55 protein-coding genes (1 of these 55 only partly in view) are annotated in these 56,817 nt (G+C 69.5%); 23 read left to right on the top strand and 32 right to left on the bottom strand.

Annotated features, from left to right (window positions below):
* On the top strand, window positions 1-394 hold the end of the coding sequence (locus tag N801_RS03770; protein ID WP_035933170.1) for a bifunctional methylenetetrahydrofolate dehydrogenase/methenyltetrahydrofolate cyclohydrolase. 476 nt of this gene lie to the left of the window's left edge; only the last 394 of its 870 coding nucleotides appear in the window; its start codon lies beyond the left edge, outside the window; its stop codon occupies window positions 392-394.
* 150 nt (window positions 395-544) lie between these two features.
* Here the strand turns inward: N801_RS03770 and N801_RS03765 are convergent, their stop codons facing one another.
* The 4 genes from N801_RS03765 to N801_RS03750 form a co-directional block, all read right to left on the bottom strand.
* Window positions 545-2,014: a S8 family peptidase gene (locus N801_RS03765; protein WP_211254662.1), complete on the bottom strand. Its 1,470-nt coding sequence runs from the start codon at window positions 2,012-2,014 to the stop codon at window positions 545-547.
* Window positions 2,015-2,258: 244 nt separating this feature from the next.
* Window positions 2,259-3,305, bottom strand: a complete 1,047-nt coding sequence (locus tag N801_RS03760) for a glutathione synthetase (RefSeq protein ID WP_035933024.1) — start codon at window positions 3,303-3,305, stop codon at window positions 2,259-2,261.
* Window positions 3,302-4,471, bottom strand: a complete 1,170-nt coding sequence (locus N801_RS03755; RefSeq protein ID WP_035933021.1) for a peptidase MATCAP family protein — start codon at window positions 4,469-4,471, stop codon at window positions 3,302-3,304. Before N801_RS03755 ends, N801_RS03760 begins: the two co-directional genes overlap by 4 nt.
* On the bottom strand, window positions 4,468-5,277 hold the full coding sequence (locus N801_RS03750; protein ID WP_035933019.1) for an N-formylglutamate amidohydrolase: 810 nt from the start codon (window positions 5,275-5,277) through the stop codon (window positions 4,468-4,470). Before N801_RS03750 ends, N801_RS03755 begins: the two co-directional genes overlap by 4 nt.
* A gap of 93 nt (window positions 5,278-5,370) precedes the next feature.
* On the opposite strand from N801_RS03750, the gene N801_RS03745 reads away from it, so the two are divergent.
* Window positions 5,371-6,162, top strand: coding sequence for a ceramidase domain-containing protein (locus N801_RS03745; RefSeq protein WP_035933018.1), 792 nt, complete (start codon window positions 5,371-5,373; stop codon window positions 6,160-6,162).
* A 63-nt stretch (window positions 6,163-6,225) separates the two neighbouring features.
* Here N801_RS03745 and N801_RS03740 read toward each other — a convergent pair whose 3' ends face one another.
* Window positions 6,226-7,215 carry a malate dehydrogenase gene (locus N801_RS03740; RefSeq protein WP_035933015.1) on the bottom strand — a complete coding sequence of 330 codons (990 nt, stop codon included), beginning with the start codon at window positions 7,213-7,215 and terminating at the stop codon, window positions 6,226-6,228.
* Window positions 7,216-7,299: 84 nt separating this feature from the next.
* On the opposite strand from N801_RS03740, the gene galE reads away from it, so the two are divergent.
* A complete protein-coding gene (gene galE / locus N801_RS03735; protein WP_035933012.1) occupies window positions 7,300-8,313 on the top strand; it encodes a UDP-glucose 4-epimerase GalE in 1,014 nt (337 codons plus the stop codon).
* 61 nt (window positions 8,314-8,374) lie between these two features.
* Here galE and N801_RS20545 read toward each other — a convergent pair whose 3' ends face one another.
* The 7 genes from N801_RS20545 to aqpZ form a co-directional block, all read right to left on the bottom strand.
* Entirely contained in the window at window positions 8,375-9,136 is a 762-nt protein-coding gene (locus N801_RS20545; protein WP_169744202.1) for an LCP family protein, read from the bottom strand.
* Entirely contained in the window at window positions 9,100-9,450 is a 351-nt protein-coding gene (locus N801_RS20540) for a hypothetical protein (RefSeq protein WP_156996448.1), read from the bottom strand. The genes N801_RS20545 and N801_RS20540 overlap by 37 nt, the downstream gene beginning before the upstream one ends.
* Before the next feature lie 63 nt (window positions 9,451-9,513).
* On the bottom strand, window positions 9,514-9,672 hold the full coding sequence (locus N801_RS21705; RefSeq protein ID WP_281175658.1) for a nitroreductase/quinone reductase family protein: 159 nt from the start codon (window positions 9,670-9,672) through the stop codon (window positions 9,514-9,516).
* A 19-nt stretch (window positions 9,673-9,691) separates the two neighbouring features.
* Window positions 9,692-9,925 carry a nitroreductase/quinone reductase family protein gene (locus N801_RS21700; RefSeq protein WP_281175657.1) on the bottom strand — a complete coding sequence of 78 codons (234 nt, stop codon included), beginning with the start codon at window positions 9,923-9,925 and terminating at the stop codon, window positions 9,692-9,694.
* A gap of 35 nt (window positions 9,926-9,960) precedes the next feature.
* Window positions 9,961-11,694, bottom strand: a complete 1,734-nt coding sequence (locus N801_RS03720; protein ID WP_156996446.1) for a hypothetical protein — start codon at window positions 11,692-11,694, stop codon at window positions 9,961-9,963.
* 48 nt (window positions 11,695-11,742) lie between these two features.
* A complete protein-coding gene (locus N801_RS03715; RefSeq protein ID WP_035933006.1) occupies window positions 11,743-13,953 on the bottom strand; it encodes an NADP-dependent isocitrate dehydrogenase in 2,211 nt (736 codons plus the stop codon).
* Window positions 13,954-14,032: 79 nt separating this feature from the next.
* Entirely contained in the window at window positions 14,033-14,869 is an 837-nt protein-coding gene (gene aqpZ, locus N801_RS03710; RefSeq protein ID WP_035933002.1) for an aquaporin Z, read from the bottom strand.
* A gap of 87 nt (window positions 14,870-14,956) precedes the next feature.
* On the opposite strand from aqpZ, the gene N801_RS03705 reads away from it, so the two are divergent.
* From N801_RS03705 to N801_RS03685, 5 genes are all read left to right on the top strand, one after another.
* The gene (locus N801_RS03705) at window positions 14,957-16,123 is read left to right on the top strand and encodes a nucleotide sugar dehydrogenase (protein WP_035932997.1); all 1,167 of its coding nucleotides are present in this window, start codon (window positions 14,957-14,959) and stop codon (window positions 16,121-16,123) included.
* 631 nt (window positions 16,124-16,754) lie between these two features.
* Window positions 16,755-17,768, top strand: a complete 1,014-nt coding sequence (locus tag N801_RS03700; RefSeq protein ID WP_169744201.1) for an O-antigen ligase family protein — start codon at window positions 16,755-16,757, stop codon at window positions 17,766-17,768.
* A 46-nt stretch (window positions 17,769-17,814) separates the two neighbouring features.
* Entirely contained in the window at window positions 17,815-18,603 is a 789-nt protein-coding gene (locus N801_RS03695; protein ID WP_052112561.1) for a glycosyltransferase family protein, read from the top strand.
* Window positions 18,600-19,502 carry a glycosyltransferase family 2 protein gene (locus tag N801_RS03690; protein ID WP_084108112.1) on the top strand — a complete coding sequence of 301 codons (903 nt, stop codon included), beginning with the start codon at window positions 18,600-18,602 and terminating at the stop codon, window positions 19,500-19,502. Before N801_RS03695 ends, N801_RS03690 begins: the two co-directional genes overlap by 4 nt.
* Window positions 19,502-20,926 (top strand): MATE family efflux transporter, encoded by a 1,425-nt coding sequence (locus N801_RS03685; protein ID WP_035932985.1) that lies wholly within the window; start codon window positions 19,502-19,504, stop codon window positions 20,924-20,926. Before N801_RS03690 ends, N801_RS03685 begins: the two co-directional genes overlap by 1 nt.
* On the opposite strand, the gene N801_RS03680 is transcribed toward N801_RS03685, so the two are convergent.
* From N801_RS03680 to N801_RS03660, 5 genes are all read right to left on the bottom strand, one after another.
* Window positions 20,921-22,150 carry a glycosyltransferase family 4 protein gene (locus tag N801_RS03680; RefSeq protein WP_052112560.1) on the bottom strand — a complete coding sequence of 410 codons (1,230 nt, stop codon included), beginning with the start codon at window positions 22,148-22,150 and terminating at the stop codon, window positions 20,921-20,923. The two genes, N801_RS03685 and N801_RS03680, sit on opposite strands and share 6 nt — an antisense overlap.
* A 111-nt stretch (window positions 22,151-22,261) precedes the next feature.
* Window positions 22,262-22,900, bottom strand: a complete 639-nt coding sequence (locus N801_RS21850; protein WP_084108111.1) for an acetyltransferase — start codon at window positions 22,898-22,900, stop codon at window positions 22,262-22,264.
* Window positions 22,900-23,511, bottom strand: a complete 612-nt coding sequence (locus N801_RS03670) for a sugar transferase (RefSeq protein ID WP_035932981.1) — start codon at window positions 23,509-23,511, stop codon at window positions 22,900-22,902. The genes N801_RS21850 and N801_RS03670 overlap by 1 nt, the downstream gene beginning before the upstream one ends.
* The gene (locus tag N801_RS03665; RefSeq protein ID WP_156996444.1) at window positions 23,508-24,647 is read right to left on the bottom strand and encodes a DegT/DnrJ/EryC1/StrS family aminotransferase; all 1,140 of its coding nucleotides are present in this window, start codon (window positions 24,645-24,647) and stop codon (window positions 23,508-23,510) included. The genes N801_RS03670 and N801_RS03665 overlap by 4 nt, the downstream gene beginning before the upstream one ends.
* Window positions 24,644-26,455, bottom strand: coding sequence for a nucleoside-diphosphate sugar epimerase/dehydratase (locus N801_RS03660; protein ID WP_035932974.1), 1,812 nt, complete (start codon window positions 26,453-26,455; stop codon window positions 24,644-24,646). Before N801_RS03660 ends, N801_RS03665 begins: the two co-directional genes overlap by 4 nt.
* Window positions 26,456-26,627: 172 nt before the next feature.
* Between N801_RS03660 and N801_RS03655 the strand changes: the two genes are divergently transcribed.
* Window positions 26,628-28,064, top strand: coding sequence for a tyrosine-protein kinase domain-containing protein (locus N801_RS03655; protein WP_052112573.1), 1,437 nt, complete (start codon window positions 26,628-26,630; stop codon window positions 28,062-28,064).
* Window positions 28,065-28,454: 390 nt separating this feature from the next.
* Here N801_RS03655 and N801_RS19525 read toward each other — a convergent pair whose 3' ends face one another.
* Complete coding sequence (locus N801_RS19525; protein ID WP_084108110.1) at window positions 28,455-29,069, bottom strand: arsenate reductase/protein-tyrosine-phosphatase family protein; 615 nt, start codon at window positions 29,067-29,069, stop codon at window positions 28,455-28,457.
* A 102-nt stretch (window positions 29,070-29,171) separates the two neighbouring features.
* On the opposite strand from N801_RS19525, the gene N801_RS19520 reads away from it, so the two are divergent.
* The 3 genes from N801_RS19520 to N801_RS03640 are packed head-to-tail and all read left to right on the top strand — an operon-like array spanning window position 29,172 to window position 30,731.
* Window positions 29,172-29,534 (top strand): PglD-related sugar-binding protein, encoded by a 363-nt coding sequence (locus N801_RS19520; RefSeq protein ID WP_052112558.1) that lies wholly within the window; start codon window positions 29,172-29,174, stop codon window positions 29,532-29,534.
* A gap of 42 nt (window positions 29,535-29,576) precedes the next feature.
* The gene (locus N801_RS20025; RefSeq protein ID WP_169744200.1) at window positions 29,577-29,906 is read left to right on the top strand and encodes an LbetaH domain-containing protein; all 330 of its coding nucleotides are present in this window, start codon (window positions 29,577-29,579) and stop codon (window positions 29,904-29,906) included.
* A 9-nt stretch (window positions 29,907-29,915) separates the two neighbouring features.
* Window positions 29,916-30,731: an exodeoxyribonuclease III gene (locus N801_RS03640; RefSeq protein WP_035932972.1), complete on the top strand. Its 816-nt coding sequence runs from the start codon at window positions 29,916-29,918 to the stop codon at window positions 30,729-30,731.
* A 136-nt stretch (window positions 30,732-30,867) separates the two neighbouring features.
* Here the strand turns inward: N801_RS03640 and galK are convergent, their stop codons facing one another.
* Window positions 30,868-32,022, bottom strand: coding sequence for a galactokinase (gene galK, locus N801_RS03635; protein ID WP_035932968.1), 1,155 nt, complete (start codon window positions 32,020-32,022; stop codon window positions 30,868-30,870).
* Window positions 32,023-32,054: 32 nt separating this feature from the next.
* Here galK and trpS point away from each other — a divergent pair, with 32 nt between their 5' ends.
* The 3 genes from trpS to N801_RS03620 are packed head-to-tail and all read left to right on the top strand — an operon-like array spanning window position 32,055 to window position 34,769.
* Window positions 32,055-33,086, top strand: coding sequence for a tryptophan--tRNA ligase (trpS, locus tag N801_RS03630; RefSeq protein WP_035932965.1), 1,032 nt, complete (start codon window positions 32,055-32,057; stop codon window positions 33,084-33,086).
* A gap of 10 nt (window positions 33,087-33,096) precedes the next feature.
* Entirely contained in the window at window positions 33,097-33,609 is a 513-nt protein-coding gene (locus tag N801_RS03625) for a 2'-5' RNA ligase family protein (protein ID WP_035932962.1), read from the top strand.
* 2 nt (window positions 33,610-33,611) lie between these two features.
* Window positions 33,612-34,769 carry a YihY/virulence factor BrkB family protein gene (locus N801_RS03620; protein WP_035932959.1) on the top strand — a complete coding sequence of 386 codons (1,158 nt, stop codon included), beginning with the start codon at window positions 33,612-33,614 and terminating at the stop codon, window positions 34,767-34,769.
* 7 nt (window positions 34,770-34,776) lie between these two features.
* On the opposite strand, the gene rfbD is transcribed toward N801_RS03620, so the two are convergent.
* Both rfbD and rfbB read right to left on the bottom strand, forming a co-directional pair.
* The gene (gene rfbD, locus N801_RS03615) at window positions 34,777-35,631 is read right to left on the bottom strand and encodes a dTDP-4-dehydrorhamnose reductase (protein WP_035932955.1); all 855 of its coding nucleotides are present in this window, start codon (window positions 35,629-35,631) and stop codon (window positions 34,777-34,779) included.
* Window positions 35,631-36,638, bottom strand: coding sequence for a dTDP-glucose 4,6-dehydratase (gene rfbB / locus N801_RS03610; RefSeq protein WP_035932953.1), 1,008 nt, complete (start codon window positions 36,636-36,638; stop codon window positions 35,631-35,633). The genes rfbD and rfbB overlap by 1 nt, the downstream gene beginning before the upstream one ends.
* Before the next feature lie 64 nt (window positions 36,639-36,702).
* Between rfbB and rfbA the strand changes: the two genes are divergently transcribed.
* Together rfbA and N801_RS03600 are read left to right on the top strand one after the other, a co-directional pair.
* Window positions 36,703-37,581: a glucose-1-phosphate thymidylyltransferase RfbA gene (rfbA, locus tag N801_RS03605; RefSeq protein ID WP_035932951.1), complete on the top strand. Its 879-nt coding sequence runs from the start codon at window positions 36,703-36,705 to the stop codon at window positions 37,579-37,581.
* Window positions 37,581-38,180 carry a dTDP-4-dehydrorhamnose 3,5-epimerase family protein gene (locus N801_RS03600; RefSeq protein WP_035932947.1) on the top strand — a complete coding sequence of 200 codons (600 nt, stop codon included), beginning with the start codon at window positions 37,581-37,583 and terminating at the stop codon, window positions 38,178-38,180. Before rfbA ends, N801_RS03600 begins: the two co-directional genes overlap by 1 nt.
* A gap of 1 nt (window position 38,181) precedes the next feature.
* On the opposite strand, the gene N801_RS03595 is transcribed toward N801_RS03600, so the two are convergent.
* Both N801_RS03595 and manA read right to left on the bottom strand, forming a co-directional pair.
* Entirely contained in the window at window positions 38,182-39,357 is a 1,176-nt protein-coding gene (locus N801_RS03595; RefSeq protein ID WP_035932944.1) for a glycosyltransferase family 4 protein, read from the bottom strand.
* A gap of 73 nt (window positions 39,358-39,430) precedes the next feature.
* The gene (manA, locus tag N801_RS03590) at window positions 39,431-40,600 is read right to left on the bottom strand and encodes a mannose-6-phosphate isomerase, class I (RefSeq protein WP_035932940.1); all 1,170 of its coding nucleotides are present in this window, start codon (window positions 40,598-40,600) and stop codon (window positions 39,431-39,433) included.
* A gap of 99 nt (window positions 40,601-40,699) precedes the next feature.
* On the opposite strand from manA, the gene N801_RS03585 reads away from it, so the two are divergent.
* Window positions 40,700-41,779 (top strand): mannose-1-phosphate guanylyltransferase, encoded by a 1,080-nt coding sequence (locus N801_RS03585; RefSeq protein ID WP_035932937.1) that lies wholly within the window; start codon window positions 40,700-40,702, stop codon window positions 41,777-41,779.
* Here N801_RS03585 and N801_RS03580 read toward each other — a convergent pair.
* Window positions 41,772-43,370: an ABC transporter permease gene (locus N801_RS03580; protein WP_052112557.1), complete on the bottom strand. Its 1,599-nt coding sequence runs from the start codon at window positions 43,368-43,370 to the stop codon at window positions 41,772-41,774. The genes N801_RS03585 and N801_RS03580 overlap by 8 nt on opposite strands.
* The gene (locus tag N801_RS03575) at window positions 43,367-44,290 is read right to left on the bottom strand and encodes an ABC transporter ATP-binding protein (RefSeq protein ID WP_245618200.1); all 924 of its coding nucleotides are present in this window, start codon (window positions 44,288-44,290) and stop codon (window positions 43,367-43,369) included. Before N801_RS03575 ends, N801_RS03580 begins: the two co-directional genes overlap by 4 nt.
* Window positions 44,291-44,411: 121 nt before the next feature.
* On the opposite strand from N801_RS03575, the gene N801_RS03570 reads away from it, so the two are divergent.
* From N801_RS03570 to N801_RS03555, 4 genes are all read left to right on the top strand, one after another.
* Window positions 44,412-45,647, top strand: coding sequence for an amidohydrolase (locus N801_RS03570; protein WP_052112556.1), 1,236 nt, complete (start codon window positions 44,412-44,414; stop codon window positions 45,645-45,647).
* Window positions 45,644-46,039, top strand: coding sequence for a cytidine deaminase (locus tag N801_RS03565; RefSeq protein ID WP_035932932.1), 396 nt, complete (start codon window positions 45,644-45,646; stop codon window positions 46,037-46,039). Before N801_RS03570 ends, N801_RS03565 begins: the two co-directional genes overlap by 4 nt.
* A gap of 31 nt (window positions 46,040-46,070) precedes the next feature.
* A complete protein-coding gene (locus N801_RS03560) occupies window positions 46,071-47,360 on the top strand; it encodes a thymidine phosphorylase (RefSeq protein ID WP_035933147.1) in 1,290 nt (429 codons plus the stop codon).
* Window positions 47,361-47,422: 62 nt separating this feature from the next.
* Entirely contained in the window at window positions 47,423-48,502 is a 1,080-nt protein-coding gene (locus N801_RS03555; RefSeq protein WP_439330530.1) for an adenosine deaminase, read from the top strand.
* A 30-nt stretch (window positions 48,503-48,532) separates the two neighbouring features.
* Here N801_RS03555 and N801_RS03550 read toward each other — a convergent pair whose 3' ends face one another.
* A complete protein-coding gene (locus N801_RS03550) occupies window positions 48,533-49,354 on the bottom strand; it encodes an RDD family protein (protein ID WP_052112555.1) in 822 nt (273 codons plus the stop codon).
* Window positions 49,355-49,397: 43 nt separating this feature from the next.
* Here N801_RS03550 and N801_RS03545 point away from each other — a divergent pair, with 43 nt between their 5' ends.
* Window positions 49,398-50,393, top strand: a complete 996-nt coding sequence (locus N801_RS03545; RefSeq protein WP_035932929.1) for a stage II sporulation protein M — start codon at window positions 49,398-49,400, stop codon at window positions 50,391-50,393.
* 77 nt (window positions 50,394-50,470) lie between these two features.
* Here N801_RS03545 and N801_RS03540 read toward each other — a convergent pair whose 3' ends face one another.
* The 6 genes from N801_RS03540 to N801_RS20930 form a co-directional block, all read right to left on the bottom strand.
* Window positions 50,471-51,388: a hypothetical protein gene (locus N801_RS03540; RefSeq protein ID WP_052112554.1), complete on the bottom strand. Its 918-nt coding sequence runs from the start codon at window positions 51,386-51,388 to the stop codon at window positions 50,471-50,473.
* A gap of 174 nt (window positions 51,389-51,562) precedes the next feature.
* A complete protein-coding gene (locus tag N801_RS03535) occupies window positions 51,563-52,855 on the bottom strand; it encodes a DUF58 domain-containing protein (protein ID WP_035932927.1) in 1,293 nt (430 codons plus the stop codon).
* 7 nt (window positions 52,856-52,862) lie between these two features.
* The gene (locus tag N801_RS03530; RefSeq protein ID WP_035932924.1) at window positions 52,863-53,888 is read right to left on the bottom strand and encodes an AAA family ATPase; all 1,026 of its coding nucleotides are present in this window, start codon (window positions 53,886-53,888) and stop codon (window positions 52,863-52,865) included.
* On the bottom strand, window positions 53,885-55,084 hold the full coding sequence (locus N801_RS21695; RefSeq protein ID WP_035932921.1) for a DUF4350 domain-containing protein: 1,200 nt from the start codon (window positions 55,082-55,084) through the stop codon (window positions 53,885-53,887). Before N801_RS21695 ends, N801_RS03530 begins: the two co-directional genes overlap by 4 nt.
* Window positions 55,081-55,725 (bottom strand): DUF4129 domain-containing protein, encoded by a 645-nt coding sequence (locus N801_RS03520; protein WP_035932920.1) that lies wholly within the window; start codon window positions 55,723-55,725, stop codon window positions 55,081-55,083. The genes N801_RS21695 and N801_RS03520 overlap by 4 nt, the downstream gene beginning before the upstream one ends.
* A partial coding sequence (locus N801_RS20930; RefSeq protein ID WP_035932918.1) for a glycerophosphoryl diester phosphodiesterase membrane domain-containing protein occupies window positions 55,722-56,817 on the bottom strand: 1,096 nt, incomplete at its 5' end. The genes N801_RS03520 and N801_RS20930, both read right to left, overlap by 4 nt.

Raw genomic sequence — 56,817 nt, 5'->3', positions numbered from 1 at the left:
CGTCGTCGTCGGGCGTGGCATCACCGTGGGCCGACCGCTCTCGCTCATCCTCACGCGACGCTCCGAGAACGCCACGGTCGTCCAGTGCCACACCGGCACGCGCGACCTGGCCGCCGAGGTCCGTCGGGCCGACATCGTCGTCGCCGCGGCCGGCGTGCCCGGGCTCATCACCGCCGACATGGTCAAGCCGGGAGCAGCGGTCCTCGACGTCGGCGTCAGCCGCGTCGTCGAGGACGACGGCCGCTCGGTCATCGCCGGTGACGTCGCCGCGGACGTGGCCGAGGTCGCCGGCTGGGTCAGCCCCAACCCCGGCGGCGTCGGCCCGATGACGCGGGCCATGCTCCTCACCAACGTCGTCGAGATCGCCGAGAAGCACGCCGCCACCTCCCGCTGACCCAACCCACCGGCAGCAGCCCGGAGACACGAATGAGGCCCGTGCCCCCAAGGGGGACACGGGCCTCATCTCATGCGGTCAAACCGGTGATGCGGTCAAACCGGTCGTGCGGTCAAACCGGTCGTGCAGGTCACGCGGTGGAACGGTGCGTCACTTGGTGACGGCGTCCAGCGCGTCGATGAGCCCGTGGCCGTAGTAGCCGGAGCCCGAGGCGCCGCCGTCACAGGTGGCGTCGTTGACGCCGTCACGGTTGGCGTCGTAGAACTCGGGGCAGGCCAGGGTGTCGGCCTCGCGCTCGAGCGTCTTCATCGCCTGCTTGGCGTTGAGACCCGTGTCGGTGCCGCGGATGAGCGCGACGACACCGGCAGCGTGCGGGGACGCCATCGAGGTGCCCTGCTTGTAGCCGTAGCCACCGCCCACAATGGTGGAGAGGACGCGACCGTTCTTCGACGGGGTGTCGGCGGCCACGCGCGCGTCGCCACCGGGTGCTGCGACGTCGATGACGTTGCGGCCCCAGTTGGAGAAGTAGGACTTGACGGCCGTCGAACCGACCGACGAGACGGTCACGGTGTTGCCGACCTCGGTGGGCATGTCGTAGCACCGCTGGTCGGCGTCACGCGGCATCGGCTCGGCGTTGTTCGGGCTGCCCGTGTCGGTGATCGGCTTGGAGAGGTCCCAGGCCGAGTTGCCGGCGGCGGCGACGTTGACGACGTCCTTCTTCTCGCTGTACTTCAGCGCGCGCTCGACGGCGAGGATCGCAGCCTTCTCGTCGAGGTTGGCCTTGCACCACAGCGCGTAGGGGTCGATGTAGTACGAGTTGTTCGTGACCTCCATGCCCTTGTCGGCCGCCCAGATGAAGCCACAGATGGCGTACTCCGGGTAGATGTAGCCGGCGTCCTCGACGACCTTGACCGAGGCGAGCTTGACGTTCGGAGCCACGCCGATGACGCCCTGCTTGTTGCGGGCCGCGGCGATCGTGCCGGCGACGTGGGTGCCGTGGTCGGACGTGGTGGGCTGCCACGCCTTCGGGTCGGTGTTCGGGACGCCACGGTCGGTGCAGTCGACGGACTGGGAGGCGTCGACGTTGGCGGCGAGGTCGGGGTGGTCGGCCTCGATGCCGGAGTCGAGCACCCCGACGGTGATGTTGCGGTTGCCGTCGGTCTTCAGGTGCGCCTTGTCGGCACCGATCTGGCGCATGTGCCACTGGTTGGCGAAGAGCGGCTCCTCGTTGTCGTCGCCACCGGACGTGCCGGCGCCGAGACCCTGGACCACGCCGTCGACGGGGACGGTGGACGTGGGCTCGTAGGCCTGCATGGCGCGCGAGGGGCCGGCCGCGATGATGCCGGGGGACTGGCGGGCCTTGTCGTCGAAGGTGTCGTCGCTCGCGCTGGCGATGACGACGCCGATCTGCGGCCACTCCTGGACGACGGTGCCACCCGCCGCTGTGACGGCGGCGACGGCCTTGTCGGTCCCGGTGCCGCCCTGGGCGACGACGAACGAGGTCGGGCCGGCGAGCGGGGCGGCTCCGGCGGGCGCGGTCGCGGTCAGTGCCGTGGCTGCCACGGCGCACGACGCGGTGGCGGCGATGGCCGCGGCCTTGCGGATGAAGGTCGAGTTCACGTGTTCCTCCTGGTTGTGGGTCGCAGGGATCGCGACCCCACGCTGCACCCTGCCCCGTCACCGACCGGAGGGCAATGGTTCCGCACAAAACTTTGTGCAATCCATACCTTCGGGGCCGACGGCAGGTGCGGACGCGTCTGCCGCCCGACCGAGCCCGCGCCCCCAACTCGCCAATTCCCCCGTTGGGCACGGACACGCGGTGTGCCGAACGGGGGATTGGCGAGTTGAGCGCGGGGTCAGAGGGTCAGAGGGTGGCGAGGCGGAGGTTGCTCATCTCGTCGGGGTAGTGGCGCTTGATCCCCACCTTGTGCTCGAGGTCCGCGATGATCGGCGTGGCGTAGTCGTGGCCGTAGAGGGACTGGCAGGAGCCGAGCCCGCCCGGGCTGAAGACGTTGACCTCCATGAGCTTGTCGCCCACGATGTCGAGCCCGACGAGGAACATGCCGTCGGCCACGAGCTTGGGCCGGACCGCCTCCACGAGCTCGAGCATCTCGTCGGTGACGGCGACCTTGCTCGCCTTGCCGCCCGCCGACATGTTGCTGCGCAGGTCCTCGCTGCTGCTCTTGCGGCGGAAGGCGGCGATCCGGCCGTCCACCTCGAGCGGGCGTCCGTTCATGACGAACATCCGGACGTCGCCGTCACTGGCGGCGGGCAGGTACTCCTGGGCCACGACGTACCCGTCCCGGGCGATCGCCTCGATGATCTGGCTGAGGTTGGGCGACTCCTCGCTGTTGACGAGGAAGACCCCGCTGCCACCCGATCCCTGCAGCGGCTTGAGCACCGCGCGACCACCGAGGTCCGAGATGAAGCCGGCGATCCGGTCCTCGTCGCGGGAGATCAGCGTCTGCGGCCGGACCGCCTCCGGGAAGTGCTGGAAGTACGCCTTCGAGAGCGCCTGGGCGAGGTTCGTCGGGTCGTTGACGACGAGCACACCCGACCCGGCGAACAGCTCACCGAAGGCCACGGCGGCGGTGTTGGCCCACGGGCGGGCCTCCGCGTCATCCGCCGGGTCGTTGCGCAGCATGACGACGTCGAACTCACCGAGCGGGAGGCGCTCCTCCACGTCGGGCTTCTGCACGTCGCCCAGGAACCTTTCGAGCGAGCGGTAGCTCTTGCCCTTGCCGCCAGCGCGGACCCGCGCCGTGAGCGACCCGTCCGGCTCGTACGCGAAGTCGCCGATGCCCATGAGGAACGCCTCGTGGCCCATCTGCGTGGCCGCCATGGCCAGCCGCGTCGTGGTGTAGAGCGGCGACTCGCTCATGACGTCGTTGACGACGAAACCGATCTTCATGCTGCTCCTTTGATGAGCTGCGCGACGTCGTCGGCCTGGTCGGCCGCGGCGACGAGCCGCTCGGTCGATGCGGGGTCCTCGAGGTAACGAGGGATGAGACGTGGGGGGTGCAGGACACCGCGCTCGTCGAGCTCGCGGATGAGCGGCAGGTCCTCGAGTGAGAACTTGCCGAGCCAGAGCAGGTCGAGGTCGCCGCCGCCGCGCAGGTGGACGAGCAGCGCGACGAGGCCGCGGAGGTAGATCGCGTCCTTGCTCAGACCTCCGGACCGGTACGCGCGCATCGTCGTCGTGAACGCGCTGCTCTCCGGGAAGCCCTCGTCGACGAGGGCACGCCACGCCTCCACGAAGGAGGCGCCCGCGTGCATCCGGTGGACGGTCAGCACGCGAGCAGCGAGCTGCCGCAGCCGGAACGGGGTCAGCTCGCCGCACCCGATCTCGGCAAGCACGGCCAGACCCTCCTGCGTCTCGTCGTAGCCGGCGAGCCCCGCGCCGAGGACGCGGACCGGCTGGGCGGCGCCGTTGACCTGGGTGACGAGGTGGGTGCCGACCTCGTGCTGGATGAGCGCGTTGGCGCGGGCGCGCTGGACCGCGGCGTCGTTGTCGATGAGGAGCGTGTTGCCGCTGACCATGACCCCGTTGACGTCGTCGCGCATCTCCGCGTGGATGTCGATCTCGGGGTCGATCGAGCGGTAGTGGTCGATCTCCAGCTGGGCGAGCTCGAGGAACTCCGGCGCCGAGAGGCTCGCCCCGGCGCTCTCGACGCGGTGGACCCGGCCGAGGATGTTCTCGGCCTGCTTGCGCAGCTCCGGGGACGCCGCGCCGTAGAGCTCGATGCTCAGGGCGCTGAAGTCGTCGGTGTCCCGGGCGCGCAGCATCTCGATCTGCAGCCCGAGCTCGCGGTGCTTGGCCCGCAGGAGGTGCCCGAGTGTGGCGTCCTCCACAGACGCGACGTCGATGTTCTCGAGCGCCTTGGCCAGCACGTCCGGCGAGATCTCCAGGGGTCGGTAGGTGAACGAGGGCTCGCCGACCCGCCCGTCGACAAAGGCACGCCGCACCTCGTCGGCGTTGACCGGCGTCACGTCGAGGAGGAACTGCATGCCCCCGGCGGTCTGCGCGAGCACGTGGTCGATGGCCAGGTCGGCCACCGAGAAGTGCTCGCTGCTCATCGGTCGCGCCCGGCGGAGGCCAGCGCGCGCAGCACCGGCTCGACGGTCCCGGCCAGCCCTCGCGACAGCGTGGCGATGCGGGCCCGGTCCGGCTCGCCGGTCCACTCGTCCATGTAGGTCTTCTTGAACTCCAGCGCCAGCGCGACGCCGTGGTCGGGGTAGCGCTCGTGCACCCAGCCAGCGAGGTTCGCGCCCTGGAACCGCACGTTCTCGCGCACGTCGATCTCACCTCCGGCGGTCCCCGTCCCCGACAGGGACTCGATGAAGGCGTCGACCACGTCGCCCCAGCGGTCGCGGTCGAGCGACCCGGTCCCGACGTTGACCTCCGGGTTGTCCTCGGGCTCGGCCTCCGGTTCGTCGGCGCCGTCACGGCGGTGGTTGTACGAGTGCACGTCGTAGAGGACGAACGGGCCGCGCGCCGCCATCTCGTCGAGCCGCTCGCCGAGCCGGGCGTAGAAGTCGTCGTGGACGGCGAGGCTGCGCTCGGAGACGTCGTCCGGCAGTGGTGACTCGCGCCAGACCTCGAGGCCCCAGCAGTCCGACGGCCGGCGGTAGACCGCGGCATCCCGCTCCCGGTTGAGGTCCACCTCGAACCGCGACCGGTGCACGACGAGGCGCGCGGGGCACAGCGAGGCGATCTGCTCGGTGAACGGGTCCTCCTCGCGCAGCCGCGTCTCCTCGTCGAGGACGATGAGGTCGGCCGTCTCGTCCCGCAGGTCGTGACCCGCGTGGATGGAGGTGGCGACGAGCTGGCCGCTCCAGTCCCCGGCGAAGGTGAAGGCGTCGCGGGAGGGGTTGTCTGACATGCGTTCCTGTCTACCTGACCGGGTGACGCCCCATGGCTCCAAGCACCCGCCGATCTTCGGCGCCGCACCGCCGGCGGCGGCTACGGTGACGGTGTGGCGAGACGAGATCGGCGACCGCTCGCGGTGGCCGCGGCCACCGCCGTCCTCACGCTGGGCGCCGTTCTCGCGGCAGCGCGGTGGGGGTGGCTCGGCCCGGACGTCGGCCGCGGTGACGAGTTCTGCGAGGCCGCCCGCCCCGGCTGGATCCGCCAGCCGGCCAACACCTGGAGCAACCTCGGCTTCGTCGTGTCCGGGCTGGCCGTGGCCGGCCACGCGGGCAACCGCGCCCGCCTGGGGCTCACCCTCGGCAGGCACCCCGGCCTCGCCACCGCCTTCGCCGCGCTCGTCGTCCTCCTCGGACCGGGGAGCATGGCGATGCACGCCACCCAGAGCGACCTCGGCGGGCACCTCGACCTGCTCAGCATGTTCCTCGTGTCGGGGTTCGCCCTCGCCTACGCCCTCATGCGCTTCCTGCGGAAGGGCCCCGCGTTCTTCGCCGTCGTCTTCGCCGTGGCGGTGCTCTCCGGGATGGCCGTCGACCTGCGCGGCGGCACGATCCCCGTGCTCGGCCACGCCGGGAACGCCGCCTTCGCGGTGCAGCTCCTGGTGACGGTCGGCTTCGAGGTGGCTCTCGTCCGCCGGCCGGGGGCGCACCAGGACCGGTGGTGGGCGCTCGCCGCAGTCGGGACCCTCACGGCCGCCTTCGCGATCTGGACGACCGGGATGCGCGGGCACGCGTGGTGCCGCCCCGACGCGCTGCTCCAGCAGCACGGCGTCTGGCACCTCATGTGTGCGGCCGCGGCCTTCCTGCTCTTCCGCCACTACGCCGCCGAGCGGACCCCGTGACGCGAGCGCACGGCATACGAAGGATCTCGTATGCCGCGCGCTCGCGGTGCGCTGTGCGCTCGCTCAGATGAGGCCGAGCTCCCTGACGGCGTCGCGCTCCTCGGCGAGCTCGGCCACGGAGGCGTCGATCTTGCCGCGCGAGAACTCGTCGATCTCGAGGCCCTGGACGATGGACCACCGGCCGTCCTTGACGGTGACGGGGAAGGAGGAGATGAGACCCTCCTCCACGCCGTAGGAGCCGTCGGAGCGGACCGCCATCGAGACCCAGTCGTCGTCCGGGGTGCCCTGCACCCAGGTGCGGGCGTGGTCGATGGTCGCCGACGCGGCCGACGCCGCCGACGACGCGCCGCGTGCCTCGATGATCGCCGCGCCGCGCTTGGCCACGGTGGGGATGAACGTGCCCGCCAGCCACTCCTGGTCCCCGACGACCTCGGCGGCGTTGCGGCCACCGACCTCGGCGTGGAACAGGTCGGGGTACTGGGTCGCGGAGTGGTTGCCCCAGATGGTCATCTTCTTGATCTCGGTGACCGGCACGCCGAGCTTGGCCGCGAGCTGGCTGATCGCGCGGTTGTGGTCGAGGCGGGTCAGCGCGGAGAAGCGCTCGGTGGGGATGTCGGGGGCGTTGCTCATCGCGATGAGGGCGTTGGTGTTGGCCGGGTTGCCGGTGACCGTGATGCGCACGTCGTCGGCTGCGACCTCGTTGAGCGCCTTGCCCTGCGGGGCGAAGATCCCGCCGTTGGCCGAGAGCAGGTCGCCGCGCTCCATGCCGGGACCGCGCGGGCGGGCACCGACGAGCAGGGCGAGGTTGACGCCGTCGAAGACCTTGGTGGCGTCGTCGCCGATCTCGACCTTCGCGAGCGTCGGGAAGGCACAGTCGTCGAGCTCCATGACGACGCCCTCGAGCGACTTCAACGCCGGGGTGATCTCGAGCAGGCGCAGCTCGACGGGGGTGTCGGGCCCGAGCAGGGCGCCGGACGCGATGCGGAAGAGCAGGCTGTAGCCGATCTGGCCGGCGGCGCCGGTGACGGCCACCTTGACGGGTGTCGCGCTCACGATGTGTACCTCTTCGTACGGGGCAGATGTGGTCGTTCTCGACGCTATCAGCGAGGGCCGGTGGGCCGCCCGTAGGGTGGAACCATGCGCGTTCTCGTCTCGGGTGGTGCCGGCTACATCGGCTCCCACACCGTCGTCCAGCTCGTGGCTGCGGGTCACGACGTGACCGTCGTCGACTCCTTCGCCAATGCCAAGCCGTCCGTGGTCGGCCGGCTCGAGGCCCTCACCGGCTCGCCGCTGGACGTGCGGTCCTTCGACCTCACCGACCGCGACAAGACCGAGCACCTCTTCGCGGGCGAGCGGTTCGACGCGGTGGTCCACTTCGCCGGCTTCAAGGCGGTGGGGGAGAGCGTGGCCAAGCCGCTGGAGTACTACGAGAACAACCTCGGCTCGACCTTCTCGCTGGTGCGGGCGATGCGCCGCCACGACGTCCGCAAGCTCGTCTTCTCCAGCTCGGCCACCGTCTACGGCGCCGACGCGGAGGTGCCGATGCGCGAGGACGCCCCCACCTCGGCGACGAACCCCTACGGCTGGACCAAGGTCATGGTCGAGCAGGTGCTGCGCGACGTCGGCGCGGCCGACCCGACGTGGCGGATCGCGCTGCTGCGCTACTTCAACCCGGTGGGTGCCCACCCGAGCGGCACCATCGGCGAGGACCCCAGCGACGTGCCCAACAACCTCATGCCCTACCTCGCCCAGGTGGCCGTCGGCCGGCGCGCCAAGCTGTCGATCTATGGCGGGGACTACCCGACGCCCGACGGCACCGGCGTCCGCGACTACATCCACGTCGAGGACCTCGCCGCCGGCCACATCGCGGCGCTCAACAAGCTCGCCACCGTCGGCGAGCCGGTGAGCACGTGGAACCTCGGCACCGGGCACGGCACGTCGGTGCTCGAGCTGCTGCGCGCGTTCGAGCGGGCCGTGGGCCACGAGCTGCCGCACGAGGTCGTCGCCCGCCGCCCGGGTGACATCGCCGAGTCCTACGCGGACCCGTCCAGGGCGGAGGCCGAGCTCGGGTGGAAGGCCACCCGCACCGTCGACGACATGTGCGTCGACACCTGGCGGTGGCAGAGGGACAACCCGCTGGGCTACCCGTGAGCATCGTCGACCCCCGATCTCCTTGCGTCCCTTGCGTCCCTTGCGTCGGCGGGAACGGTGTCTAGAGCCGACACGTCTGCAGACGCAGGCGTCGAGGTCGGCGGGGGCGGGCCATGTTGTCAGGGGATGACCGAGACGTCGGCGTTGCCGTCCATCTCGTCGGTGCGCAGGGCCTCGCCGAGCGTCGCGATGGCGGCCTAGTCGACGATGTCGATGTCGCCCACGTCGGGCGCCTTCCCGAAGCCGGAGAACGGCGCGGTGGTGAACACGACGTCGCCGCTGCCCAGACCACGCAAGGAGAGCGCCTGGCTGCGAGCTTTGACACGGGGAGGCCCTTGTCGACCACGAGGTTCGCGCTGGCGGCATCGACGAACCCGGCGAGCTTCACCCGGGTTGGCGACGACTCCCGGCTGATGGCCTTCATCATGAGCGCCTTGATGAACGCCTGCTTGCGGCCGCCGCGCGAGATGTCGCCCTCGGACAGGTCATATTTGTCGCGCACGAAGGCCAACGCCTCATCGCCGTTCAGGTCGTTCCAGCCCTCCCGGATGGTGAGCGTGCCACTCGCGTCGCTCGGCTCCTCGGCGTAGACACCGACACCTCCCACGGCGTCGGTCATCCCCTTGAGGCCCTTGAAGTCCGTCTTCGCGACGTGGTCGATCCTCGTCCCGAGCGGGTCTTGCAGGGTGATGACGAGGAGAGGAGCTCCGCCGTAGGCGTACGCCGCGTTGATCTTGTCCTTCCCCCGCCCGGGTATCGAGACGTAAAGGTCGCGCGGGAAGTGGATCAGGTAGGCGGACTGCTTGTCCTCCGGGATGTGCACCAAGAGCTCGCGCTCTGCCCGGGCAGCGCATCGGAGCCGATGACGAGGTAGTTCGTCCCGATGGCTTTGGGTGCCGCCGTGGCGGTCGAACCGTCCGGCGCCGTCGTGTCGGGAGGGGCCGCCTTAGGGAGTAGGCCCTCCTGGGTGATGTTGGCCGAGACCCGCTGCTTGACATACAGCGCGAACCCGCTGCCAGCCACGACGGCAAGGGCCACCACCGAGCCCAGCACCACGAGGATCCGGCGTCCCCAAGGGCCCCTCCCGTGGACGTCCGCGCGTGACCTACGGCTTGCTGTCGTGAAGTCGTCCAGCACCCGGCGAGTGTAGGTCGACTCGTCCACGACCGGTCGCACCCAACCGTTCGGGGCGTCAGCTGATCACGCCACTCGGCGCAGCCGTACGACGGGGATGACGCGCTCAGTCCGGTTCTGGTAGGCGCCGAAATCGGGCGCCTCGACGACGATAAGCGGCCACACGGCGTCGCGCTCGTCGCTCGTGAGGACCTGGGCCTCGACCGTGAACGTCTGGATGACCACCTCGACGTCGAAGCGCGGGTTAACGCGGACTTTGTGGAACCAGTCGGGGTTGTCGGGCGCTGCCTCGCTTCGAGGCGATGACGAGCATCGACCCGTCGTCCTGCGGGAAGTAGCGCAGCGGGTTGACCCGCACGGTCCCGGACTCGGCAGCGATGTGGTGGATGAGGATCATCGGCGCACCCTCGAACGGGCCGCCCACCAGACCCTCGTTCGCCCGGAACTCCGCGACGACGCCCTTGTTCCAGTCGCTCATGACTGGCACGCCACGGCAGAACCTGGTCCGTCCGCTCACAGCTGTGGGCATCCCGGGACTGACACGGAGACCGGCTCCAGCACAGTAACCGTCGTGACGGTTGCGTTGGGCTCGGCGAGTGTCGCGGGCACGCTGATGCGCGGGAACGTCGCAACGGCGCGGTAGTCATCCGGCACCCGGACGCCCCACGGCGCCAGCACGTCGTCGGTGATGGCGCGTCGCTGACCCGGCTCCCACAGGACGAGGGCTCGGGGAAGTTCGCAGCGCGCAGGTGCGATCGCAGTCCGTGCCGCGCCCAGGCTCTCCACGTACCCACCGAGCACCCAACCGGACGCCAGCGGCTGAGCTCCCCAAGCCCATACGACCCCGGGAGAGAGGCCGGTCAGGTCGAGCACCCGTGTGTCGCGGGTCACCCCGAGACGTTCGCCGACGGCCAGCAGCTCGGTCACGGCTCGGGCCTCGTCAGGCGGAAGTCGAAGCGTCACGCCGGAGAGAGAGACCTGGGTGACCTCCGTGTCGATGAGCGGCCCGCTGCGGTAGGGGTCGAGTGGCGTGATCACTGCTGCGACCAATGCAACGTATGCCGCCAAAGCACCTGCCGCCGCCGCCACAGGTCCGGTTGTGCCGACGAGCAGGACTATCGCGAGGAACCAGAACACGACGACCTGGCCGATCCAGAGCCACAGGTTGTTGTTGGTCCCGAAGGCATACGCCGCGGGGAGGCTTGCCAGCAGTACAGCGAGGCGGACGACGACCACGTCGGTTCGGCCTGGCCTTGCCCGGGCGCGTGTCGCCCCGATCGCCACCAACCCCAGGACCCCGAAGCCGGCGACTGCGCCGTAGGGCATCATGAGGTCGACGTCCGCGATCGTTCCACGGCGCCACCAGACAAAGAGGCTGACCAGGGCCGCTGCCACCGACACGCCCCCGAGTACCGTGGCGGCGGCGGGGTGGCGACGCTGTGAGAGCAGCCCGGCAGCTGCGCCACCAAGACCCGCCGAAGCGAGGGGCAGCAGCACCTGCCAATGGCGGGGGTAGACATCCCATCGAACGAGGTCCGCGTGCCCAACAGTGGCGTCGACGCCGCGGCTGACGATGTCGACGAGGCCGTGGAGGTGGCCCGGCACGAACAGAACCAGCAGAACCGACGGCACGACGAGGGCCACGATCGCCGCCACTACGGGCCGTCGGCCCATCCTTCGCCATGGGGTGGTTGCCAGGACGGAGAGGCCGAGGAGCAGCGCGGTCGTGGGCTTCGCAGTCACCGCTACAAACCCGGCCAAGCCGACGAGCGCCCCGCCGAGAACTGGTCGCCAATGACTCCACGCCAACGCGCAGCCGAGTGCCGCCATGGCGAGCGACACCCAGGCGAGGGTGTTGTACGACGGGGTGGTCGGGATCACGGAGAGCGGGACGAAGGCCAGGGCCGCGGTGACCGCGGCAAGGCAGGCGACCGCTGCGCGTGCTGGCGGCGCCTCTGATGCCTGCAAACGAAGAACCGCGAGACACAGCGCCACCGAGAGTGCGGTGACGACGGTGATCGCGACGAGGCGCAAGCCCACCACGGAGCCCCCGGTGACGCCATACATGGAGTGCCAGGTCCACCCGAAGAGCAGGGCTGTCGCGGTCGTGTCACCGGGGTGGGCAATCTCCGTCAGGTAGTAGCCCTCGTCGGTGAGGTCGAGGCCTTGGGGGAGTGACCAGAGGAGTGCGATGAGACCGATGGTCGCGGTGATGCCAGGAACCAGCCATGGCGCGGCTGCCCCCAAGGAGTGGCGAATGGGGGCGGAGCGAGGTTGATTCGGCACTTTGTGCCGTCAACTCAGGGAGGCGAGGGCCTCGTTGAACGTGGCTGACGGGCGCATGACCGCGGTGACCTTGGCCTCGTCGGGGCGGTAGTAGCCGCCGATGTCGGCCGGGGAACCCTGGACGGCGAGCAGCTCGTCGTTGATCTGCTGCTCCTGCGCCGTCAGCGTCTCGGAGACCGTGGTGAACTTCGCCGCGAGGTCGGCGTCCTCGGTCTGCTTCGCCAGCTCCTGCGCCCAGTAGAGGGCGAGGTAGAAGTGGCTGCCGCGGTTGTCGATCTGGCCGACCTTGCGGGCCGGGCCCTTGTTCTCCTGGAGGAGGGTCTCGGTCGCCCGGTCGAGGGTGTCGGCGAGGACCTGGGCCTTGGCGTTGTCGGAGGTCGTCGCGAGGTGGCGGAACGACTCGGCGAGGGCCATGAACTCACCGAGGCTGTCCCAGCGCAGGTAGTTCTCCTGGACGAGCTGCTGCACATGCTTGGGCGCTGAGCCGCCGGCGCCGGTCTCGAAGAGGCCGCCACCGTTCATGAGCGGAACGACCGAGAGCATCTTGGCGCTGGTGCCGAGCTCGAGGATCGGGAAGAGGTCGGTGTTGTAGTCGCGCAGGACGTTGCCGGTGACCGAGATGGTGTCCTCGCCGCGGCGGATGCGCTCGAGCGACACCTTCGTCGCCTCGACCGGGCTGAGGATCTGGAGGTCCAGGCCGTCGGTGTCCTCGTCCGCGAGGTAGGTGCGCACCTTCTCGATGAGCTTGGCGTCGTGGGCGCGCTTCTCGTCGAGCCAGAAGATCGCGGGGGTCTGCGAGGCGCGGGCTCGGGTGACGGCGAGCTTGACCCAGTCGCGGATCGGCGCGTCCTTGGTCTGGCAGGCGCGCCAGATGTCCCCGGCCTCGACGTCGTGGGACATGAGGACGTCGCCGGCGGCGTTGACCACCTCGACCTTGCCGGCCTCCGCGATCTCGAAGGTCTTGTCGTGCGAGCCGTACTCCTCGGCCTTCTGGGCCATGAGCCCGACGTTGGGGACCGAGCCCATCGTCGTCGGGTCGAAGGCGCCGTGGGCGCGGCAGTCGTCGAGCACCACCTGGTAGACGCCGGCATACGAGCTGTCCGGCACGACCGCGAGGGTGTCGGCCTCCTCGCCGTCGGGTCCCCACATGTGACCGGAGGTGCGGATCATCGCCGGCATGGACGCGTCGATGATGATGTCGCTCGGGACGTGGAGGTTGGTGATGCCCTTGTCGGAGTTGACCATCGCCAGCTTCGGTCCGGCGGCGAGTCCTGCCTCGATGTCCTTGCGGATCTCGTCGCCGTTCGGGACGTCGGCGAGGCCGTCGAGGATGGCGCCGAGGCCGTTGTTGGGGGAGAGGCCGGCGGCCTCGAGGGCGGCGCCGTGCTTCGCGAAGACCTCGGGCAGGAAGGCCCGCACCACGTGGCCGAAGATGATCGGGTCCGAGACCTTCATCATCGTCGCCTTGAGGTGGACGCTGAAGAGGACGTCCTCGGCCCTGGCCCGCTCGATCTGCTCGGCGAGGAACGCGTCGAGCGCGGCGGCGCGCATGACCGTGGCGTCGACGACCTCGCCCTCGAGGACCTTGAGGCCCTCCTTGAGGACCGTCGTGCCCGAGTCGGACACGAGCCGGATGGTGAGGGTGTCGGCCGCGTCGAGGACGACGGACTGCTCGTTGGTGGCGAAGTCGTCCTGACCCATGGTCGCGACGTTCGTCTTGCTGTCCGGGCTCCACGCGCCCATGGAGTGCGGGTGGGCCCTGGCGTAGTTCTTCACGGCGGCGGGGGCGCGGCGGTCGGAGTTGCCCTCGCGCAGGACCGGGTTGACGGCGCTGCCCATGACCTTGGCGTAGCGGGCCCTGGCGTCCTTCTCCGCGTCCGTGCTCGGCTCGTCGGTGTAGGCCGGGAGGTCGAAGCCCTTGTCGCGCAGCTCCTTGATCGCGGCCTTGAGCTGCGGGACGGAGGCGCTGATGTTGGGCAGCTTGATGATGTTGGCCTCGGGCGTGGTCGCCAGCGCGCCGAGCTCAGCGAGCGAGTCCGCCGTCTTCTGGTCGTCGGGCAGCTGGTCCGCGAAGACCGCGAGGATGCGGCCCGCGAGGGAGATGTCGCGGGTCTCGACCTCGACTCCGGCGGTGGAGGCGAAGGCCTCGATCACCGGGAGGAAGGAGTAGGTCGCGAGGAGGGGTGCCTCGTCGGTGAGGGTGTAGATGATCTTCGCCATGCGTCGAACCTATCGAACGACGATGGGGTCGCGTCAGGCGGTGACTCAGGGGAGCGTCCGGCGGTGACGCGGGGGAGCGTCAGGTCGTGAGGCGCGGGGCGTCCGGGTCGACCCCGTCGGGCACGACGACGTCCTCGGCCCGGACCGCACCGCTGATGTCGCGGTCGCGGCGGTCGACACCCGTGATGAGGTGGAAGGTCGCCCCCGCGATGGCGGCGCCGACGATCGGCGCCACCCAGAAGAGCCACAGCTGGCCCGGGGCACCGTCGCCGTTGAAGAACGCGACCGCTGTGGAGCGAGCGGGGTTGACCGAGGTGTTGGAGATCGGGATGGAGATGAGGTGGATGAGCGTGAGGCAGAAGCCGATGGCGAGCGGGGCGAAGCCGGTCGGGGCGCTCTCGCGGGTCACGCCGAGGATCACGTAGACGAAGAACATCGTCAGCAGGACCTCGGCGCACAGGACGGCGAACATCGAGTAGCCGCCGGGGGAGTGCTCCGCGAACCCGTTGGCCGCCATGTTGCCGGTCGCGTCGAAGAGGTCGCGGCCCCGGGCGATGGCCCAGAGGGCGCCACCGGCAGCGAGGCCACCGAGGACCTGGGCGGCGACGTAGCCGGGGACGTCCTTCCACTCGAAGCGCTTGGCGACGGTGAGGCCGATCGTCACGGCCGGGTTGAAGTGGGCCCCGGAGACGTGCCCCACGGCATACGCCATCGTCACGACGGTGAGACCGAAGGCGAGGGCGACACCGAGGAAGCCGATGCCCAGGTGCACGGGAGCGCCCGAGCCGAGGGTCGGGGTCGAGAGGTAGCCGGCGGCGAAGATCGCCGAGCCGCACCCACCGAAGACGAGCCAGAACGTGCCGACGAACTCCGCCAGGAGGCGCTTGGACATCTCGGGGGTCACCATGGCGCCCATTGTGGCCCACCCGGGTGGCGTCGTGGGCGAGGCGCTAAGGGCGCCGCGAACGTGTCGACGGGCGCGACGCCCGGTAGGTTGGCGGCCGTGAAGATCTCCGTGGTGGGGCTGGGGTACGTCGGCCTGTCCAACGCCGTCGTCCTGGCCCAGCACCACGAGGTCGTCGCCGTCGACCTGTCCGCCGAGCGGGTTGCGCAGGTCAACCGCGGCGAGTCGCCGCTGGTGGATCCGGAGCTGGAGGAGTACCTCTCGCGCGGTGGGCTGTCGCTGCGCGCGACGACGTCGGCCGAGGAGGCGCTGCCGGGGTCGGACTACGTCATCGTCGCCACGCCGACGGACTACGACCCCGTCGCCAACTACTTCGACACGTCCTCCGTTGAGTCGGTCATCGCCTCGGTTGCCTTGCTCGTTCCAGCGGCGACGGTCGTCGTGAAGTCGACCGTGCCGGTGGGTTTCACCGAGCGGTTGCGCTCTGTGCATCCTGACCTCGACATCGTCTTCTCGCCGGAGTTCCTGCGGGAGGGGCGCGCGCTCCACGACAACCTGCACCCGAGCCGGGTGGTCGTCGGTGGCACCAGCGACGCGGCGCGCCGCTTCGCCGAGCTCCTCGTCGAGGGCGCCCTCGACGACGGCGTGCCTGTGCTCATTACCGAGCCGACCGAGGCCGAGGCCATCAAGCTCTTCGCCAACACGTACCTCGCGATGCGCGTCGCCTACTTCAACGAGCTGGACACGTATGCCGTGTCGCACGGTCTCGACAGCCGCTCGATCATCGACGGGGTCGGGTTGGACCCGCGGATCGGCTCGCACTACAACAACCCGTCGTTCGGGTACGGCGGCTACTGCCTGCCCAAGGACACCAAGCAGCTGCTCGCCAACTACAGCGACGTCCCGCAGAACCTCATCCGCGCCATCGTCGACTCCAACACGACCCGCAAGGACTTCATCTCCGTCGACATCCTGCGGTCCAAGCCGCAGGTCGTCGGCATGTACCGGCTCATCATGAAGGCAGGGTCGGACAACTTCCGAGTGTCGAGCATCCAGGGGATCATGAAGCGGATCAAGGCCAAGGGGGTCGAGGTCGTGCTCTACGAGCCCTCGCTCGAGGAAGACCGCTTCTACAACTCAGAGGTGGTGCGCGACCTAGACGAGTTCAAGCGGCGCTCAGACGTCATCGTCGCCAACCGAGTGAGCGACGCCCTCAACGACGTCGCTGACAAGGTCTACACCCGCGACCTCTTCGGCCGGGACTGACCGGGGACTGCTCAGACTCAAGGTGAACTAGACTCCGACACGAAACGCCTGCCGCCCCATGGCTCCTATACAGACGTTTGCCGATGCCGTAGGTCGAGCAGAAGGAGACCGGCAGTTGATCGACACAACTCTCTTCAATTGGGACTCAGCGTGACCCGGACGATGAGCAAGGTGCGGCGCGCCAGCGGGACGGCGGCCATGGATGAGTAGTCTTCACCCCGTCGTGGTCCCGTGGAGTTCTGCTCGCGGGCATCAGGGAGTCGCCGCTGAGCGACCCCGCTTCGCGTTGCTCAGCACCAAGATCCTTGCCTACGTGGCCGTGCCTTTGTTGATCATGACTAGCGCAAGTACTGCGGTCTTCGCCCCACCGATGTTGGCCCTAGGTGCAGGATTGGCGTTCGTTTGGCTAGTCGCACGGCCCCCGTTGTGGGCCAGTGTCGCACTTATCCCACTAACCGTCCCCTTGGGTCCACTCGCGCAAGTCCCAATCGCTGGGGGGCACTTCGTCGTGACCTTCGCTGATTGTGCGATGGGCGTCGCCCTTGTGAGCGCCGTCACTAAGGGCCGGACCCTCGCGGGCCCTTTGCTTCTTCCCGTTTCGCTGTGGGTTCTGTGGACAGGGGTCGGTACGGTGTTCGCTGACCAGGTCGGCCCGGCGATGTCTGGGTTCAAGGTCGTGCTTGGCGCCGCAGTCGTCATTCTGCTTACCCAGTCAGCCGTCAAGGAACGACCCGAAGCTGGCAGGCGTCTGGTCCTTGCCGTGTCAGTTGGCTCCGTCATCGTTTCGGCCATGGTGTTACTCGCGGTGGCAGACAATCCTGGGTCTTTCGCGAACTCGGCTGGAGCGAAGGAGCAGTCGGATCTGTCCTTTGGCGGCAGCAACTATCTGGCCGCTCTCATCGTCCTAGGCCTGTCTGCCACAGCCGGGAGCTTTCTGGTGACCCGCGGAGGAACCCGAAAGCTCCTTTTGCTTGGAGTGCCGGTGCAGTTGCTCGCGGTCGTGGCAACCGGGTCGCGAGGACAGACAGCTGCCCTGGGTGTTGTCTGGGTGGCCGTGGTGTGGATCAGCATACGGGCGTCCCGCCGCGCTGCTGTCGTCACTATTGGTGGCCTGCTGGTCTCCGGCGGCGTCGCGCTCTTTACCCTCGGTGACTGGCTGATCCAAATATGGCAGCCAGCCTTGGCAGGGGGAGCGCGCAATTACAGCACTGCGCAGGCTAGGTTCGACATCTGGGCGACAGCGATTGAAACGTTTCGGGCCAACCCCGTCATTGGTGTGGGACTCCGCAACTTTGAATGGCGTGGTGATTTCGCTTACGCCCACAACTGGGTGCTTCAGCTAATGGCGGAGACTGGGCTTGTCGGCCTTGGGGTATTCGTTCTTATAGTAGTTCGGGCTCGTGCCATCACACCTCCTGCGTCGCGCCCGATGCTTCACATGGTCTTGGTGGTTGCGGCTGCCTCCGGCTCTCTCGAGCCAACGATTCTCACACGCGACTATGACTACCTGTTCTGGATCATCGTGGTGGCCGTCGCGCACGGGGCTCTGACCGCGAGCGAACGACTGCCTGAGTCCTCGACCATATTGGCGCGGCGTGGCAAATTGGCGACGCAACGGCCTATGTCGGTGAGCGTTGGTTCATGAAGGACGCGACGAACCAGACCCCACGGTGAGTACACAGTCTGTAGGTGTGGTCGAGGTCATCATGGCCACGATGGGCAGGCGTGACCTCACCTTCCTGCGGGGCCTCGCTGTTGATTCCGATGCCATCGTCATCAACCAAGCCGACCGTGTGGGATACGAAGAGGAAGTTACAGCGCATGGGAGGGTGCGAATGCTCAGCCTCCGGGAGCGAGGAGTGGGTCTGAGTCGAAATACTGGACTCCACCGGTCGGTGGGTTCTATTTGCCTCCTGGCTGATGATGACATTCGGTTAGCGGATGGGTATGCGCGCATCGTCGAGGACGCCTTCCTCGCGAACGACAAGGCAGATGTGGTGATCTTCAACTTGGACGAGATGGGGCCCTATCGGCGAAGGGTGGAGTTGCCGATGCGCGTCCGGTGGTCAAATTACATGAACTTCGGCGCCCCCCGCATTGCTTTTAGACGTGAGAGCGTGCTTCGCGAACGGATCTCCTTCAGCCTCCACTTTGGCGGAGGGTCGGCGTACGTTGCGGGAGAGGACACCCTTTTCCTTCGTGACTGCCTGCGGGCCGGCCTAAGGGTCGTGGCAGTCCCCGAGGTGGTCGGGACCATCCTGCCCGACAGTGAGTCGTCGTGGTTCGACGGTTTCGACTCCAAGTACTTCCATGACCGTGGCGCCCTGTACGCAGCCAGTTCGGGACGGGTGGGTTACCTCCTCGCGCTCCAGTTCGCAGTACGCAGGCGAAGGCTCTTCCAAGGAGCATTCTCCAGTGTGGATGCGGCTCGAGAAATGGTGTCGGGAATCCGCAGCTACCGTCAACTGGGGGGTGGATGATCATCTCGTCAGAGCCACGAAGTGCCCTGATTCTGCTCAACTACCGCGATGTGGAGAACTGCCGGGCCTTCCTGTGCTCACTGCGTGAGTCCAGTGCAGTCGATCGCGTCATGGTCGTCGACAATGCCTCGCCAGGACGTGACTTCGAAGACTTAGTCGCGGAGTTCGACGACGGCCGGATCGCAGTCGTTCGCTCGCCGAGCAACGGGGGCTACGCTGTTGGTAACAACTTCGGGTGGCGGGAGGCAATGCGGCGATGGCCGACCATAGAGACGTTGATCATCTCGAATCCGGATGTGACGATCGACTCCTCATCGCTGAATGAGGTCCTTGCCGCCGTGCGTCCCCGGGGCGAGTTCGACGCGGCTGCTCCATTGATCGTCGATAGGATAGGCAATGCGTCCCAGTACTTTGCTTGGCCATTGCCGACTTACTTCGACGTCCTACTCTCGACATCGGTGATCCTGTCGGTCATCCGGCAACGGCTCGGCTTCCACTCGTACGCCGTACCAGCAGGCGCTCAGGCCCCCTTCGCAGTCGATGTCCTTCCTGGTGCATGCTTCGCGATCAGTGCCGAGGCCTTCGAGCGTGTTCAAGGCTTCGATGAGCAGACCTTTCTCTTCTGTGAGGAGAATATGTTGGCTCATCGCCTCAAGGCGCGGGGAATGCGAAGCGCCATTGTGCCCAAAGCCACGGCCTTTCACCAGGTAAGCAGTTCAGTACGGCGGTCGTTCAAGGGAGACCACGTCAAGTTCGCCCTCGCGGCACGGAGCTACGACGCCTACCTTCGCCACTACCTCGATTCGCCGCGGGTGCTGGTATTCCTTTACCGGGCGGCGGTACGCTTTGGCTACGTGGAGCGCATCGTCTTATCCAGAGTTCGAAGGCCCCGTCCGTAGTGTTCGACGTCAGGCAGGCGCTCCGGAGTGGCGCCTACGCGACAATGGCCAATGCCTTTTCCTTGGGAGTCTCGGCGGTCTTGGTTTTGCTCCTGCCAAGGGTGTTGGGCTTGGAGGACTATGGCTACTGGCAGATCTATGTCTTCTATGTAAGTTTCGTGGGTTTTCTACACTTGGGCTGGATCGATGGCATCTACCTCAGGCTCGGGGGGGCGGAGTACGAATCGCTGGAGTTTGCGCGGCTAAAGGCGCAGCTCCTCGCTCTCATCGGATGCCAAATGGTGATGGGTGCCCTTCTGGCGGGTTCGTCTTTGGTGATTCTCGACGGCGGCAGTCGCTTGGAGGTATTCCTTGCAACGTCCTTGGCGGTTGTGCTCGTCAACTGTCGAATGTTCTTCTCGTTCGTGCTGCAATGCACGTACCGCATTCCTGAGTTCTCGGCGTCCCTCCTAATCGAGCGCGGAGTTCAGGTAGCGGCCGTGGTGGCCCTGCTCGCCGTGGGCCGCAGGGACCTGGAGTCCTTTCTCTTGGCGGACGTTCTGTCAAAGGCTGTCGGTCTCGCGATCTCTGCCGTTTTCTGCCGTCAGGTCGTCACCGCGAGGAGCGACTGGCGCTACGCCAGAACGGATATCTGGGAGCATCTTCGCGCCGGGGCTCCGCTTATGGTTTCGAACCTTTGCGCGCTGCTGGGGATTGGGGTGTTACGCTTTGCGATAGAGATCCATTGGGGGGTCGTGGCTTTCGGGCAAGTGTCTTTAATGCTGTCCCTCTGCTATCTGTTCATCGGTTTTGCATCTAGCCTTGGCTCAGTACTGTTCCCGATCTTGCGCCGCATGAGCGAGACTGAGTTGGTGCGCAGTTACTCGCTGCTTAGACCCCTAATCGACAGCGCGACATTGGTCTTGGCACTGAGCTACTTCGTCGCAAAGCCGCTGGTCGCCTTATGGTTGCCTGCCTTTGCCGACAGTGTCCGGTATCTTGCGGTCTTGTTCCCGATCGTCCTGTTCGATGGCACCACGACAGTGCTTCTGATGACGTACTTGAAGTCCCTCCGCAAGGAGTGGGGTCTGCTGTTGGTCAACGTCGTCACGCTCGCAGCGGGTCTCATCCTCACCGGGGTCGCTGTATGGACGGGAAGTTTGGACCTTGCGGTGCTCTCAATGGCTGTCGTCTCGGCCATTCGGTCCCTGATGGCGACGATCATGCTGCGGATTAGCGTTCAAAGGTCCGTATGGAGTGACTGGCCTCCGCAGGCCGCTGCCGGGGCACTGCTCGTGGGATCCGAGTGGGTGGTGCCGTCCGTTGCTCCCTGGGCCTTCGCAGTGTTCGTCGCCGGGCTCGTCGTGCTCAGGAGAGAGGCACTGTCGTCGGGTTTCGCGCTGCTCCGAGGAGCCGTGTCTGGTAGGCGGGCGTCGCAGCTATAGAACCGGCGTTTTGCGTCGGAGGGTGGGTGAGGAGGAGTGACTGAGCTCGGAACTGTGCAACGCGGCGCTCAGAATGCTCTCGAACTCGCGGGCGATGTTGTCTACATTGAAGTCGCCCTCGGAAAGCTGGGCGGAGGCCGCGCCAGCATCGACCCAAGGATCCGCGGACACCAACCTGCTCAGCTCTTCGGCCGCTACCTCTGGACTGGTGTCGAGCCGCCAACCAGCGCCGTGGGAGGCAGCGAGGTTTGCCAGCCACCCATCGTGATTGAAGAGAAGCGGCTTACCCGAGGCAAAGGCATCGAACACCTTATTCAGGGAGTTGTCCGCGAGAGCTTCGTCGTCAATAAGACACGAGACGACGGCATCTGCGGCCCCGTAGTAGTCGACGACTTCGTCTTTGCTTACCTCGCCTCGGATGACCATGGCAGGGTCTAACCCGAGCTCCCGGCAGGACGCCCGCAGCGCCTCGGTCTGGGTTCCTTGTCCGAGCACCACTACCCTGACACCCGCGTCGCGGGTCAAGGCTGCGACCTTCAGCAGCCACGGAATATTGTAGGTGATGCCGTGCGAACCGGCGTAGAGAAGCAACGTGTGTTCAGGTGCTATGCCGAGAGTCGATCGAAGTTGGTGTCTTCGGGTATTTGTGCTTCCGAACCGCTGCGGCTGGGCGGTGTTTGGGAGTAGCCGAACGTCAACCGACGGCGCGACTCTCCGGACCCCCTGTACCATCGCCGGCGAAAGAGCCACAACCACGCTCGAACGCGTATAGGTCACTCGCTCAAGCTTGTGTGCTGCCGAGATCAGGAACGGGTTACGGATGAGGCCAAGACGGATGGGGACCTCCGGCCACAGATCCCTCACCTCGAAGACCATGGGAACGCGGCGTAGCCGACGGGTCACCAGTGCAGGGACCGCGACGGTCAGGGGTGTGCTGCTCGCGAAAACGAGATCGCAGTTCTCGATGGCGGCGGTGAAGGTGGCCCTCGCGGCAAAGGTCGAGAAGGCGAAGAGCCGTCGGGCGAGCGACATCTCGTTGTCATATGGTGACCTGAGCTGGAGCACTCGGATCCCAGCAATTGTATAGTCCCGATCCTCCCGTCCTGCGCAGAGCATGATCACTTCATGGCCCTCTCGGACGAGGCGCGAGGCCATGTCGAAGGGCCGGGAGCCACCGGCTTCGTCCGGGCGGCGGAAATGCTGGTGGATATAGAGAATCTTCATACAGCCTCAGTTTGCCTCGATCTGTTGGACGCCACAGCACCCCGTGCACCAAAGAAGAGACACGATGCGTGTGGGAACGGTGGGTGAAGCCAAGCAGCCTACTCACGCGGGCTACTTGGCTGGCACCCCCTTGACAGTTACTCCCCTCGGGACGTCACGAACTATTAAGGCAGACCCGCCAACGATGGCATCCTCATGAATTGTCAATCCTTGAAGGACGGCCGCGTGCGTACCGACCATGCTTCGCTCACCAATGCGGACATTTCCCGAAATGGCCACTAAGGGATTGATTGACACGTAGTCAGCGACGTCGACATCGTGGCCAATCGTGCTGTTCAAATTGACATGAACGTGTCGTCCGATTCGGATGTTTGTCGTGAGGCGCACACCAGCGCAAATAACCGTACCCGCCTCCAACGCGACATCCCGTCCGAGGGTGGAGTTCGGATGGATGAGGACGCCTTCCGCCAACCCAAGCATGCGGACCTGGTGATCAATGCGAGCCTTGACAGTGCCCGTAGCGATACCGATGAAGACATGAGTGTCCTTCGGGGCCTCCTCGAGCCAGTTGAGACCGCCGAGAACGTGATCCCCCGCTCGGATGACTGCCGCTCGGTTGGCGTCGGACGGGTCGTCATCGACGTAGCCAAGGAACCGCCAGTCGTCGCCATTTTCAATGCACGCGTCAATGACGTCACGGACCTCACGTCCAAAACCGCCGCAACCGACTATCACTACTGACCGGGCCATCAGCGGGACCTTTCAGGAGGCTGAAATTCGGGCATGGTGACGTCGCCCATGGCGGTGATTCCGTCACGTCGCAGCACAGCTGCCACGGTTCGACCGATGATGGCGAGGTCGCCACTGAGCGTCTGGGTGTCGACGTACTCGACGTCTAACTCAAGCCGCCGCTGCCAGCTCACAGCGTTGCGGCCGCTGACCTGCGCAAGACCGGTGAGGCCCGGGCGGACCTCGTGGCGCCGGGCCTGCTCGGGGGAGTAGCGCCCGAGGTACTGAACCAGCAGCGGGCGGGGTCCAACGAGCGACATGTCGCCGCGCACGATGTTCCATAGCGTCGGCAGTTCGTCGAGACTCGTTGAGCGCAAGAAGGCTCCGAATGAAGTGAGACGGTCTGCATCGGATATCAGCCCTTGGGACAAATCGGGGGGGCGCATGGTGCGGAATTTCCGCATCGTGAAAATTTCGCCGTTGAGCCCGGGCCGCCGCTGCATGAAAAGCACGGGAGAGCCCAGCTTGACCCTCACCGCGGCAGCCACCAAGGCCTGGATCGGCAACGACACCAAAAGGGCAGGCACCGTGACCGCCAAGTCGAAAAACCTCTTGCGACTTCCCTCGCTCATGCCGCTCCGAGGAGCAGTCGGATTTCGACGATCACCCGGTCAATCTGTTCGTCAGCGAGTTCAGAGCCGGACGGAAGTGTGACCCCCGTAGCAAACAATCGCTCGCTCACACCGTTTACCGCGGCCCGGCGGCTAGCGTGCACCGGCTGGAGGTGCATGGGCTTCCATAGGTGACGCGCCTCGATGCCCACCGAATCAAGCCCACCCATGAGAGTCGTCGGATCCGTCGACACCTGTGCTGGATCGAGGGTGATACAAGTGAGCCAATGGTTGTCTTCGCTGTCGTCGAGTCCGTCGGTGCGACCGAGGAGGGTGACGCCCGGGAGGTCGGCTAGCCCTGCGGCATACCGATTCCGGATCTCCCGTCGCCGGGCGATCATCGAGGCCAGCCGTTCGAGCTGACCGACTCCCAAAGCTGCGAGGACATTGGATAAACGGTAGTTGTAGCCAACCTCCGTATGCTCGTACCACGCGGCCGGTTGGCGGGCCTGGGTCGACAGATAGCGCGCCCGTTCGAGGAGGTTCACATCGTCGCTGAGGAGCATCCCGCCCCCGGACGTCGTCATGATCTTATTGCCGTTGAAGGAAAGGGCGGCCGCTCGTCCGAACGACCCCGCCGGGCGATCACCATGAGTAGCGCCCAGCGCCTCGGCGGCGTCCTCTATGAGCGGGACCTCAAGGACTTCAAGGCGGTCACCTAGGGCCGTGTAGTCGCAGCACCGGCCGAACAGGTCAACGGTCATGACGGCGGCAATGGTCCGTCCCTCGGCCAAGAGAGCGCCAACCGTCTCGACCAAGAGGTCGATGTCCACGTTGCCGTCGATGTCGGAGTCGACGAAGATCGGCTCTGCCCCGGTGTAAGCCACCGCGTTGGCGGAGGCGGCAAACGTCATGGTTGGGAGGACTACGGCGGTGCCTGGTGCAGCGCCAACGTCCAAGAGCGCGAGATGCAATGCCGCGGTCCCCGAGGACAGCGCCAAGGCCCCGCGGACTCCACACCGGTCGGCGACCTCGCGCTCGAAACGGTCGACCATCGGTCCCAGCGGCGCGACCCATCCGGAGCGCAGTGCTTCGAGGACGTACTTCTCCTCGACGTCCGTCACGTGGGCCTTGGACAAGTGGATGCGGTCTGTCACGGCAGCATCGCTCCTTCGGTCGACTGGGCCAGCATCCATCGGCGCGCGTCCTCGGGCTCGGCGACGTGCGCTCGCGCCACCTCTCCGGACGCGATGGGCGGGACTACGACCTTGTTGATGAGCGGGTGGCCCGCGGACTCGATAGTCTCACCTGCGGCGAAGAGCTCCTCAGACATCTTTTCTCCCGGTCGGAGCCCGGTGAAGACCACGTCGATGCCGGATTTGCCTGACAGGTCGATGAGTGTGCGGGCGACGTCGAGAATTTTCACTGGTGCGCCCATCTCGAGAACCATGACGTCACCGTTGGCGCCGATCGCTGCTGCCTGAAGAACAAGCTGGCTCGCTTCAGGTATGAGCATGAAAAAGCGCTCGACCGCGGGGTGGGTGATCGTCACGGGTCCACCCTGCTCGATCTGGGCAGTGAACGCCGTGATCACCGAGCCGCGGGAGCCAAGAACGTTGCCGAAGCGAACACTGACGTAGGTACCCTCACTGCTGCGGGCGTACTCGGCCGTGAGCCGCTCAGCCAAGCGCTTGCTGTAGCCGAGAACACAGGTCGGGCTGGCGGCTTTGTCGGTTGAGATGTTGACGAAGGTCTTGACTCCGGCCGACCGGGCAGCCTCCAGGACGTTCTCGGTGCCTAGGACGTTGGTCTGCCACGCCTCTAGCGGGAACTGCTCGAGCAGGGTGAGGTGCTTGAGCGCGGCGGCGTGAAACACGACATCGGGAAGCTCGCGTTGGAAGACGCGATGCAGCGCGTCAGGGTCCCTGATGTCGCACAGAGCAAGGGTGCCGTCGTCGAGCAGGGCTCGACCCGTGAGACTCATCTGAGTGCCGTGCAATGCGGACTCATCCCGGTCCATCAGGACCAGCTTCGCCGGGCCGAACTTCGCGATCTGCCGAGCAAGTTCGGAACCGATCGAGCCGCCCGCCCCCGTAACGAGGACACGTTTGCCGGTGATCGACTCGGAGATGGTCGCAGCGTCCATCGTGATCCGCTGTCGACCCAGGAGGTCCTCGAGGTTTAGTTGGCGCAGGTCAGACCCGCTGGCGGGGCCCAGGAGGCGGCCCACCGGCGGGAGCACCAGTAGTTTGAGGGCGTGCGCGCGTGCCAAGTCGCGGATGTCACGTAGTCGATCGGCCGAGACCGACGGCATGGCGACGACAAGGGTCGTGGCAGAGGTGCGCTCGACGACCTCAGAAAGCCGACTGATGTCACCTCCGACGCGCAACCCCTCTACAGGCATGCGGCGCTTGCGAGGGTCGTCGTCGAGGACTGCCACTGGGACGAAGCGACCCTCCTTGGAGGCATCGCGTGTGAGCGCGCGAAGCAACTGCCGCCCGCCTTCGCCGGCCCCGTAGACGATGACCGGCACGTCTGCCTCCGTGACATTGGGGCGACCCCAGCGGTACGACCGAACAATGAAACGCAGCGCGAACATGCCCACAAGTGCGAAGATCGGCACGACCAGCGGCAAACTTCGGGGCACCGGCGTCCAGTCGGTGAATACCCGCAGAGACACGAGGATGATGCCCACGACTAGCGCACCTCGCGCCACTTGGGCGGTCTCCTCGAAGGAACCGCGACGGTGATCCAACCAGAGAAGATCGAGAGCCAAGGTTACGACGAGCTGAGCGACTGCCGCGATCATGGCGAAGTTGATCACGTTGGGATCGAGGGCCTCAGCGGCCTCGAGGTCGAAGCGAAGCCAGGCGGCAGCGAGGGCAGCAGCAAAGACGATGAGTGCGTCAACGACCGCCCATCCAGCCTGAACCACCACTTCACGGCGCTTGGCGAGGGACAGCACGAAGATCAGGTTCGCTTTCGTATGGCAGCTTCCGGCGTAGGCGCGCCCAGCAAATATGCCACTTAGTCGGCCACCCCGGAGCGCCCATTAAGACTAGTGCACCTAGAGCCGATAGGGTTACCGCGGCCGGAACGACCCGGCATTGACGACGTTAGGAACGCTCTTGGATCTCGTGGCCTACGTCCAGATCGTGAGACGTCGTTGGCGGACCCTCATGGCGGTCGCCTTGGGAGTCTTGGCAGCCTCGGCCATCATGACCCTCCTCGCGACCCCGAAATACACCTCGAACACGCAGTTCTTCGTCTCCACGGCGGACTCGGCCAGCAGCAGCCAGCTTGCCCAGGGCGGGGCGTTCACCCAGCAGCGAGTCAAGTCCTACAGCCTTCTCCTGCTCACTCCTAAACTTCTGGACCCCGTCATTGCGAAGTCCGGTGTCAGCGATTCGCCGACCGAGCTGGCGCGCAAGATCACTGCAACGACGCCCCCGGATTCGGTGGTCATCGACGTGTCGGTCACAGACCCGAGTCCAACCCAAGCGCGGGATGTTGCCCAGGCCATCGCCGAGGTCTTCCCCACTGTCATCGCTGATCTCGAGCGGGTCTCCCCCGACGCCGACAGCCCCGTCAAGGTGACCCTTGTAAGCGCGCCGATGGTCGCAACGGCGCCAGTGAGTCCTCACCCGCCGCGCAACCTCGCACTCGGTCTCGTGCTGGGCATCCTCGCCGGCTTCGGCGCGGCCGTCGTCAAGCATCTCCTCGACACCAAGTTGCGGACCAAAGAGGACGTCGAGGGTATGACCAACGCTGTCGTCCTCGGCGGGATCCCCTACGACGACGACGCGTCCAAGCATCCCCTGATCATCCAGGCCGACCCCCACGCCGGCCGCGCCGAGGCGTTCCGCAGCCTGCGTACCAACCTTCAGTTCGTGGACGCCACGGAGCACCCCCGAGTCATCGTCGTCACCTCGTCTATCGCTGGCGAGGGGAAGTCGACGACAACAGCCAACCTGGCCCTGGCCATGGCTGAATCCGGTGCGAACGTGTGTGTTGTCGAAGGAGACCTCCGGCGCCCGCGGCTGCTCGCCTACCTCGGCCTTGAGGGCTCGGTGGGCCTCACCGACGTCCTCATCGGTCGCTACGAGCTCGACGACGTGCTGCAGCCGTTCGGCGCGCACTCGCTCACGGTCCTCGGTGCCGGTGCGACCCCGCCCAACCCAAGCGAGCTACTCGGGTCGACGGCGATGCGTGACGTCCTCGACGAGCTGCGTCGCCGCTTTGACTTCGTGCTCATCGACGGGGCCCCGGTCCTCCCCGTGACCGACTCGACGGTCCTCACCAGGCTGACCGACGGCGCCATCGTCGTGGCCGGGAGCGGTGTCGTCACCAAGGATCAGTTCGAGCATGCCCTCGAGACGTTCCAGACGGTGAACGGGGTTGTGCTCGGCGTGGTGCTCAACCGCGTGCCGCGCCAGAACCGCGGCGCCTACTACGACTACCGCTACGAGTACCGACCCGAGGGTGCTGTGTCCAGCCGACGGACCAAGACGGGTCGACGACGCAAGAACGAAGATGACGCGACGCGCCCTCGGCGCGACCTCGTTGGGAGTTGAGCCCCCAGTCCGTCAAGGCGCTCGATGATAGACCGGGCGCGATTGCAGATGGCGCAACGCAAATGGTGATCCATTACAGACCGCGCCGCGGGCGAGGCGCCGTCATTGTCGTGCATCCGCCGCCCGCCCTCATCGACGATGCACAGAGGGTGGCGCTGTCAAGCCCGTCAATCTCGGCGTAGCCTCCCTGAAGGTGCTTTCTGACATCGGCCCACGGAACCCGCACTCCGTCGGCACGTGACGGTCGGTCGTTCCGCCCCATGCCGATCAGCACGTCCCGGGCCGCAAAGCTCCGCATCTCTCAGAGGGGTCATCACCAGCGTGGCGTGACTCGCTCAGCCGCGCAGTGGCCCCGTGACACCGGTAGTGCAACAAGGGGCTCTGCTCCCGTCACAGACCACGGTCGACCTGTGAGGCTGTGGCGCCCCTAAGCGCCGACACGACGGCAGGCAGGGACTCGGAGACCTCCGCGACCATCTGGTCGAAGGCCGGTGCATCGCGCTGGAACGGGTCGATGATCCCGGAGTCCTCGGCCAGCCGCGGGCTGACCGTACCGCGCTTGGCGATGGCCGCCGCCGCCACCTTGGCGACGCGGTTGGCTCCGGCCGTTGCCTCGATGTCGGCTTCCGTGACGTCCGTCAGCAGGTCGCCCAGATCGTGGAGGGCGAAGGAGTAGCGCAGTGCGCGAGGGTACAGGGGGACGACCGTCGAGAGGTGGTCGCGCGTCGCGCTGATGACGAGGTCGGCCGCAGCAACGATGTCTCGGGTGATCTGGCGTGCGGCGAACTCATCGGCCACGGCGCCGGCCCCGGTGATCCGGCTGGCCGACTGCACATCGACGGGTGCTCCGACGAGTGCCCCGGTGCCGGCGCTGGAGACGGTGATCCCCTTGCCAGCGAGCTCGTGAGCGAGCACTCGTTCGATGTAGGGAGATCGGCAGATGTTGCCGGTGCAGACAATGAGAACATGCCCGGATTCCAAGACGGATCCCTCGTCTGATGACATGCGGACACACTAACCGGGCGCGGAAGGGACTTCCCGCGCACGCCATCATCTGGGGTGTCTCCTCGGTTTCGAGCAAACGACCCACGCGGAGAAGTCGATTCGGTGAAACTGGGAGCAGGCGCTGAGGATGAGGCGCACCAAGGCCGGGCCGAGGAGAAGCAGATGGGTGTCAGGCCGATCGGGGGCATCGTCGTCGTCGGGGCAGGTGGTTTCGGGCGAGAGGTCGTGGCTCTCATCCAAGCGTTGGGCGCACGCGGCGCCCGGGTGAGCGTGATGGGTGTCGTGGATGACTTGCTTAGCGCCGTCAATCGTGAACGTCTCGAACGCCTCAATGTTCCGTTCCTCGGGCCGGTCAGCGCGTTGGCCGGGCCCCGGGACGGGCTGAGCGTGGTTGTGGGGGTCGGCGCCGGGTCGGTGCGCGAAACCCTGGTGGATCGATTGATACGCATCGCGCCCGATGTGTAGTTTCCGGCCCTGATCCACCCGACGGCCTGGGTAGGGCCCGACGTGCTGCTCAACGAAGGCGCGATCATCTGCGCAGGGGCACGGCTCAGCACCCAGATCACCGTCGGTCGCCATGTACAGATCGATCAGAACGCCACCATAGGTCACGATGTGATCTTGGGCGACTATGCGAGGGTTAACCCGCAAGGCTGCCTGTCGGGGTCTGTCACGGTGGGCGCCGGATCGACGATCGGTGCCAACGCGACCGTTCTGCAAGGCTTGACAATCGGTTCGTGCACGATTGTTGGCGCCGGCTCGGTGGTCACACATGACGTCGCGTCGGGCGTCAGCGCATATGGGGTGCCAGCGAGGGTGCATCAACTAGCTGGTTAGTCTGCGCGGGTGCGCCTCATTTCCGCCAACGTCAACGGTATTAGTGCCGCCGCTCGACGAGGGGGCTTCGAGTGGCTCCACGCCCAAGGTGCCGACGTGATCGCTTTGCAGGAGGTGCGGGCGAGCGACGAGCAGGTGCGCGAGGTCCTCGATCGGAGCGGACTCCGGGACTGGCACCTGAGTTGCGCGCCCGGCCGCGTCAAGGGCCACGCGGGAGTCGCCGTGCTCACGCGAGGGGAACCGTCGCGCGTCAGCAGGGACCTCGGGCCTAGCGAGTTCGCCGACTCCGGTCGCTGGCTCGAGGTCGACGTGTCCGGCCCGGGCGGACAGGTCACCGTCGTCTCCACCTACGTCCACACGGGGGAGGCGGGCACGCCGCGGCAGGGCGAGAAGATGCGGTTCCTCGACGCGGTCGGCTCGCGCCTCGCCGCGCTGGCCGAGCGCGATGCGTATGCCGTCCTCACCGGAGACCTCAACGTCTGCCACGGCGTGGACGACCTCAAGAACTGGAAGGGCAACCTGGGCAAGTCGGGCTTCCTCCCCGAGGAGCAGGCCCACCTCGACCTGTGGGCGCGGGCCCACGGCTACGTCGACGTCCACCGGGCCCTCCACGGTCCGGGACCCGGGCCGTACACGTGGTGGTCGTGGCGGGGCAAGGCGTTCGACAACGATGCGGGCTGGCGGATCGACTACCAGTTGGGGAGCCGTGCGCTCGCTGCTGTGGCGACGCGAGCGCAGGTCGGGAGGGCGGCGGCATACGCCGAGCGGTGGAGCGACCACGCTCCTCTTACGGTCGACTACGACTTCGCGGTGGGGTGTGGGTAGCGACTGATTGCGAGTTCCGGTCGCGCTCGCTGCCCTCGCGCGACCGGAACTCGCAATCAGTCGCTACCCAAGTGCAGTCGCCCGCCGTAGCCCCTCGCCGGCCGCAGCCTGTCCGCTTGGCGTCACCGGTCCACGCTCAGTCGCGGTGGGCGGGGGCGGAGGCGGTGACGGGGAAGGAGGATGGCGGTGTGAGGTGGGCGGCGGCGAAGGCGTCCTCGATCGCCGCCGTGACGCGGTCGACGTCTGCCGCCGGCACGAGGGAGATCGCGGAGCCGCCGAAGCCGCCGCCGGTCATCCGCGACCCGAGGGCGCCGTGGGCCATCGCCGTGTCGACGACGAGGTCGAGCTCGGTGCACGACACCTCGTAGTCGTCGCGCAGCGACTCGTGCGAGGCCACGAAGGTCCGTCCGACCGCGGCGAGGTCGCCCTCGCGCAGCGACGACACGACCTCGTCGACGCGAGCGATTTCCGTGACGACGTGGCGGGTGCGTCGACGGAGCACCTCGTCGGGCAGCAGCGCCAGCGTCTCGTCGAGCGGACGACCCACGACCTCCCGCAGCGTCTCCACGCCGAGGATCTCGGCGGCCTGCTCGCACGACTCGCGGCGCGCGCCGTACTGCCCGTCGGCCAGGGCGTGGCTCGCGCGGGTGTCGGTCACGAGGAGGACGACGTCGTGCGAGGTGAGGTCGAAGGGCACCTGCTCGGTGGTGCCGTCGAGGCAGTCGAGCCGGAGGGCGTGCCGCTCGGTGCAGTGCATCGCCGCGGCCTGGTCCATGCCACCGGTCGGCGCACCCGCGATGTCGTTCTCGGCCCGCTGGCAGGCCGCGGCGAGGACCCGGCGACCGTCGGACGAGTCGAGCAGGCCGAGGCCGAAGAGGTCGGACGCCGCTGCGGCGACGGCGCACTCGAGCGCCGCGGAGCTCGACAGGCCGGCCCCGAGGGGCACCTGCCCGTCGACGACGACGTCGAGGCCGCGGACGGCATTCCCGTCCTTGCGCAGGGCCCACACGACTCCGGCGACGTATGCCGTCCAGCCGGCTGGGTGCCCCTCCGCCACGTCGTCGATCCTCACCTCGACGGACGAGTCGTCCTGCAGCGAGTGGATGCGGAGGAGGTCGTCCTCACGGGGGGAGGCGGCGCACCGGGTGCGGTGCGGCAGGGCGATGGGCAGCGCGAGGCCACCGTTGTAGTCGGTGTGCTCGCCGATGAGGTTGACCCGTCCCGGTGCCGACCAGACCCCGTCGGGGGCGTGGCCGGTCAGAGTCATGAACGCGTCCTGGAGGCGTGGCACGCCTGTGAGTCTAGGGCGGGCCACCTGACACAATGACGCGCATGCCCGCACCCGACCGCGCTTCGGCGGCCCCCCGGATCCTCTCCGGGATGCAGCCCACCAGTGACTCGCTCCACCTCGGCAACTACCTCGGGGCGCTCGTCAACTGGGTGAAGCTGCAGGACGAGTTCGACGCCTTCTACTTCGTCGCCGACCTGCACGCCCTGACCGTGCCGACCGACCCGGAGGTGCTGCGCCACCGCACCCGGGTCACGGCCGCGCAGTTCCTCGCCGGCGGCGTCGACCCGGAGCGGTCGGCGGTGTTCTGCCAGAGCCATGTCAGCGAGCACGCCGAGCTGGGGTGGGTGATGAACTGCCTCACCGGCGACGGCGAGGCCCGGCGAATGACCCAGTTCAAGGACAAGGTGTCCAAGGGCGGCAATGCCAGCGTCGGCCTGCTCACCTATCCGATGCTCATGGCGGCCGACATCCTCATGTACGACGCGGCCTATGTGCCCGTCGGCGAGGACCAGCGCCAGCACCTGGAGATCACCCGCGACCTCGCCGAGCGGTTCAACACCCGCTTCGGTGAGGGCCTCGTCGTCCCCGACGCCTACATCGTCAAGGGCTCGGCCAAGATCATGGACCTCCAGGACCCGACCGCCAAGATGAGCAAGACCGGCTCGTCGCCCAAGGGCCTCATCGACCTCATGGAGGATCCGGCGAGGATCGCCAAGAACATCCGCTACGCCGTCACCGACACCGAGGCCGAGGTCCGCTACGACGTCGAGCACAAGCCCGGCGTGTCCAACCTCCTCGTCATCCACTCGGTGCTCTCCGGGACGTCCGTCGAGGATCTCGAGTCGTCCTTCGCGGGTCGCGGCTACGGCGACCTCAAGAAGGAGGTCGCGGACGTCGTGGTCGGCGCCCTCATGCCGTTCCAGGCGCGGATGCGCGAGCTCCTCGACGACCCCGCCGAGCTCGACCGCATCCTCGCGTCCGGGGCCGACCGGGCGCAGGTTGTGGCCCGAGCCACCATGCAGCGGGTCCGCGAACGCGTCGGGCTCCTCCCGGCCGCCCGATAGGGTCGCCCGCGTGCCCAGTCACGGCGTGGCCATCACCGTGCCCGAACCCCACGGGTCGGTGCTGCAGGACGCCCGCGAGCGCTTCGGTGACCCGCTCGCCCGCTTCATCCCTCCGCACGTGACGCTGCTGCCGCCAACCGAGATCGGCGACGGGACGCTCGAGGCGTTCGAGGACCACCTCGGTGACGTCGCCGCGACGCACGCGCCCTTCCGCATGACGCTCTCGGGGACCGGCACCTTCCGCCCGCTGTCACCGGTGGTCTTCGTCCAGGTGTCCTTGGGGATCTCGCAGTGCGAGCTGCTCGAGCGCGACGTGCGCAGCGGACCGGTCGAGCGTCACCTCGAGTTCAACTACCACCCCCACGTCACGGTGGCCCACCACCTCAGCGAGGCCGACCTCGACACCGCCTTCGACGAGCTCGTCGGCTTCCGGTGCAGCTTCGAGGTCGGCTCCATCGAGCTGTTCCACCAGACCGACGACGGGGTGTGGCGACCCCGGTCGACCTTCGCCCTCAAGGGTTGAGCATGGACAGGGTCAAGGCTCTCTGGGCGCGGCTGCAGCGGACGAGGCTGTGGAAGGCGTGGAAGCGCTACGGCGAGTCGCGCGGCAACCTGCTCGCCGGCGGGGTCGCGTACTTCGCGTTCTTCTCGATCTTCCCGGTCGTGGCACTGGCGTTCACGGTCTTCGGGGTCCTGCTCCAGGACAACCAGCAGTGGCTCGACCAGATCAAGGACTACCTCAACGACACCCTGCCCGGCTTCGTCAAGGAGGGCGACGAGGGGCTCATCCCGATCGAGGCGCCCGGTGGCGGCGCGTTGACGGTGACGGGCCTCGTCGGTCTCGGCGGCCTGCTCTTCGCCGGTCTCGGCTGGCTCGGTGCGCTGCGCGACGGCGTGCGCACGATCTTCGGTGCGGAGGGCGCGCCCGGCAACGTCGTCACCGCCAAGCTGCGCGACCTCGGCGTGCTCGTCCTGCTCGGGCTCGCGATCCTTGTGTCCGCCGCCGTGACCGGGGTCGCGAGCGCCCTGACGTCGTGGGTCGCCGAGGCCATCGGACTCGGTGAGCAGCAGTGGCTGCTGCGTGCGGTCGCCCTCGTCATCGGCGCGCTCCTCGACGGGTTCGTCGTGCTCGTCATGCTGCGTCTGCTGTCCGGGGTCGAGGTGCCGTGGCGCGGGCTCGTCGGCGGCGCTGTCGTCGGCGGCATCGGCATCACCCTGCTCAAGGTGCTCGGCACCACCCTCATCGCCGGGACGACGGACAACCCGCTGTTCGCGTCCATCGCGCTCGTCGTCGGCCTGCTCGTGTGGCTCAACTTCATGTCGCGGATCATCCTGCTGTCGGCGGCGTGGTCGGCGAACTCGCTGGAGTCCGACGCCGCGGAGCACCTGTCCGAGGGGGAGCGCGCCAAGCTCGTCGAGGGTCCGGAAGTGCCGCTCTCGGCGGCCGTCGACCCCGACGTCCCGGACCCGGTGTGGCTCGGACGAGCGCCGGAGTCCCCGGGGTCCCCGGGGTCCCCGGCGTCCCCGGAGCCCGGCCCGTACACGGGGAAGGTCGTGGCGCCGGCGGCGCGGCGCACCGACGACCGGGTCAACCTCGCCCTGGGCGCGGTGCTGGGTGCCGCCGCTGCCACCGGCCTGGGCATGGCCGGGCGGCTGATGCGCCGCGTGATCAGCGGGCGCTGAGGAGCGCTCAGGTGGTCCGCAGGACGCTCGGGGCGGCTCGGTGCAGGGCGTCCCGCCAATCGGGGAGTGCGTCGATGCCCGCCGAGGCCCACATGTCGTGTGCCAGGACGCTGTAGGCAGGACGCGGCGCCGGAGTCGGGAAGTCAGTCGTGCTGATCGGCTGCACCCGCTCGGGGTCGAGCCCGAGCTCCTCGAGGACCGCCCGGGCGAACCCGTGCCACGAGGTCTGCCCGGCAGAGGTGCCGTGCCACGTCCCGAACGGGGCCCCGGCCTCGACGAGGCGGAGGATGCCCGCGGCGAGATCGGCGGTCCAGGTCGGCTGCCCGACCTGGTCGGCGACGACGGTGAGGGTGTCGCGTTCGGCGGCGAGGCGCTGCATGGTCGTGGCGAAGTTCTTCCCCCCGGCGCCGTACAGCCAGGCCGTCCGCACGATCCACGACCCTGGGCACTCGGCCCGGACGGCCCACTCGCCCGCGGCCTTGGTCCGCCCGTACGCCGACAACGGCGCGACCGCAGCGTCAGCGGCATACGGGGTCGAGCCGGAGCCGGCGACGACGTAGTCGGTCGAGACGTGGACGAGGCGAGCCCCGTGTCGGTGTGAGGCACGCGCGACGTTCGCGGCGCCCACCGCGTTGACGGCGAAGGCCTGCGCCTCCTCCGTCTCGGCCCGGTCGACGGCGGTGTACGCGGCGCAGTTGACGACGACGTCGTGGCCGGCCACCGCGGCGTCACACGCTGCACCATCCGTGATGTCGAGGTCGGCGTGGCGCACTCCCGTGACGTCATGGCCGGCGTCCACGAGCTGGGGGAGGAGGTCGTGGGCGAGCATGCCGCCCGCCCCGGTGACGAGCCAGCGCGCCATCAGCGGGGGACGATGCTCTGGACGGCGGCGTACTTGGCCTCGGTCGCGTCCTTCTGCGGGCGCCACCAGTCCTCGTTGTCGCGGTACCACTCGATCGTTGCGGCGAGTCCCTCACGGAAGCTGGGGTACTCCGGCGCCCAGCCGAGCTCGGTCCTCAGGCGGGTCGGGTCGATGGCGTAGCGACGGTCGTGCCCGGCCCGGTCGGTGACGTGGTCGTAGTCGTCCGCGTCCCTGCCCATGAGCTCGAGGAGGTCGCGGACCACCGTCTTGTTGTCCACCTCGCCGTCCGCGCCGATGAGGTAGGTCTCGCCGACATGCCCCCGCTCGATGATGGTCCAGACGGCCCGGTTGTGGTCGTCGACGTGGATCCAGTCGCGGACGTTGAGGCCGTCGCCGTAGAGCTTGGGACGGATGCCGTCGAGGACGTTGGTGATCTGGCGCGGGATGAACTTCTCCACGTGCTGGCGTGGACCGTAGTTGTTGGAGCAATTCGAGATCGTCGCGGCGATGCCGAACGAACGGACCCATGCGCGCACGAGCAGGTCGCTGGCGCCCTTCGTCGAGGAGTAGGGGCTCGACGGGTTGTAGGCCGTGGCCTCGGTGAACCGGACGGGGTCGTCGAGGTCGAGATCCCCGTAGACCTCGTCGGTCGAGACGTGGTGGAACCGGGTGCCGTGGCGGCGCACGGCCTCGAGCAGCGTGTAGGTCCCGATGACGTTGGTGTGCACGAACGGCCACGGGTCCGTCAGGGAGTTGTCGTTGTGCGACTCGGCCGCGAAGTGGACGACCAGGTCGGCGTCGGCGACGAGCCGGTCGACGAGCGCAGCATCCGTGATGTCACCCTCGACGACGTGGACACGAGACCCCAATTCGGCCAGAGAACCTCGCGACCCCGCATACGTCATGGCATCGAGAACGGTGATCTTGACGTCGGGCCGGATCGCAAGGGTGAGATGGACGAAGTTGGACCCAATGAATCCGGCACCGCCGGTGACTAGTGTGCGCACGGGCCTCAGGCTAGCGACGGTGGCAGGCGTTGGCCCCACGCGGGCAGTCGCTAGGGTTCCTGCCATGAAGGGGATCATTCTCGCGGGGGGCTCGGGCACGCGTCTGCACCCGATCACCCGCGGCATCAGCAAGCAGCTCATGCCCATCTACGACAAGCCGATGATCTACTACCCGTTGTCCACGCTGATGATGGCGGGCATCCGCGAGGTCCTGCTCATCACGACCCCGCAGGACCGCGACCAGTTCGTGCGCCTCCTCGGTGACGGCAGCGACTGGGGGATCGAGCTCTCGTATGCCGTCCAGCCCAGTCCCGACGGCCTCGCCCAGGCCTTCGTCATCGGCGCCGACTTCATCGGATCCGACTCCGTGGCGCTGGTGCTCGGGGACAACATCTTCTACGGTGCCGGGCTCGGGCGATCGCTCCGGACGCTCGCCCAGGTCAGCGGCGGGCACATCTTCGCCCACCACGTGGTCAACCCCACGGAGTACGGCGTCGTGGAGTTCGACGACGACGGCCACGTCCTCTCCATCGAGGAGAAGCCGGCCGAACCTCGGTCGGCCTACGCCGTGCCCGGCCTCTACTTCTACGACAACGACGTCGTGAGGATCGCTCGTGATCTCAAACCCAGTGCGCGGGGAGAGCTCGAGATCACCGGCGTCAACGACGCCTACCTGCAGCGCGGTGACCTCGCGGTGACGGTGCTGCCGCGCGGCACCGCGTGGTTCGACACCGGGACCTTCGAGGGGCTCATGGACGCGAGCCAGTTCGTCCACCTCATCGAGGCCAGGCAGGCCACGAAGATCGGGTGCGTCGAGGAGATCGCCTGGCGAGCGGGTTGGATCGACGACGAAAGCTTCCGCGCCCTCGGTGACGCCCAGGTGAAAAGTGGCTACGGCGGCTACATCCATGCGTGCCTCGAGCACGGCAGGGAGCTCCCCTGATGCAGATCGAGCCACTCGCGGTCGAGGGCGCGTACGTCGTCACGCCGCGGCAGATCGCGGACGACCGCGGACGCTTCCTCGAGTCCTTCCGCAGCGACCTGCTGGTCGAGCGCCTCGGCCACCGGCCGGACATCGTCCAGACCAACGTGTCGGTGTCCTCGAAGGGGACCGTCCGCGGCATCCACTTCGCGGACATCCCGCCGGGCCAGGGCAAGTACGTCACCGCGCTCACCGGATCCCTCGTCGACTACGTGGTCGACGTCCGCGTCGGCTCGCCCACCTTCGGGCAGTGGGACTCCGTGCTGCTGGACACCGTGGACCGGCGCGCGGTCTGGATCGGCGAGGGGCTGGGGCACGCCTTCCACGCGCTCGAGGACGACACCACGGCGATGTACCTCGTGACCGCCACCTGGAACCCCACCGGTGAGCACGGCATCCACCCGCTCGACCCGGCGGTGGGGCTCGACCTCCCCGCCGACCTGGCGGTGACGCTCTCCGCCAAGGACGAGGCCGCTCCGTCGCTCGCCGAGGCGGAGCGGATGGGTCTCCTGCCGACGTATGCCGCGTGGCAGGCGCACATGGCCTCGCGCCGAGGCTGAGTCAGGCCGCTCGCGCCGTCCGCTCCGAACGTCCGGCCCGCGCCACCTCGTAGTGACCGACGAGCTGCTCGGTGAGCGACTCCCACGAGCGCCCGCGCACCGCCTCCTCGGCGGCCGCCCCCATCGCCACACGCCGGTCGCGGTCGGCGACGAGCGCGACCACGTGGTCGTGCAGCGACCCCGGCCGGTCCGGGTCGAAGAGCAGTCCGGTGCGTCCGTGGTCGACGAGGTCGAGCGGCCCGCCCCGGGCCGGAGCGACGACCGGCACCCCGGACGCCGCCGCCTCCTGGAGGGTCTGGCCGAAGGTCTCGCGGGTGCCGGTGTGCACGAACACGTCGAACGCGGCATACGCCTGCGCCAGGGACACGCCGCTCTGGCGACCGAGGAAGAGCGGGGAGCGGTTGGGGCGACCCGGCATGGTGGCGACCGCCTCGGTGAGCAGGGCGCCCACCTCGGCGCGGCTGGGCCCGTCGCCCACGATGACGAGCCGGGTCCCCGGCAGGCGCGCCACCTCGGCGAGCCGCCACAGCTCCTTCTCGGGCGCGAGCCGACCGACGTAGCCGAGGAGGACCTCGCCGCCCGGTGCGAGTGCCCGGCGCAGGGCGGCACCGTCCGGGTCGGTGCGCCAGCGCGGCGAGAACAGGGTCGTGTCGACACCGCGCCCCCAGAGGTCCGTTCGGGGCACGCCGCGCGCGCGGAGCTCGGCCAGGGTCGCGCGGGAGGGCGCGAGGGTGAGGTCCGCGTGGCCGTGCATCCGGCGGATCCAGTGCCACGACGCCTCGGCCGCACCGGTCCCGAGGCGACCGGGTCCGTGCTGCGCGAGGTAGCCGGGCACGTCGGTCTGGTAGATCGCGACGGACGGTGTGCCGGTGCGGTGGGCGAGCTGGAGGGCGCGCGCCCCGAGGACGAACGGCGACGCCGCGTGCACGACGTCGGGGGCGAAGTCGTCGATGGCCCGACGCAGCGCCGGCGTCGGCACGCCGGTGGGGAACTGGCGCACGGAGAACGACGGCAGTCCGCGCACGGCGAACCCCTCGAACGACTCCGGGGCCGGCCCCGGCGCGATGATGAGGGCCTCGTGGCCGAGCGTGCGCAGGCCCTGGGCCACCCGGCATACGCTCGTCGTCACGCCGTTGAGCGTCGGCAGGAACGACTCCGTCACCAGGGCGATGCGCACGTCCCCACGGTCGCGCGCACGGGTGCCGCCGCGGCGGCGGGCGCTGGTGGGTCGGGTGAGCAGTGCGTGAACGTCAGACGCCCGGGAGCGTGACGAGGTAGACCTCGCCGCTGCCCGTCACCGAGACCTCCTGGTCGCGCGCGGAGAGGTATGCCGCCCGCACCGGTCCCAGGTCGAGGCTCGCCCCCGCGGTGGTCAGGGTGACCTCGCCGTGGAGGCAGAACACGATGCGCGGCGTGCCGTCACCGGGCAGGACGACGTCGGCGGGGGCACTGAGGCGGCGCAGGGCGAACCGGTCGGACCTGCTGGGGAAGCGCACCGTCGCGGGGAGCCGGGGATCGGGCTCGGCGTGGCCGACGCAGCCGTCCTCGTCGGGGTCGACGATGCGCAGCAGCTCCGGCACGTCGACCTGCTTGTGGGTCAGGCCCGCCCGGACGACGTTGTCGGAGTTGGCGAGGACCTCGATGCCGAGACCGCTGACGTAGGAGTGGAGGACCCCCGCGGGCACGTCGACGTACTCGCCCGGCTCGAGCACCCGGTGGTACATGAGCAGGAGGACGGCGATGCCGATGTCGTCGGGGTGGTCCTCGGCGACGTGGGCGATGGCGGCGCACTGGTGGCCCTCGTCGTCCGGGCTGGCCGACGCCCGGACGCAGGCGGCGACGAGCTCGCGGACGAAGCCGACGTGCTCCTCGGCGGGCACCGCGAGGATCGAGCGGAGCAGGGCGTGCTCGGGGCGCGGCTCCCGGGCGGCCGCCTCGACGAGCGAGGTGAGCCGCGCGACGCCGAGCCGCTTCGCCAACGCGCTCACCTCGTCGTGGGTGCGCATCCCGACGAACACCGTGAAGGGGGCGATCGCGACGAGCAGCTCGGGCTTGGCCCAGTCGTCGACGTAGGTCGCGTCGCCGTCACGCTCGCGCACCTCACGGGCCTGAGCAGCGCTGGGGTGGGCCTGGATGGAGATCGCCCGGCCCGGTGCCAGCACCTTGAGCAGGAACGGCAGCCGCCCCTCGAAGTCGGCGGCGCACCGCTCACCGAGCTCGGCGACCGGGTCCTTGCGGATGACCTCGGCCAGGGTGGTGGCCACGCCGTCCCTCGTGATGCCGGAGGGGCCGCTCTCGTGGGCGCCCATCCACAGCTCGGACTCGGGCTCCGCGCTCGGGATGGGCCGGCCCTGGAGGCTCGCGATCGACACGTGCGATCCCCAGGCGTCGGTGAAGAGCACCGGCTCCAACAGATCCATGCAATGACCTTTACCCAGGGCGACGTGTGTTGACTCGGCACGGAGCCTAGTCGTCGCGGGTTGGGCAGGCGGCCGGGTTGCCGTGACTACGCTGACGCCATGGCAGAGATTCCGGGGTTCTGGGCCGTCATCCCCGCGGGGGGTGCGGGGACGCGGCTGTGGCCGCTGTCCCGGGCGGGCCACCCGAAGTTCCTGCACGACCTCACCGGCTCGGGGAGCAGCCTGCTGCAGCAGACCCTCGACCGCGTCGCGCCGCTCGTGGGGGAGCGCGTCGTCGTCGTCACCGGCACCGCGCACGCCGCCGCGGTGCGTGAGCAGCTCCCCTCGCTCGGTGACGGCCAGGTCCTGGCCGAGCCGGCACCGCGCGACTCGATGGCGGCGATCGGCCTCGCCGCCGCGTTCGTCGAGGCCCGTGACCCGGAGGCGGTCATCGGGTCGTTCGCCGCCGACCACGTCATCCCGGACGCCGAGGCCTTCCACCGGTGTGTCGCCGAGGCAGTCGACGTCGCCCGGGACGGGCTGGTCGTGACGATCGGCATCGAGCCGACCCATCCGTCGACCGGCTTCGGCTACATCCAGATGGGGTCCGCGATCGCCGGGGCGCCCACCGCCCGACGGGTGCGCCAGTTCGTCGAGAAGCCCGACGCCCGGCGCGCCACCGCCTACATCTCCACCGGCGAGTTCCGCTGGAACGCAGGCATGTTCGTCGTGCGAGCCAGCGTCCTGCTCGACCTGCTGCACCGGTGGCACCCCGAGCTGGCCGACGGTCTGCGAGCCATCGCGGCCGACGCCGGCCGGCTCGACGAGCTGTGGCCGACCCTCGAGAAGATCGCCATCGACCACGCCGTCGCCGAACCGGCGGCGGACATCGGGGTGGTCGCCGTCGTGCCCGGTGACTTCGCGTGGGACGACATCGGTGACTTCTCGAGCCTGGCCGCGCTGCTCCCCGCGCCCGGGAGCGGTCCGCGGGTGCTCGGCGACGCGTCCCTGGTGCACTCGGTCGACTCGACCGGGCTGGTGTCCCCGCGCGGCGGCCGGCCCGTCGCCGTCGTGGGGCTCGAGGACGTCGTCGTCATCGACTCGGGGGACGCCGTGCTCGTCACGACGCGGGAGCGGGCCCAGGACGTCAAGCACATCGTGGAGCAGCTCAAGGCGCTCGGACGCACCGACCTCACGTGAGCTCGAGGTCGCGGCGCCGGTGGGCCCACAGCCCGACCGCGACCAGGGCTACGGCGAGGAGGAGCTCGGCTGCCCCCGGGCGTGGGTCGATCGAGGATCCGGGCACCCCGGGGAGGTGCCAGAACGGTGAGAGCCCCTGGAGGGCGTCCGGCAGCCGCAGCGTCTGGCCGAGCAGGACCTGGAGGCCGGAGACGAGCGCGAGCGCCCAGGCGAGGAGGGGCGAGCGAGGTGCCAGTCCGACCACCGCGGCGGCGAAGCCCACGACGACGAGGACGGCCGGCAGATAGGTCAGCTGGTGACCCACGGTGGCGAGCGCGGTGTCGGCACCGCCTCCGCCGAGCACGTACCCGGCAGCGAGACCGGCGCCCATGAGCACGGCGAGGACCGCGGAACCCACGGCGGCGACGACCACGACGGCACCCATCCACTGCGTGCGGGAGGTCCGGGTCGCGAGCACGTGCTCGACCCGCTTGGACTCCTCCTCGGTGCGCACGAGCAGCACGGCGCTCACGCCGTAGCCGGTGCCGATGACGGCGAGGAAGAGCAGGACGTATCGCAGGAAGGCCTCGACGATCGCGCTCTCGGCGTCCGAGCCGGCGCCGATGTAGTCCGCGATGTCGGGGTTGCTCTCGAGCAGGTCCGGGACGGTCGGCACCACCGCGCCGTAGACCATGGCCAGCAGGGTGAGCCCGACGCCCCACCCGATGAGGCGGCCGCGCAGCAGTCGGGTCGCCAGGCCCAGCGGCGAGGCCAGGGCGGCCGATGCGCGCGGGTGCCCGGGCCGCGGGTGGATGAAGCCGCCGGCGAAGTCACGCCGGGTCGTGAGGTGGGCGGCCACGCCGAGCAGGGCGGCGGTCGCGACGACGAGGAGGGCTGCCGGCCACCAGCGCTCCTCGCCGAAGGAGTTCATCGCCTGCGCCCAGCCGAACGGTGAGAGCCAGACGGCGGCGTTGTCCTGCATGGCCCCCAGGCCGCGCACGAGGTAGCCGACGGTGACGGCCCCACCGGCTATGGCGAGTGCGCCCCGGGCGGATGTCGACAGCTGTGCGGCGACGAGGGCGATCGCGGAGTAGCAGACCCCGAGCAGCGCCAGACCAGCTCCGTAGACGATGCTCCCGCTCGCGTCGAGCTCGGCGCCGAGCATCGACCCGGTCGTGACCAGGCCGACGAGGACGGCGGCGAGGACGCCGTAGCCCAGTGCTGCGACGGCGGCCGCGTGCCGACCGAGGACCGTCGAGCGGAGCAGCTCGGCGCGCCCGGACTCCTCCTCGGCGCGGGTGTGGCGGACGACGAGGAAGGTCACCATGAGGCAGATGCCGATCTGGGCGACCTGGGAGATCTCGTTGGCGGTGATCCCACCGATGGTCTCGATGCCGGTCTGACGCCCGGACATGAGCAGGCTGACAGGGCTGGCGCCCACGGTCGCCGCGTAGCCGGCGACCTTCTCCGGGGTGTCGTAGAAGCCGGGCACGGCGAGTGCGCTCGCGGCGATGAGCCCCCCGAGGCCGAGGGTCCAGGCGGGCAGACGCACCCGGTCGCGGCGCAGGATGAGGCGCGCGAGGTGGCCGGTGCCGGTCAGCCCACCGCTCATCGCGCACCGTCACCGCGCGTCGGGGCCTCGACCTGGATCTCCTCCCCGTAGTGGCGCAGGAAGAGCTCCTCCAGCGTGGGTGGGTGGGCGGTGAGCGAGCGCAGGCCGAGGCGCGACAGGGCCGCAATGACCTCGTCGAGGTCGTCGGAGTCCACGTCGAAGGTGACTCGGCCGTCGTCGAACTCGGGCTGGTGGACCCCGCTCATCGCGGTGAGCGACGTGGCGGGCGCGGCCGTCTCCGCGGTCACGGTCGTCCGGGTGAGGTGGCGGAGGTCGGTGAGGCTTCCGGACTGGACGACGCGCCCGTGCTTGATGATGCTCACCCGGTCGCTCAGCGCCTCGGCCTCGGCGAGGATGTGGCTGCTGAGCAGGACGGTCGCCCCACCGGCCTTGACCTCGTGGACGCAGCGCTGGAACTCCGCCTCCATGAGCGGGTCCAGCCCCGACGTCGGCTCGTCGAGCAGGAAGAGCTCGGCCCGTGACGCGAACGCCGCGACGACCGCGACCTTCTGCCTGTTGCCCTTGGAGTACGTGCGGGACTTCTTGCTCGGATCGAGGTCGAACCGGTCGAGCAGGTCTCGTCGCCGGGCCTCGTCGAGCCCACCGCGCATGCGGGCGAGGATGTCGATGATCTCCCCCCCGGTGAGGTTGGGCCACAGGGCCACCTCACCCGGGACGTAGGCGAGCCGACGGTGCAGCTCGGTCGCGTCGGCCCAGGCGTCCTGCCCGAAGAGCCGGACGTGACCGGAGTCGGCGCGCAGCAGCCCGAGCAGGATCCGGACGGTCGTGGACTTGCCCGACCCGTTGGGCCCGAGGAACCCGTGGACCTGGCCCTGGGGGACGACGAGGTCGAGGCCGTCGAGGGCCGTCGTCGAGCCGAAGGTCTTGCGGAGGTCGCGGGTCTCGATGACCGTCACGATCCCGAATCTACTCCCGGGTACACGGCGTTCGTCCGCTACTGCCGAGTAGGGCTCGCGCCCGCCGCGGCGACGTCTTGGGGCGCACGGGGCGGGACCGCAACGCCAGTAGCATGGCTGTCTCATGACTGACACCCTCACCGCGATCGGAGCCAGCGTCGCGTCGGCGCTGCCCGAGCTCATCGACTTCCGGCGCGACCTCCACGCCCACCCCGAGCTGGCGCGCCTCGAGTCGCGCACCACCGCGGCGGTCGCGGCGCGCCTCGACCGCGCCGGGGTGCGGGTTCGCCTGCTCCCGGGCACCGGACTGGTCGCGGAGGTCGGAGCCGAGCAGCCGGCATACCGGGTCGCCCTGCGCGCGGACATGGATGCGCTGCCGGTGCAGGAGAGCACCGGCCTCCCGTTCTCCTCCACGGTCGACGGCGTCGCGCACGCGTGCGGCCACGACGTCCACGTGAGCGCCCTCCTCGGCGCGATGCTCACCCTCAGGGAGCTCGAGCAGGACCTGCGCGAGCGGGGCACCGCGGTCCGCGCGATCTTCCAGGCGGCCGAGGAGGTCATGCCCGGAGGTGCCCACGACGCGATCGCGGCCGGGGTCATGGACGGTGTCGACGCCATCTTCGCGCTGCACTGCGACCCGTCGCTCGACGTCGGGCAGGTCGGGCTGCGCGAGGGACCGATCACCGCCGCGTGCGACCACCTGCGGGTCGTCCTCACCGGTCGGGGAGGACACACGTCGCGCCCCCAGCTCACCGAGGACCTCACCTACGCACTCGCCAAGGTCGTCACGGACGTGCCGGCCGCGCTGTCCCGACGGCTCGACCCGCGTGCCGGCGCCGCCCTCGTCTGGGGCGTCATCAGGGCCGGGACGGCGAGCAACGTCATCCCGAGCACGGGGGAGTGCAGCGGGACGCTGCGGATGCTCGACGCCAACGCCTGGGCCACCGTCGGGCCGCTGCTCGAGGAGATCGTCCAGGGCGTCGTCTCCCCCTACGGTGTCGACGCACGACTCGAGCGGATCAAGGGCGTGCCGCCGGTCGTCAACCAGACCGACGCCATCGACGCGCTGCGCTTCGCCTGCCTCGGCTCGGGCCTGCAGGTCGCCCCCACGTTGCAGTCCCTCGGCGGCGAGGACTACTCGTGGTACCTCTCGCATGCGCCCGGCGCCATGGCGCGCCTCGGGACCCGCACCCCCGGCGGTCGCACCTTCGACCTGCACCAGGGTGACGTCGTCATCGACGAGGACTCGATCGGCGTTGGCGCCCGGCTGCTGGCCTCGGTCGTCGTCGCGCACACCGTCAAGGCCGGCGGAGATCGGCTCGCCGAGGTCCCCTCCGTCGCGATCGAGGCAGCCCAATGAGTGACATCGACTGGAACGCGTTGCGGGAGAGGGCCGTCGAGATGACCGCCCTCGCCTATGCGCCGTACTCGAACTACCGCGTGGGGGTCGCCGGGCTCACCGACGACGGCCGGGTCGTGGCCGGCTGCAACGTCGAGAACGCCGCGTACGGCGTCGCCCTGTGCGCGGAGTGCGGGATGGTCTCCGAGCTGCACTCCACCGGCGGGGGACGGCTGGTCGCCGTCGCCTGCGTCGACGGTCGCGGCGAGCCCCTCATGCCCTGCGGCAGGTGCCGACAGCTGTTGTGGGAGAACGGCGGCGCCGCGTGCCTCGTCATGACGCCCGAGGGGATCCGGACCATGGAGCAGATCCTCCCGCAGGCCTTCGGGCCGGAGAATCTCCGGCAGATCTGAGGGTCGCGGGGTGGGTGACATGATGACGCCCATGAGCGAGAGCCACGACGCCGTCGACGTCATCACCACCAAGCGGGACAGGCGGGAGCTGAGCAACGACCAGATCCGCTGGGTCATCGACGCCTACACGCGCGGAGCGGTCGCCGACGAGCAGATGAGCGCGCTGGCGATGGCCGTCCTGCTCAACGGGATGAACCGGCGTGAGATCGCCACGTGGACCGCGGCGATGATCGCGAGCGGTGAGCGGATGGACTTCTCGTCGCTGTCGCGCCCGACCGCCGACAAGCACTCGACCGGTGGGGTGGGCGACAAGATCACGCTGCCGCTGGCGCCGCTGGTGGCCGTCTTCGACGTCGCCGTGCCGCAGCTGTCCGGGCGCGGCCTGGGCCACACCGGCGGCACCCTCGACAAGCTCGAGTCGATCCCGGGGTGGCGTGCCGACCTCACCAACGAGGCCATGCTCGCCCAGCTCGACGACGTGGGCGCGGTCATCTGCGCGGCCGGCGCGGGCCTGGCGCCGGCCGACAAGAAGCTCTATGCCCTGCGCGACGTCACCGGGACCGTCGAGGCGATCCCGCTCATCGCCAGCTCGATCATGAGCAAGAAGATCGCCGAGGGCACGGGCGCCCTCGTCCTCGACGTCAAGGTCGGGTCCGGGGCGTTCATGAAGAACCGCGAGGACGCCACCGAGCTCGCCCGCACGATGGTCGAGCTCGGCACGGACGCCGGCGTCAGGACCGTCGCGCTGCTCACGAACATGCAGACGCCCTTGGGGCTGACGGCCGGCAACGCGCTCGAGGTGCGCGAGTCGGTCGAGGTGCTCGCCGGTGGGGGTCCCGAGGACGTGGTCGAGCTCACCGTGGCGCTGGCGCAGGAGATGCTCGCCGCGGCCGGTCGCGACGGCGACGACGTGGCCGCGGCACTGCGGGACGGCCGGGCGATGGATGCCTGGCGCCGGATGATCGCCGCCCAGGGAGGCGACCCGGACGCGAAGCTGCCTCTCGCGCGTCACACCGAGGAGATCCTCGCCCCCGCCGACGGTGTGCTCACCCGGCTCGACGCGTATGCCGTGGGGGTCGCAGCGTGGCGGCTCGGCGCCGGTCGGGCGCGCAAGGAGGACCCGGTGCAGGCGGGCGCCGGCATCGAGCTGCACGCCAAGCCCGGAGCCGTGGTGCGCGGGGGCGAGCGTCTCATGACCCTGCACACCGACACCCCCGAACGGTTCGAGCGGGCCAAGGAGGCGCTCGAGGGCGGCTTCACCATCGCTCCCGAGGGCTCGCGCCCCGACCTCCTCCCCCTCCTCATCGACAGGATCTCCTGATGGGCCCAGTCGTCGCCGAGTCCACCGTGTCCGCTGTGTCTGCCGTGCCCGCGGTGCCCGCGGTGTCCGCCGACATCGTCGCGCGCGCCCCCAAGGCGCTCCTCCACGACCACCTCGACGGTGGCCTGCGCCCGCAGACGATCATCGACCTCGCCGCGGAGTCGGGCTACGACCAGCTGCCCGCCACCGACGCCGACGAGCTCGGTCGCTGGTTCCGCGACAGCGCCGACTCCGGCTCGCTGGAGCGCTACCTGTCGACGTTCAGCCACACCGTCGCGGTCATGCAGACGCCCGAGCAGCTGCGCCGGGTCGCACGCGAGTGCGCCCTCGACCTCGCCGCCGACGGTGTCGTGTACGCCGAGTCTCGCTTCGCGCCCGAGCTGCACGTCGAGGGCGGCCTCGCCCTGACCGAGGTCGTCGAGGCGGTCCTCGAGGGGCTGCGCGAGGGTGAGGCCGAGGCGGCCGCGGCCGGCACGCCCATCCGGATGGTCTCGCTGCTCACCGCCATGCGTCACGCCGCCAAGAGCGACGAGATCGCCGAGCTCGCGATCCGCTACCGCGACCAGGGGGTCGGCGGGTTCGACATCGCCGGCGCCGAGGCGGGCTTTCCGCCCAGCCGGCACCTGTCGGCCTTCGAGTACCTCCGCCGCGAGAACGCCCACTTCACCATCCACGCCGGTGAGGCCTTCGGGCTGCCGAGCATCTGGGAGGCGATCCAGTGGTGCGGCGCCGAGCGGCTCGGGCACGGGGTCCGGATCGTCGACGACATCACGAGCGACGGTGGCACGCACACGCTCGGGCGGCTCGCGGCATACGTTCGTGACCGGCGCATCCCGCTCGAGATGTGCCCCACCTCGAACCTCCAGACGGGTGCCGCCGACTCCGTGGCGGCACACCCGATCTCGCTGCTCAAGGAGCTGCGGTTCCGCGTCACGGTCAACACCGACAACCGCCTCATGTCCGGGACGTCGATGTCGCGCGAGATGCAGCTCCTCGTCGACGAGGCCGGCTGGACGCTCGACGACCTGCGGTGGGCGACGATCAACGCGATGAAGTCCGCGTTCATCCCCTTCGACGAGCGGCTCGTCATCATCGAGCGGGTCGTCAAGCCGGGGTATGCCGCCCTGTTCGCCGCGACCTGACCGTCGCCTTCGCCGTCCTCGGGGCGGGGATCAGGCCAGCGGGTCGGGCGGCAGGACGCGTCTGGCGCGTGCCGCCTCCGCCTGCATCCGGGCGAGGTCCCGGCGCCGCCGCTCGGCGAGGACGGCGCGCAGGACCCACTCCGGGTGGATCCCGGGCGGGGGCTGGGGCGACACGTGGCGCAGCACCTGCTCCCCGAGGTCGTGGCCGAGGTGGTGGCGCGCCTGCGGGGTGAGCCCGCCGGAGCGGGTGAGGAACTGGCGCACGCCGATGGCCAGTGACGCGGGCAGCGGCCCGATGTCGGCGGCCCGGACCCAGCGCTCCAGCGCCGGCGGCGCCTCGGGGGGCACGGTGACCTGGAGCCTGTGCCGCAGCGACATGACGTAGGTGCCGGCCGCCATGTCCCCGAGCCGTTTCGCCCGGGGGTGGACCACGGCGGCGACGATGGCCGGGGCGCCCTGCAGCAGGTAGAACTCGACGAATCCGACGAGGTGCCGGATGACGCTGTGCCGCAGCGTGATCGGCCCGCCGTCATCTCGGACGGTGCAGAGCCCGAGCGCGTACTTGCCGGGACTGCGGCCCTTGGTCAGCACCTCGAAGGCAACCGGCAGGATCACCGTGAGCGAGACGAGGAGCAGGATGGCGGTGGCCTGCGCCACGGCGTCCGACATGCCGCCGACGAGCATGCCCGCACCGAAGAAGCTGCCGAGCGCGAGGGCGAAGGTGATGAGGAGGTCGATGAGCCGGGAGGCGACCCGGCTGGGCACGCTGGCGACCGGGACCTCGACCGAGACCCCTTCGCCGGTGACGAGGTCGTCGCCGGCGTAGGTGCGGTAGCCCCCGTCCACGCTCATGCCGTCGAGGCTATCCCGCGGCCCCGGCGCATAGAGTGACCGCGTGGATCTCGACGCCTACATCGCCACCCACGTGGGTCAGTGGCGCCGGCTCGAGGAGCTCGCCGGCCGCCGCCGGCTCACCGGCGCGGAGTCCGACGAGCTGCTCGACCTCTACCAGCGCGTGTCCACACACCTCTCGGTGGTGCGCTCGGCGAGCCCGGACCCGTCGCTGGTCAGCTACCTGTCGTCGGTGCTCGCCCGCGCGCGGCACACGGCGACGGGGAGCCGCGCCACGACGTGGCGGGACCTGGGGGACTTCTTCACGCAGACGTTCCCGGCGGCGCTCTACCGGACCCGGCGGTGGTGGCTCGCCACGTCGGTCGGCAGCGTGGTGCTGGCGTTCGTCGTCGGCGCGTGGGCGGTGCGGCACCCCGAGGTGTTCACCCAGCAGATGACCCAGCGCGAGATCGACGCCTACGTGGGCACCGACTTCGCGAACTACTACTCCGAGTTCCCGCACCACGAGTTCGCGACGCTCGTGTGGCTCAACAACGCGTGGGTCGCGGCGCAGTGCATCGCGCTCGGCGTCCTGGGACTGCCGGTGCTGTGGGTCCTCGCGCAGAACGTCGTCGCCGTGGGGATCGCGGGCGGCCTCATGGTCAGCTACGACCGCGGGGCGCTCTTCTTCGGGCTGATCCTCCCGCACGGGCTCCTCGAGCTGACGGCGGTCTTCGTCGCGGCTGCCGTGGGGCTGCGCCTCTTCTGGTCGTGGATCGAGCCCGGACCCCGGTCGCGGCTGGACTCGCTGGCCGCCGAGGGCCGCACCGCCGCGGGGATCGCCCTGGGGCTGGTGGTGGTCCTCTTCGTCAGCGGCGGGATCGAGGGGTTCGTGACGCCGTCCGGCCTGCCGACCTGGGCGCGCATCCTCATCGGCGTCGTCGCCGAGACACTCTTCTTCGCGTACGTCTTCGTCGTCGGCCGCCGGGCCGCCCGGGCCGGGGTCACCGGCGACGTCGCCGAGAGCGACCAGTCCGCCTCCGCCCCCGTCGCCGCCTGACCCACCACGTCACCCCGATTCCTCCAACGTCTGCGAAAGGGGTCGTTGGAGCCGCCACATCCGCAGACGCAAGCGCATCAGGGGGACCATCCGCGAGCCCGGAGGAGCCTCTCGAGTGCCTCGAAGAAAGGGTCAGGGTCGCACCGGAGGGTGAGGACCGACAGCGGGATCACCGCGTCACCCTGGACCTGGAGGTCCGTGATCCTCAGCTCGTCGCGCATGGCCACGTCGAGCCCGTTGTGGCCGGCACCGTTGACCTCGACGACGACCCGGTAGGGCTCCCAGAAGGCATCCAGCACGGCCCGCCCCTGAGTGAGTCGGCGCACCACCTGCCGTGTCGGCTCGGGCAGGCCGCGGGTGCGGCACGCCGTGGTGAAGTCGAGCTCGTTGAGCGATTCGGCCCCGAGCGCGATGTCGCGTAGGCCGGCCTGCAACGGCTTGCGGAAGCGGTGCCTCCTGACTCGGTCGAGCTCTTTCTGGACGTCCTCGACCCGGACGATCCGCTGCTGGATGGGCATGACGAGGCAGAGCATCGCCTGCCGGAGCGACACCGCCCAGAGTGCCGCCTGGACGGTGGCGACGGCGGGAACCGAACGTGGGACCCCCACGGGCATCGCGTCGGAGGCGGTCCAGCGCCGCGTCTCGTGCACCCTGACCCCAGCAATGTCCTTCTTCTCGAGTCCCTTGGGAACCCAGATGTGGATGCGCGGCTCGACATAGCCCCGGAGACCGTGCGCCTCGAGGGCCGTCACGCCGCCGAGGTGTGCGCCGGGACCCACGGCCATCAGTGCCTCGCGCCATGCGGCCTCACCGGTCGTCGAGCCGGGGGTCGTAACCACCCCTTTGCCGGGGACGACCCGCCAGCGCCCACCCGTGACCATGGCCCGGCGGCGTCCGCGACTGACCTTGAGATCCCGGAGCACGCTCATGGGGAGCACCCCTGACCTCTCCTCGATCTGGATGCCGAGGTCGGGATGGGTGCGTCGATTCGCCATGCCGCCCACGCTCGGCGCCGGGTGTGCTGCTCGGAAGGCACGAGTCCTGAACCTGTGAACAGCGCGTCGTGAGGAGCGCTCCTGTGGACGAGCGAACGGCATACGCCCCCTGCTTGTTGCGTCTGCGCATGGGGTGGCTGGAACGACCGGATCCGCAGACGCAAGCAATCGGGGTCAGAGGAGGCCTTGGCGCTTGAGGGCGAGGTAGTGGTCGACGAGGGCGAGCGGCAGCCGGTCCGGCGGCTCGTCGAGCACCTCGACCCCGAGCGAGCGGAACGCCGTGGCCGTCCGACCACGCAGTGCCACGGTGCGCTCGGCGGCCGCGGCGGCATACACCTCCGTCGCCGAACCCCGCCCCGCCCGCAGCCGGTCGACCGCCGGGTCGGAGACCGAGGCGACGACGACCCGGTGCCGGGCCGCGAGTGCCGGCAGCACCGGCAGCAGCCCCTCCTCCAGCGCGGACGACTCCAGCGGCGTGATGAGCACGACGAGCGCACGCTGGGTGCCCACCCGGCTCACCTCGGTGGCGAGCAGCCGCCAGTCGGCCTCGACGAGCTGGGCCTCGACCGGCGCGAGCTCCGAGATCGCGTCGTGCAGGGTGCGCACCCGGTCGTGGCCCGAGACGTGGGCCCGCACCACCCGGTCGCCGGCGATGAGGTGGATCCGGTCGCGGGCGTGGCCGGCGATGGCGGTGAGGAAGAGGGCGGCGTCCATCCCCGAGTCCAGCCGCGGAGCGTCGCCGATGCGCCCGGCGCTCGTCCGCGACGAGTCGAGGACGATGATGATGCGGCGGTGCTGCTCCGGCTGCCACGTGCGCACGACGAGGTCGCGCCGCCGCGCGGTTGCCCGCCAGTCGATCGAGCGCACGTCGTCGCCCTCGACGTAGTCACGCAGGGAGTCGAACTCGGTGCCCTGCCCGCGGGTGCGCATGGCGGCCCGCCCGTCGAGCTGGCGCAGCACGGCGAGCCGGCTCGGGATGTGCCGGCGCGACGGGAACGCGTGGAGCACGCGCAGCCGCCCCGGCACGCCGACCGACGCCTGCCGTGCGGCGACACCCAGCGGCCCGCGCAGCCGGAGGGTGACCCGGTCGGCGTGACGGTCGCCCCGCCGGGTAGGTGTGAGGACGGTGGTGAGCCGCGTGCGTTCTCCACCGGGGAGCCGGAGGGTATGCCGGGTCAGCTCGGCTCCCGCGGACGGCGGCCAGGCATCCCGCAGCACGCCGACGGCGGTGCGGGTCCCCGGGTTGGTGACGAGGAGCGAGGTCCGCACCGACTCGCCGAGCCGCACCGAGGGCGGCAGCGCGCGCTCGAGGTGCAGCGCCCGCGGTCGAGGCGCGAGCCACGCGTCCACGCCGGCGACCACTGCGCACAGCAGCAGCCACAGCCACACCGTCGAGGCTGCGGGCCGGAGCACCACCGGGACGATGCCGAGGAGGACGAGCCACAGGGCTCGGGCGGTGAGGGCCATGAGCAGGTCAGCGAGGAACCGGGACGGAGCCGAGGGCGCTGTCGAGGACCGCCGAGACGTCCACTCCTTCGAGCTCCGCCTCCGGGCGCAGGGACAGCCGGTGCGCGAGCGTCGCGTGGGCGAGGGCCTTGACGTCGTCGGGGGTGGTGTAGCCGCGCCCGTTGAGCCACGCCCAGGCGCGCGCCGTCGACATGAGCGCCGTCGCCCCACGAGGGCTGACCCCGAGCGAGAGCGACGGGGACGTGCGCGTCGCGCGGGCGATGTCGACGACGTATGCCGCGACGTCGTCGCTGACCTCGACCTGCCGGACCGCGTGCGCGCCGGCCTCGAGGTCGGTCGCCGACGCGACCGGGCGCAGGCCCGCGGCCGCGAGGTCGCGCGGGTCGAAGCCGTCGGCGTGCCGGCGCAGGACCGCGACCTCGTCGGCGCGCGGCGGCAGAGGCAGCGTCACCTTGAGGAGGAAGCGGTCGAGCTGGGCCTCGGGCAGCGGGTAGGTGCCTTCGTACTCGACGGGGTTCTGCGTCGCCGCCACCATGAACGGGGACGGGAGCGGGTGGGGCGCGCCGTCGACGCTGACCTGGCGCTCCTCCATGGCCTCGAGCAGGGCCGACTGCGTCTTCGGCGGCGTCCGGTTGATCTCGTCGGCGAGCAGGATGTTGGTGAACACCGGCCCCTGGCGGAAGGTGAAGTCGCTCGAGCGGGCGTCGAAGACGAGCGAGCCGGTGAGGTCGCCCGGCATGAGGTCGGGGGTGAACTGCACCCGCTTGGTCTGCACGTCGAGCGCCTGCGACAGCGACCGGACGAGCAGCGTCTTGGCGACACCCGGGACGCCCTCGAGGAGGATGTGCCCCCGGCAGAGGAGGGCGACGAGCAGCCCCGTCACCGCGGCGTCCTGGCCGACCACGGCCTTGGCCACTTCGGCGCGCACCCGGAGCAGGGCGTCACGCGCCTCGGGTGCGGTGGGCTGGGGCGCGGCCGGCTGGGGCGCGGTCGGCTGGGCCGCGGTCGGCTGGGGCGTGGGGTTCGCGGTCATGGGCGGTGTGCCTTCTCCTCGAGTGCGGTCAGGTCCTGGGCGAGCCGCACGAGGGCGGCGTCATCGGTGGGGTGGGGTCCGGCGACGAGGTCGAGGACCTCGCTCACGGGTCGCCCGGTGGCGGCGGAGGTCGCGCGGGCGACGACCTCGACCGGGTCGCCGCGGCGCAGGCCGAGACGCGAGCGGAGCCGGTCGAGGGTGGCCAGCCGCAGGACGGCCGCGGCGCGGGGGCGGTCCTGCGCGCGGCGGTACAGCCGGCCGCGGCTCTCGGTGGTCTCGATCGCGCGGACGACGACCGGCAGAGGCTCACGCACGAGCCGTCCGAGCCGTCGACCGCGGACGAGCGCGAGGACGAGGAGGCCGGTGGCGAGCAGCGCCAGCAGCGGGGCGAACCAGGCCGGCAGCAGCCCGCCGTCGGCACCGCCGTCCTCGCCGTCGGCGAGGTCGGCGACCCCGGGCTGGTACCAGACCAGCCGCGGCGAGCCGCCCAGCAGCCGGAGGGCGATGGCCGCGTTGTCCTCCTCGGTGATCGCGCCGTTGGCGAACCCGGTCTGGCTGCCGACGACGGTCAGGGGTGCACGGTCCGACGAGGCGGGGAGGTCGACGAGCCCGGCGCCGTGGTCCCCGGCCTCGCTGTCGCCCTCGTCGCCCTCGGCCGCCTCGATCGTCAGGGGGAAGCAGACCCGGACCTCGTCGGCGGTGTCGGACCTGGCCTCGTAGCGGGTGTCGATCCCCACGAGGGAGTCGCCCTCGTCGACCGGGCCGATGTCGCACCGGCTGTCGACCTGCACGCCGGCCCCGATGGGCAGCGCCGTGACCTCGGCGCCGAGCGCGCGCAGCTGCGCCGTCGAGGGCGAGAGGACCACGAGGCGGTCGACGCCGGTCGAGGACCGTCGCAGGGTGCGCGCCGCCGCCGTCCCGAGGTTGCTCGGGTTGGCCACGACGACAGTCGTGTCCTCGCGGCGGACCCGGAGCGAGGACACCGCGTCGTCGATGGACGTCACGGGTTCGACGTCGACGCCGTTCTGCTCCAGCACGGCGACGAGGGCGGCGGCCCCGGCAGGACCGACCCCCTCCGGCTCCATGGCCTCGCCGGGGGGAGTGGAGACGATGGCGATGACGGCGAGCGCGCCGACGCCCAGGGCGACGACGAGGGCCCACAGGCCGGAGCGCCGCCAGCGACCGAGGAGCGTCACGACGACACCGCCGTGCCGGCCAGCTCGGGCCGGGTCCGGGCGAGCCGCTCGTCGAGCGCGAGGGCGGCCCGGGCGTCGGCCTCGACACCGCGGTCGTGGCCGTAGCGGACGGCGTCGAACCGGTCAGCGGCGCTGCGCAGGCCGGCATCCTCCGCCGGGAACGCGCGCGAGAGCTCGAGGGACGCCTCGTGGGCGGTCCGGCCGGGCAGCTCGTCGAGGATCGTCCGTTCGACGGCCGACGCGACGATCGCCCGATAGGCGTCGAGAAGCGCTGTCTCCCAGTCACCGTCGCTCACGGCGCGCTGCGCGCGATCTCGGTATGCCGTCGCGTCGACTCCGCGGTCGTCGAGCACACCGCCGTGGTCACCGCCACGACGGGACCGGGCCTCGGGCCGGAGCAGCAGCCCGACGACGAGCGCCAGCACCGCGAGCCCGACGAGGAGGACGAGGGCGAAGACCCACGAGGGCAGGCCGGGGCCGGTGGTGTCGAAGAGCCCGAGGAGCCACTCCTGGAAGCGGTCCCACAGGCTGGGCTCGACGTCGTACCTCGCCTTGGCCAGCTCCTCCTCGAGCCAGCGGCGTCCCTCGGCGCGGGACGGGTCGAGAGGTGGCGCGTCGAGGAGCCCGAGGCCCGGGGTCATGCGTCGGCGCGGGGCCAGGGTGCGACGGCGGTGCCCTGCGCCGTCTGGACGAGGTGCACGTCCAGGCCCTCACGACGGATGCGCTGGTCGACGTAGAGGAGGGAGTCGATGCCGGCGGTGATGGGGGTCGTGATCGCCCCCGCGACGACGCCGGTGGCACCGGTGATGACGGCCTGCCAGACGTACATCTGGTCCATCGGGAGGCCCGTGAACACCAGGCCGGCTCCGATGAGGGCCAGGGGCGCGGTGATGAGCGAGCCGGTGATGCCGATCGCGAGGGAGGCCAGCAGGCGGATGCCGAGCAGGCGCCAGAACGGCTGGCCGCCGGTGAGCCGCCACGAGCGCGCGAACGCCTGCCCGACGGGGAGGTTCTCGAGGATGAGGGAGGGCGTGACGAAGGCGAGCCGGGTCCACAGGAAGAGCGTGAGGACGACGGCCACGAGCACGCCCACGAGGAGCGCGACGACCCCGGCGGCGAGCATCCCGTCGCTCCCGGAGCTGTCGGCGGCGACGAGGAGGACGACGGGCAGCCCGACGATGGCGGTGAGCGAGACGACGAAGACGAGCGAGGTGAGCAGCGTCGCCCCGGCGAGCGCCCCGATGCGGCGGCTCGTGCCCCGCCAGGTCTCACCCGCGCTGACCTTGCGGCCCAGCACGGCCTGCCCGATGACGTAGGCGAGGAACCCCGCGAGCAGGATCGTCGAGAACCACGACCCGATGGACGGGATGAACGAGCCGAGCGAGCCCATGAGGCCCGCGGTGTCGCTGGTGGCGAACGAGTCCTCGAGGGGGACCGAGGACTCCTGGCTCGACACCCACGCCCCGAGCGCGGTGAACGGGACGAGGAAGACCAGCGAGGTCAGCGCGGCCAGCCCGACGGTGGCGGCGACGTTGCCCCGGACGGCGCGGAAGACGCCACCGAAGACGTCGTTCATCCCCAGGGGGCGCAGCGGGACGATCCCGGGTCGGAAGTCCATCCGCGGCGGCAGCCACCCGCCCGGCGGCGGGACCGGCAGGTGCGCCGGTCGTGCGCCGGCCGGACCCTGCTGCGCCCAGGCCGGGGGCGGGGGGACGTAGCGGGACGGCGGCGGG

It is taken from the genome of Knoellia aerolata DSM 18566, from assembly GCF_000768695.1.
GTDB lineage: Bacteria > Actinomycetota > Actinomycetes > Actinomycetales > Dermatophilaceae > Knoellia > Knoellia aerolata.
The sequence above is the reverse complement of the archived record's forward strand: the minus strand, read 5'-3'. Positions and strand labels throughout refer to the sequence as shown.

Bases quoted from the DNA above. Each gene is read 5' to 3' on its own strand.
- N801_RS03760 (WP_035933024.1), bottom strand. From the start codon at position 3,305: ATGAAGATCGGTTTCGTCGTCAACGACGTCATGAGCGAGTCGCCGCTC.
- N801_RS03755 (WP_035933021.1), bottom strand. From the start codon at position 4,471: ATGAGCAGCGAGCACTTCTCGGTGGCCGACCTGGCCATCGACCACGTG.
- N801_RS03750 (WP_035933019.1), bottom strand. From the start codon at position 5,277: ATGTCAGACAACCCCTCCCGCGACGCCTTCACCTTCGCCGGGGACTGG.
- galE (WP_035933012.1), top strand. From the start codon at position 7,300: ATGCGCGTTCTCGTCTCGGGTGGTGCCGGCTACATCGGCTCCCACACC.
- N801_RS21700 (WP_281175657.1), bottom strand. From the start codon at position 9,925: ATGAGCGACTGGAACAAGGGCGTCGTCGCGGAGTTCCGGGCGAACGAG.
- N801_RS03715 (WP_035933006.1), bottom strand. From the start codon at position 13,953: ATGGCGAAGATCATCTACACCCTCACCGACGAGGCACCCCTCCTCGCG.
- aqpZ (WP_035933002.1), bottom strand. From the start codon at position 14,869: ATGGGCGCCATGGTGACCCCCGAGATGTCCAAGCGCCTCCTGGCGGAG.
- N801_RS03690 (WP_084108112.1), top strand. From the start codon at position 18,600: ATGATCATCTCGTCAGAGCCACGAAGTGCCCTGATTCTGCTCAACTAC.
- N801_RS03680 (WP_052112560.1), bottom strand. From the start codon at position 22,150: ATGAAGATTCTCTATATCCACCAGCATTTCCGCCGCCCGGACGAAGCC.
- N801_RS21850 (WP_084108111.1), bottom strand. From the start codon at position 22,900: ATGGCCCGGTCAGTAGTGATAGTCGGTTGCGGCGGTTTTGGACGTGAG.
- N801_RS03670 (WP_035932981.1), bottom strand. From the start codon at position 23,511: ATGAGCGAGGGAAGTCGCAAGAGGTTTTTCGACTTGGCGGTCACGGTG.
- N801_RS19525 (WP_084108110.1), bottom strand. From the start codon at position 29,069: ATGTCATCAGACGAGGGATCCGTCTTGGAATCCGGGCATGTTCTCATT.
- trpS (WP_035932965.1), top strand. From the start codon at position 32,055: ATGACGCGCATGCCCGCACCCGACCGCGCTTCGGCGGCCCCCCGGATC.
- N801_RS03620 (WP_035932959.1), top strand. From the start codon at position 33,612: ATGGACAGGGTCAAGGCTCTCTGGGCGCGGCTGCAGCGGACGAGGCTG.
- rfbD (WP_035932955.1), bottom strand. From the start codon at position 35,631: ATGGCGCGCTGGCTCGTCACCGGGGCGGGCGGCATGCTCGCCCACGAC.
- rfbA (WP_035932951.1), top strand. From the start codon at position 36,703: ATGAAGGGGATCATTCTCGCGGGGGGCTCGGGCACGCGTCTGCACCCG.
- N801_RS03600 (WP_035932947.1), top strand. From the start codon at position 37,581: ATGCAGATCGAGCCACTCGCGGTCGAGGGCGCGTACGTCGTCACGCCG.
- manA (WP_035932940.1), bottom strand. From the start codon at position 40,600: ATGGATCTGTTGGAGCCGGTGCTCTTCACCGACGCCTGGGGATCGCAC.
- N801_RS03585 (WP_035932937.1), top strand. From the start codon at position 40,700: ATGGCAGAGATTCCGGGGTTCTGGGCCGTCATCCCCGCGGGGGGTGCG.
- N801_RS03580 (WP_052112557.1), bottom strand. From the start codon at position 43,370: ATGAGCGGTGGGCTGACCGGCACCGGCCACCTCGCGCGCCTCATCCTG.
- N801_RS03570 (WP_052112556.1), top strand. From the start codon at position 44,412: ATGACTGACACCCTCACCGCGATCGGAGCCAGCGTCGCGTCGGCGCTG.
- N801_RS03565 (WP_035932932.1), top strand. From the start codon at position 45,644: ATGAGTGACATCGACTGGAACGCGTTGCGGGAGAGGGCCGTCGAGATG.
- N801_RS03560 (WP_035933147.1), top strand. From the start codon at position 46,071: ATGAGCGAGAGCCACGACGCCGTCGACGTCATCACCACCAAGCGGGAC.
- N801_RS03550 (WP_052112555.1), bottom strand. From the start codon at position 49,354: ATGAGCGTGGACGGGGGCTACCGCACCTACGCCGGCGACGACCTCGTC.
- N801_RS03540 (WP_052112554.1), bottom strand. From the start codon at position 51,388: ATGGCGAATCGACGCACCCATCCCGACCTCGGCATCCAGATCGAGGAG.
- N801_RS03535 (WP_035932927.1), bottom strand. From the start codon at position 52,855: ATGGCCCTCACCGCCCGAGCCCTGTGGCTCGTCCTCCTCGGCATCGTC.
- N801_RS03530 (WP_035932924.1), bottom strand. From the start codon at position 53,888: ATGACCGCGAACCCCACGCCCCAGCCGACCGCGGCCCAGCCGACCGCG.
- N801_RS03520 (WP_035932920.1), bottom strand. From the start codon at position 55,725: ATGACCCCGGGCCTCGGGCTCCTCGACGCGCCACCTCTCGACCCGTCC.